General features: G+C 69.9%; 39 protein-coding genes, 3 pseudogenes and 3 riboswitches (1 of these 45 only partly in view). Of the genes and pseudogenes, 18 read left to right on the top strand and 24 right to left on the bottom strand.

Features of this window, described 5'->3' with window-relative positions; translation table 11 throughout:
• Together JAN01S_RS17035 and JAN01S_RS01230 are read left to right on the top strand one after the other, a co-directional pair.
• Positions 1-272: hypothetical protein (locus JAN01S_RS17035; protein WP_169797145.1), on the top strand; the 272-nt coding region annotated here is incomplete at its 5' end.
• Complete coding sequence (locus JAN01S_RS01230; protein WP_084359896.1) at positions 269-1,168, top strand: aminoglycoside phosphotransferase family protein; 900 nt, start codon at positions 269-271, stop codon at positions 1,166-1,168. The genes JAN01S_RS17035 and JAN01S_RS01230, both read left to right, overlap by 4 nt.
• A gap of 537 nt (positions 1,169-1,705) precedes the next feature.
• On the opposite strand, the gene JAN01S_RS01225 is transcribed toward JAN01S_RS01230, so the two are convergent.
• Positions 1,706-2,647 (bottom strand): GlxA family transcriptional regulator, encoded by a 942-nt coding sequence (locus tag JAN01S_RS01225; protein ID WP_068312399.1) that lies wholly within the window; start codon positions 2,645-2,647, stop codon positions 1,706-1,708.
• 108 nt (positions 2,648-2,755) lie between these two features.
• Between JAN01S_RS01225 and JAN01S_RS01220 the strand changes: the two genes are divergently transcribed.
• Complete coding sequence (locus tag JAN01S_RS01220) at positions 2,756-3,067, top strand: putative quinol monooxygenase (protein ID WP_068102119.1); 312 nt, start codon at positions 2,756-2,758, stop codon at positions 3,065-3,067.
• A gap of 616 nt (positions 3,068-3,683) precedes the next feature.
• On the opposite strand, the pseudogene JAN01S_RS01215 reads toward JAN01S_RS01220, so the two are convergent.
• Positions 3,684-3,989, bottom strand: a pseudogene (locus JAN01S_RS01215) (transposase); the annotation flags it as partial.
• Between JAN01S_RS01215 and JAN01S_RS01210 the strand changes: the two are divergent.
• Positions 3,988-4,377, top strand: a pseudogene (locus JAN01S_RS01210) (transposase); the annotation flags it as partial. The pseudogenes JAN01S_RS01215 and JAN01S_RS01210 sit on opposite strands and share 2 nt — an antisense overlap.
• Positions 4,378-4,517: 140 nt before the next feature.
• Here JAN01S_RS01210 and JAN01S_RS01205 read toward each other — a convergent pair.
• Both JAN01S_RS01205 and JAN01S_RS01200 read right to left on the bottom strand, forming a co-directional pair.
• Entirely contained in the window at positions 4,518-5,597 is a 1,080-nt protein-coding gene (locus JAN01S_RS01205; protein WP_068312388.1) for a CdaR family protein, read from the bottom strand.
• Positions 5,598-5,611: 14 nt separating this feature from the next.
• Complete coding sequence (locus JAN01S_RS01200) at positions 5,612-6,577, bottom strand: alpha/beta hydrolase (RefSeq protein WP_217999982.1); 966 nt, start codon at positions 6,575-6,577, stop codon at positions 5,612-5,614.
• 241 nt (positions 6,578-6,818) lie between these two features.
• On the opposite strand from JAN01S_RS01200, the gene JAN01S_RS01195 reads away from it, so the two are divergent.
• Both JAN01S_RS01195 and JAN01S_RS01190 read left to right on the top strand, forming a co-directional pair.
• Positions 6,819-7,994 carry a serine hydrolase domain-containing protein gene (locus tag JAN01S_RS01195; RefSeq protein WP_068312385.1) on the top strand — a complete coding sequence of 392 codons (1,176 nt, stop codon included), beginning with the start codon at positions 6,819-6,821 and terminating at the stop codon, positions 7,992-7,994.
• 3 nt (positions 7,995-7,997) lie between these two features.
• Positions 7,998-8,294: a hypothetical protein gene (locus JAN01S_RS01190; RefSeq protein WP_068312382.1), complete on the top strand. Its 297-nt coding sequence runs from the start codon at positions 7,998-8,000 to the stop codon at positions 8,292-8,294.
• Between the two features lies 1 nt (position 8,295).
• Here the strand turns inward: JAN01S_RS01190 and JAN01S_RS01185 are convergent, their stop codons facing one another.
• Positions 8,296-8,445, bottom strand: a complete 150-nt coding sequence (locus JAN01S_RS01185; RefSeq protein WP_157075544.1) for a hypothetical protein — start codon at positions 8,443-8,445, stop codon at positions 8,296-8,298.
• Positions 8,446-8,651: 206 nt separating this feature from the next.
• Here JAN01S_RS01185 and JAN01S_RS01180 point away from each other — a divergent pair.
• A pseudogene (locus tag JAN01S_RS01180) lies at positions 8,652-8,813 on the top strand (DUF255 domain-containing protein); the annotation flags it as partial.
• Between the two features lie 147 nt (positions 8,814-8,960).
• On the opposite strand, the gene JAN01S_RS01175 reads toward JAN01S_RS01180, so the two are convergent.
• From JAN01S_RS01175 to JAN01S_RS01155, 5 genes are all read right to left on the bottom strand, one after another.
• On the bottom strand, positions 8,961-9,512 hold the full coding sequence (locus JAN01S_RS01175) for a PIN domain-containing protein (RefSeq protein WP_068312372.1): 552 nt from the start codon (positions 9,510-9,512) through the stop codon (positions 8,961-8,963).
• Positions 9,505-10,629, bottom strand: coding sequence for an XRE family transcriptional regulator (locus JAN01S_RS16455; RefSeq protein WP_084359895.1), 1,125 nt, complete (start codon positions 10,627-10,629; stop codon positions 9,505-9,507). The genes JAN01S_RS01175 and JAN01S_RS16455 overlap by 8 nt, the downstream gene beginning before the upstream one ends.
• A 67-nt stretch (positions 10,630-10,696) precedes the next feature.
• Complete coding sequence (locus JAN01S_RS01165; RefSeq protein WP_068312365.1) at positions 10,697-15,292, bottom strand: sacsin N-terminal ATP-binding-like domain-containing protein; 4,596 nt, start codon at positions 15,290-15,292, stop codon at positions 10,697-10,699.
• A gap of 14 nt (positions 15,293-15,306) precedes the next feature.
• Positions 15,307-15,588, bottom strand: a complete 282-nt coding sequence (locus tag JAN01S_RS01160) for a hypothetical protein (RefSeq protein ID WP_068312362.1) — start codon at positions 15,586-15,588, stop codon at positions 15,307-15,309.
• Between the two features lie 5 nt (positions 15,589-15,593).
• Complete coding sequence (locus tag JAN01S_RS01155; protein ID WP_068312359.1) at positions 15,594-15,842, bottom strand: helix-turn-helix domain-containing protein; 249 nt, start codon at positions 15,840-15,842, stop codon at positions 15,594-15,596.
• A gap of 106 nt (positions 15,843-15,948) precedes the next feature.
• On the opposite strand from JAN01S_RS01155, the gene JAN01S_RS01150 reads away from it, so the two are divergent.
• Entirely contained in the window at positions 15,949-16,890 is a 942-nt protein-coding gene (locus tag JAN01S_RS01150) for a helix-turn-helix domain-containing protein (RefSeq protein WP_068312356.1), read from the top strand.
• A 26-nt stretch (positions 16,891-16,916) separates the two neighbouring features.
• On the opposite strand, the gene mobF is transcribed toward JAN01S_RS01150, so the two are convergent.
• The 3 genes from mobF to JAN01S_RS01135 form a co-directional block, all read right to left on the bottom strand.
• A complete protein-coding gene (gene mobF / locus JAN01S_RS01145) occupies positions 16,917-19,430 on the bottom strand; it encodes a MobF family relaxase (RefSeq protein ID WP_169797144.1) in 2,514 nt (837 codons plus the stop codon).
• A 329-nt stretch (positions 19,431-19,759) separates the two neighbouring features.
• Positions 19,760-23,269: a DUF4020 domain-containing protein gene (locus tag JAN01S_RS01140; protein WP_068312353.1), complete on the bottom strand. Its 3,510-nt coding sequence runs from the start codon at positions 23,267-23,269 to the stop codon at positions 19,760-19,762.
• Between the two features lie 3 nt (positions 23,270-23,272).
• On the bottom strand, positions 23,273-24,271 hold the full coding sequence (locus JAN01S_RS01135; protein ID WP_244884700.1) for a type I restriction-modification enzyme R subunit C-terminal domain-containing protein: 999 nt from the start codon (positions 24,269-24,271) through the stop codon (positions 23,273-23,275).
• Between the two features lie 107 nt (positions 24,272-24,378).
• Here JAN01S_RS01135 and JAN01S_RS01130 point away from each other — a divergent pair, with 107 nt between their 5' ends.
• Positions 24,379-26,358 carry a thioredoxin domain-containing protein gene (locus JAN01S_RS01130; protein WP_068312348.1) on the top strand — a complete coding sequence of 660 codons (1,980 nt, stop codon included), beginning with the start codon at positions 24,379-24,381 and terminating at the stop codon, positions 26,356-26,358.
• Here the strand turns inward: JAN01S_RS01130 and JAN01S_RS17345 are convergent.
• Positions 26,355-26,903, bottom strand: a complete 549-nt coding sequence (locus JAN01S_RS17345) for a LuxR C-terminal-related transcriptional regulator (protein WP_244884698.1) — start codon at positions 26,901-26,903, stop codon at positions 26,355-26,357. The two genes, JAN01S_RS01130 and JAN01S_RS17345, sit on opposite strands and share 4 nt — an antisense overlap.
• Here JAN01S_RS17345 and JAN01S_RS01120 point away from each other — a divergent pair.
• Complete coding sequence (locus JAN01S_RS01120) at positions 26,896-27,588, top strand: alpha/beta-hydrolase family protein (RefSeq protein ID WP_169797143.1); 693 nt, start codon at positions 26,896-26,898, stop codon at positions 27,586-27,588. The genes JAN01S_RS17345 and JAN01S_RS01120 overlap by 8 nt on opposite strands.
• A 99-nt stretch (positions 27,589-27,687) precedes the next feature.
• Here JAN01S_RS01120 and JAN01S_RS01115 read toward each other — a convergent pair whose 3' ends face one another.
• Entirely contained in the window at positions 27,688-28,290 is a 603-nt protein-coding gene (locus JAN01S_RS01115; protein ID WP_068312342.1) for a histidine phosphatase family protein, read from the bottom strand.
• Between the two features lie 38 nt (positions 28,291-28,328).
• Between JAN01S_RS01115 and JAN01S_RS01110 the strand changes: the two genes are divergently transcribed.
• On the top strand, positions 28,329-29,837 hold the full coding sequence (locus tag JAN01S_RS01110; RefSeq protein WP_068312339.1) for a cobyric acid synthase: 1,509 nt from the start codon (positions 28,329-28,331) through the stop codon (positions 29,835-29,837).
• Entirely contained in the window at positions 29,834-30,637 is an 804-nt protein-coding gene (cobF, locus tag JAN01S_RS01105) for a precorrin-6A synthase (deacetylating) (RefSeq protein WP_084359892.1), read from the top strand. Before JAN01S_RS01110 ends, cobF begins: the two co-directional genes overlap by 4 nt.
• A gap of 76 nt (positions 30,638-30,713) precedes the next feature.
• Here the strand turns inward: cobF and bluB are convergent, their stop codons facing one another.
• Both bluB and cobN read right to left on the bottom strand, forming a co-directional pair.
• The gene (bluB, locus tag JAN01S_RS01100; RefSeq protein ID WP_068312336.1) at positions 30,714-32,453 is read right to left on the bottom strand and encodes a 5,6-dimethylbenzimidazole synthase; all 1,740 of its coding nucleotides are present in this window, start codon (positions 32,451-32,453) and stop codon (positions 30,714-30,716) included.
• Positions 32,450-36,097 (bottom strand): cobaltochelatase subunit CobN, encoded by a 3,648-nt coding sequence (gene cobN, locus JAN01S_RS01095; RefSeq protein WP_068312333.1) that lies wholly within the window; start codon positions 36,095-36,097, stop codon positions 32,450-32,452. Before cobN ends, bluB begins: the two co-directional genes overlap by 4 nt.
• Before the next feature lie 87 nt (positions 36,098-36,184).
• Positions 36,185-36,245: riboswitch (cobalamin riboswitch) on the bottom strand.
• Between the two features lie 63 nt (positions 36,246-36,308).
• Here cobN and JAN01S_RS01090 point away from each other — a divergent pair.
• Genes JAN01S_RS01090 through JAN01S_RS01080 form a run of 3 tightly spaced genes read left to right on the top strand, consistent with a single transcriptional unit; the run spans position 36,309 to position 39,690 of the window.
• Positions 36,309-37,451 (top strand): ferredoxin-like domain-containing protein, encoded by a 1,143-nt coding sequence (locus JAN01S_RS01090; RefSeq protein ID WP_068312330.1) that lies wholly within the window; start codon positions 36,309-36,311, stop codon positions 37,449-37,451.
• Positions 37,451-38,116 carry a precorrin-8X methylmutase gene (locus JAN01S_RS01085; protein WP_068312327.1) on the top strand — a complete coding sequence of 222 codons (666 nt, stop codon included), beginning with the start codon at positions 37,451-37,453 and terminating at the stop codon, positions 38,114-38,116. The genes JAN01S_RS01090 and JAN01S_RS01085 overlap by 1 nt, the downstream gene beginning before the upstream one ends.
• On the top strand, positions 38,113-39,690 hold the full coding sequence (locus JAN01S_RS01080; protein ID WP_068312324.1) for a precorrin-2 C(20)-methyltransferase: 1,578 nt from the start codon (positions 38,113-38,115) through the stop codon (positions 39,688-39,690). Before JAN01S_RS01085 ends, JAN01S_RS01080 begins: the two co-directional genes overlap by 4 nt.
• 12 nt (positions 39,691-39,702) lie before the next feature.
• Here the strand turns inward: JAN01S_RS01080 and JAN01S_RS01075 are convergent, their stop codons facing one another.
• A complete protein-coding gene (locus JAN01S_RS01075; RefSeq protein ID WP_068312321.1) occupies positions 39,703-40,260 on the bottom strand; it encodes an acyl-CoA thioesterase in 558 nt (185 codons plus the stop codon).
• 63 nt (positions 40,261-40,323) lie between these two features.
• On the opposite strand from JAN01S_RS01075, the gene JAN01S_RS01070 reads away from it, so the two are divergent.
• Both JAN01S_RS01070 and JAN01S_RS01065 read left to right on the top strand, forming a co-directional pair.
• On the top strand, positions 40,324-40,947 hold the full coding sequence (locus JAN01S_RS01070; protein WP_068312317.1) for a dihydrofolate reductase family protein: 624 nt from the start codon (positions 40,324-40,326) through the stop codon (positions 40,945-40,947).
• Positions 40,944-41,441 carry a DinB family protein gene (locus JAN01S_RS01065; protein WP_084359891.1) on the top strand — a complete coding sequence of 166 codons (498 nt, stop codon included), beginning with the start codon at positions 40,944-40,946 and terminating at the stop codon, positions 41,439-41,441. Before JAN01S_RS01070 ends, JAN01S_RS01065 begins: the two co-directional genes overlap by 4 nt.
• 3 nt (positions 41,442-41,444) lie before the next feature.
• Here the strand turns inward: JAN01S_RS01065 and JAN01S_RS01060 are convergent, their stop codons facing one another.
• The 6 genes from JAN01S_RS01060 to cbiE form a co-directional block, all read right to left on the bottom strand.
• Positions 41,445-42,326 carry an energy-coupling factor ABC transporter ATP-binding protein gene (locus tag JAN01S_RS01060; RefSeq protein ID WP_084359890.1) on the bottom strand — a complete coding sequence of 294 codons (882 nt, stop codon included), beginning with the start codon at positions 42,324-42,326 and terminating at the stop codon, positions 41,445-41,447.
• Positions 42,323-43,075: a cobalt ECF transporter T component CbiQ gene (cbiQ, locus tag JAN01S_RS01055; RefSeq protein WP_068312315.1), complete on the bottom strand. Its 753-nt coding sequence runs from the start codon at positions 43,073-43,075 to the stop codon at positions 42,323-42,325. The genes JAN01S_RS01060 and cbiQ overlap by 4 nt, the downstream gene beginning before the upstream one ends.
• Positions 43,075-43,413: an energy-coupling factor ABC transporter substrate-binding protein gene (locus JAN01S_RS01050; protein WP_068312313.1), complete on the bottom strand. Its 339-nt coding sequence runs from the start codon at positions 43,411-43,413 to the stop codon at positions 43,075-43,077. The genes cbiQ and JAN01S_RS01050 overlap by 1 nt, the downstream gene beginning before the upstream one ends.
• Positions 43,406-44,080 carry an energy-coupling factor ABC transporter permease gene (locus tag JAN01S_RS01045; protein WP_068312310.1) on the bottom strand — a complete coding sequence of 225 codons (675 nt, stop codon included), beginning with the start codon at positions 44,078-44,080 and terminating at the stop codon, positions 43,406-43,408. The genes JAN01S_RS01050 and JAN01S_RS01045 overlap by 8 nt, the downstream gene beginning before the upstream one ends.
• Before the next feature lie 34 nt (positions 44,081-44,114).
• A riboswitch (cobalamin riboswitch) is annotated at positions 44,115-44,227 on the bottom strand.
• Complete coding sequence (gene cobM, locus JAN01S_RS01040; RefSeq protein ID WP_068312307.1) at positions 44,228-45,010, bottom strand: precorrin-4 C(11)-methyltransferase; 783 nt, start codon at positions 45,008-45,010, stop codon at positions 44,228-44,230. It lies immediately after the preceding riboswitch.
• Complete coding sequence (gene cbiE / locus JAN01S_RS01035; RefSeq protein WP_217999981.1) at positions 45,007-46,230, bottom strand: precorrin-6y C5,15-methyltransferase (decarboxylating) subunit CbiE; 1,224 nt, start codon at positions 46,228-46,230, stop codon at positions 45,007-45,009. The genes cobM and cbiE overlap by 4 nt, the downstream gene beginning before the upstream one ends.
• Before the next feature lie 62 nt (positions 46,231-46,292).
• A riboswitch (cobalamin riboswitch) is annotated at positions 46,293-46,356 on the top strand.
• 75 nt (positions 46,357-46,431) lie between these two features.
• On the opposite strand from cbiE, the gene JAN01S_RS01030 reads away from it, so the two are divergent.
• A protein-coding gene (locus JAN01S_RS01030) for a magnesium chelatase subunit D family protein (protein ID WP_068312301.1) crosses the window boundary here: on the top strand, positions 46,432-46,703 show its 5' end (the start). 1,861 nt of this gene lie beyond the right edge of the window; the window shows 272 of its 2,133 coding nt (coding positions 1-272); its start codon is at positions 46,432-46,434; the stop codon falls past the right edge of the window.

Raw genomic sequence — 46,703 nt, 5'->3', positions numbered from 1 at the left:
GGCAGACGACCGCGGCGGGCGACGCGGTCGAGCCGATCGCCCTCGGCTACGACCGACCCGACGACCTCTCGGGGACCAAGGGGCACGACTGGGTGGTCGGGAGCTTCGTGCGGCTGCAGGCCGCGTACGCCGACTGCTTCGACCACCTCGCCGACGACCGCGACGCCGCGCTCGAGGTGACGCAGTGGATGGTCACGGCCGAGGAGATCTCGCGCGCGCAGTTCCTCCAGGACGTCCCCGAGCTCTACGGGGACGGCGAGCACCAGCCGTGAGGGTGGAGGAGGCGGCGGCCCTGGTGCCGACGTCCTTCGCCGCACGCATCGCGTCGCTCGAGGCCGAAGGGGGTCCGCCCGGCGCCGCTTGGGTCGACGCGCTCCCCCACCTGATCGCCGAGGTGCTGCAGGAGTGGGAGCTGTCCGTCGACGGTGCGCCGTTGACCGGGCGGTGCGCCCTCGTGGTGCCGGTGCACGGACCCGACGGGCGGGCGGCGCTCAAGCTCGGCTGGCCGCACCGCGAGGCCGACCACGAGCACCTGGCGCTGCGGACGTGGGACGGGCGCGGGGCCGTGCGGCTGCTGCGCGCCGACCCCCGCCGGTCGGTGCTGCTGCTCGAGCGTCTGACGACCGAAGACCTCGGCGACCTCTGGGACGAGGAAGCCGTGCGGGTCGTCGCCGGCCTCTACGCCGACCTGCACGTCGCTCCCCTGCCGCAGGTGCCGGCGCTCGTGCCGTGGGTCGAGGAGATCCTGTCCCGACCGGCGGTCGCCGCGCTGCCCCGGCGCTATGTCGAGCAGGCGAGGTCCACCCTTCGCTCCCTGGCGTCGCTCGGCGGTGAGCGCCTGCTCCACGGCGACCTGCACTACGGCAACGTCCTGTCCGACGGCACCGACTGGGTCGCCATCGACCCCAAGCCGGTCACCGGGCACCCCGCGTGGGAGGTCGCACCGCTCCTCTACAACCGTGTCGACGAGATGGGCACCGGTGCGTCCCTGCGGTGGTCGGTGCGCCGGCGGGTCGAGGTGGCGTGCGAGGTCACCGATCTCGATGAGGGGCTCGTGCGGGCGGTGAGCACGCTACGGGAGGTGGTCAACGCCGTGTGGGCGAGCGAGGACGACGACCCCGAGCGGGTCTCGCGGGCGGTCGCGCTGATCAAGGCGCTGGGTGACTGAGGGGGGCGAAGGGGGGCGCTACCCGGCCGCGTTGGTGTCACCTGGTTGCGCGACATGGCACAAGCACCAACACAGCAACTTCGCCCTCGCCTTGCTCATGTGCGCAAGATGTTGCATACAGCACAACTGGGGGTCTTCGAAAGAGGCTCTTCCCAGATGAGGGTGTAGGTCGGCCGGGCGCGTCGGTCCGCAGCTAGACGTCGAGTCTCCCGACGACGGAGGTTCCTACGCCATCCATCCGAAAGACCTCGATGTGACCGACGCTACCCCGCCGGCCGGCTTCGGCCGCCCTGACCTGACCGCCGTCACGCCTCATCCCGATCGACCCTGATCGAGTCTGCTGACCCCCTCGACGACAACGCAGCGACATCACAGCCACCCAACCCCGACCGTCCGGGAAGCCGGGACACGTCACATGGCCTGTGCTGCGGGCGTGTCGAGTGGGTCGTCCAGGGGCGACGCAGGAGCGTCGACGCGACGTGCTGAGAGGTGGTTCCAGTCGAGCACTAGGACACCGGCTACAGGCATGGCGATAGGTCAGGAACGGCGTCGCTCCCTACGCAGGAGGGAGCGCAGAGTCTCGGCGTTCGCGTAGCCGACCCGTAGCGCGATCTCGGCGGAGGTGAGGTCCGTGGTTGCTGAGAGGTGCCGAGCTCGTTCGATGCGAAGCCGTTGGACGAAGCCGAGCGGAGTGAGGTTGAGCGCCGCACGGACTCGTCGTTCGAGGGTGCGCCGGCTGGTGCCGAGCGACTGCGCCACGAAGGCGACGTTGAACGGTTCCTCCAGGCGGGCGCGCACGAAGCGTTCGAACTCGACGACGATCGGGTCCTCGTGCCGGAGATGTTCGTAGGCGACGAAGCCCGCCTGCGACGGACGCTCGTCGATGATGAGGAGCTTGGCGACATGTTGGGCCAGGTCGGGGCTGATCGATCGCACGAGTGAGAGCGCGAGGTCGATGTGGGCGAACGCGGCGCCGGCGGTGACGAGGTTCCCGTCGACCACGACCATGGTGTCGAGATCGAGGGCGACGGTCGGATAGCGCTTCAGGAACTCCGGCCCCAGGAACCAGCTGGTCGTCGCCCGCCGATGATCCATCCGTCCGGTCTCGGCGACAGCGAACACGCCGGTGCACGCCGCGGCGATCCGGGTGGTCGCGTCGTCGAGGCGCCCGAGCGAGGCGATGACCGAACGAACATCTCGGCTCTGGAGGGCGTCGTTGGTAGCGGCGGCCGTGAGGGTTCCAAGCGCAGGGACGACGACCACGTCGAACTCTGCGGACTCCGACAGCGGGTGGTCCACCGACAGGGTCATCGATGCCGTCGTGGTCACTCTCCGTTTCGGTCCGAGGATGGCGAGTTCGATCGGGTCGATCCGCGGGTCGACATCGCCGCGGGCTCCGTCGGCCACCCGCACGATGTCGATGATCGACGCGACAGCCGAACCGAAGCAGCCGTCGATCGCGATCAGTCCGATACGCATGGCGCGAACAATAGCAATACTGTCGTATACGCCACTTCTCACATGCCCTTGCTCGTCATACGCTGAACTCGCTTCACCAAGAAACCTCGACACTTAGGAGAACCCCTCATGTCCACACCCGCATCACTTCCGTATGCCTTCGTCGCCAAGATCGTCGCGGCCGATGGACAGCACGACGCGCTCGCCGATCTGCTCGCCGGCGCTGTCGCCCTCGCCAACGAAGAAGTAGGAACGATTGTCTGGTTCGCGGTCAGGACCCACGCCGACACCTTCTGGATCTTCGATGCATTCCCCGACGAGGCCGCTCGCGACGCCCACGCCAACGGCGCCATCGTCGCAGCCCTGACGGCCAACCAGCACCTCCTCGGCGCTGCACCCGAGATCCTGCCGGCCGACGTCCTCGCGTCCAAGCTCCCGTAGTCCGCCAACGCACGAGACGATCGCGCTCCGCCGAGCCGTCGCCAGGTCGCGACGCATCGCCACGCTGCGTTGCCGAGCGGTGCGAGGCCTATCGCACACGGACAGGATGCCGGCCACGAGCGCTCAGCCGGCGAGGGGTCCGTCGCAGAGGAGAGCGACGTCGGTGTCGGGCAGAGCCGTGAGGCCAGCGCATCGCGCGACCACCAGAACCGAACAGCCCCTGCCCTGCGTTTCCGCAGGTCAGGGGCTGTTCGCCGGGGCCGCCTGTCGGAATCGAACCGACGACCTCATCACGTCGGCTGTGCGTCTATCGCTTGATGCGCCCACGGGGCGAACGAGCCGCTGACCTGCGCAAACGCCGAGCGTGGGGGACGCCGCCATCCGGTGGTGACCGACGACGACCGACCAGTACCGACCGTTTCACCGGATCTTGCGGCGGCGTCGAAGCCGAGCAAGCTCCATTCCTTTAGCCTCGATCCACCGATGGGACTTCGTCTGGAGGCGTGATCTCGATGCTGGGGTGAGGGCTGTGTCGGGGCGTGGGTGATCGCCCGACCTGGCTGTCGGGGTGTTCCACGTTCGAGGTTCCTGGGGTAGCGCCATCTGGGCTGGGTGGTCAGGACGAGGCGATCGCGGGTGGGTCGGCGACTCGGTCGAACACCTGGGTCCAGGGCTGCTGCCATGACCAGTGCTGGGGCAGGTGCAGCGTGATCCGCCGGGCCGAGGACGCGACCCGGGCCGGGACGTGGATCAACTTTCGGCGCACGGTGGCAGTGGTCGCCTTGACCAGCTCGGGCGCCTCGGTCAGGACGGCAGCGGCCCGGGTGAGGTTGAACGCGATGACCGCGCGCACGAGCCAGGCACTGTTGGTGGCGAACCGCCCGGATGGCAGGTGAGCCAGCGCGGAGGCCTTGAGGTCGCTACGCGCGCTGTTCGTTGATGACGCTCACGTCGAGGTCGAGGCGACCTGGGGTCTCTACCAGCGCATGATCGCCGCCTATCGCCACGAGGACCGGCAACGTGGCCGCGAGCTCATGGAGAAGCTGATCACCAACCTCAGCGCCGGCGTCCCCAAGGTGCTCACCGAGCTCACCACCCTGGGCCGCACCCTGAAGAAGCGAGCCGCTGACCTGCTCGCCTACTTCGAACGACCCGGCACCAGCAACGGGCCGACCGAGGCGCTCAACGGACGGCTCGAACACCTGCGCGGCTCCGCACTCGGGTTCCGCAACCTGACCAACTACATCGCCCGAAGCCTGCTCGAGACCGGCGGCTTCAGACCCCAACTCCTACACCCCCGATTGGGATGAGCCGGTTTCAAACGGAGAGCGCCCGTGGCTCGCGGTCTTGTAAACAGGGGTGGGGCGAGTCCCTCGGCAGGCTCACTCGTGTCCAGCACCGGAGAGTGGTCCTCACAGTGTTCAGAAGGCGCCGTCGTCGCGCTCCCGCGTCAGGCGGGGGCGGCTCCGGGGGCCGGCGGCGCCGGAAGGTCGAGCACGCGCGACCTGCGCAGCCTCCAGACGAGGTAGGCGGTTCCCAAGCGCGGCTTGCCGAAACCGTCGAAGGGGTCGAAACCGAGAGCCCCGGTGATGGTATCGACACGCGCCTGCATCGTGCTGTGGTGGACGCCGGCAAGGCGTGCAGCGGACCTGATCGACTGGGAGCGAATCACTGCCTCGAACGTCTCGGCTGCCCATAGGTGGCCCGCCAGGTCGTCCAGCCGGTCTGCGTCAGGGTGGTGACCTCCCTCCGGTGCGTCGGCCAGGAGGCTGATCAGGCCACCGAACTCGTCCGCACGCACTGAGGGCAACCTTGGCGGATCGCACAGACGGAGCGAGACCATCGCCGTACGGAAGGAGTGGTGCAGCTCGCGCGGCAGCGCGGCCACCCCGGTGCCGGCCGGGCTGGCGCGGACCAACTCCAGGCCGTCTCCTTCCGAGAGAACCAGCACGTGGATCGGGCCGTGAACGGTCGGCACGACGTCCTCAGGGCCGCTGGGGTGGTTCTCCCAGACCGCGAAGAGTGGCGCCGCGACGATGCGGTACTCCCGTGAGCCGTTGAGCCCCAAAGCCCCCGCCGCCGCCAGTCGGTCCTCGACCGGTACGGCGCCATCGACGAGGAGCGCGAGGTCGCGCCGCTGGTCGGCCGTGGAGCGCGCTCGGCCGTGGCGGATCCGGACGGCGAGAGCCAGCCGCTCGAGGATGATCGCGTCGTTGGGAAGCGCGTCGCCTTCGCGCTCCAGCCAGACACTGAGCCCCTCGGCGGTCGCGACGGGCCAGGAGACTTCATCCGACACCGGCCGTGCGGCATCGGCTGCGGTGAGCAGCTGACCGCGCGGTGTCACCCGGGCACGGCGCGTCGGACTGTCCTGTTCGAACCCCGCGGTACAACCGGCCAGCGACGCGGCGGCAGACAAGAGCGCGCGCGTGTTGACGTTGCCCACGATGAGCTCGTCGAAGCACGCAATGACACGGAGTCCCAGGCTTGCGCTGGGGTCCAGTCGGGCGATGCGGCCGAGCAGCTCCTGCACGTCAGTCCCCCTCGTCAGTCAGCAAGGATCTTCTCCAGCCACACGTTGCGGGCCCGAATCATGCTTCGCCCCACCGTCGTGTGCGGAGCGAAGATGTCGCAGGCGTGGAAGGCGCCGGACCAGACGTGGAGCTCGGCGTCCCCACCCGCCCGCCAGATCGACGAGGCGTAGTCGATCGCCTCGTCCCGAAAGATCTCGGCCGCACCGACGTCGACGAACGCGGGCGGGAGATTGGTGAGGTCGACGGCCCGTGCGGGGGCCGCGTATTCAGAGACGCCGTCGGTCCCTCGCGCCACACCGAGCAGGGCCGCCCAGCCTGTCTCGTTGCTCACCCTGTCCCACACCCCGACACCATCGAACTGCCCGGTCGAGGCGGTGACGCCGCGGTCATCGAGCATCGGATAGTCCAGCACCTGACCCACGAGGGTCGGCCCCGCGCGGTCTCGGGCAGCGAGGGCAAGCCCGGCGGCGAGCCCTCCGCCGGCGCTGGCACCAGCCACGACGAGGCGGTCCCTCCGGATGCCGTTCTCGGCGGCATGGCGCGCGGTCCACTCCAGCACCGCGTACATGTCCTCACGGGGATGGGGGTCCGGGTGTTCTGGCGCGAGCCGGTAGTCCACCGTCACGAGCACCGCGCCGAGCTCGTCGACCCAGTCCAGCACGAGGTCGATGCCGCTGAAGCGGTCCCCGAACATCAAGCCCCCGGAGTGCGCGTAGACCACGGCGGGTCGTGGCCCCGACTGTCCGGGCGGGTGCAACAAGGAGACGGCAACAGGGTGCCCGTCGTGGCTCTCGACGATCACGTCCTCGCGGGTGATGCCCCGTGACCGTAGTACCTCGTCCATCGGCGCTGACGCGTAGGAGGTCCGCATGAACGAGATGAGGTCCGGCGTGATCGTCGGGGGGAACATGCCTCCCACGACGGCCAGGCCGGCACGCAGCTCGGGATCGAACTCGGGCCGCAGGACGGTCACCACCATGCTCTACCTCCGTCGATCGACCGGTGTCGGCCCGGGCCGCAGTGCCCGGTCGTCGAACGGTAGCCCGGCCCTTCGCCCGACACCAGACCGTCCGGCGGGCACATTGTTGACCACCCGCCAAGTGGCGGTCACACGGGGAGAAACGGATCGCTTCTGTCGGTTCACGGGTGCCGTACGACTGAGGCACCGTCGTCGCAGAGCCCATGGCAACGGCGCCGTGGGAGCCACCAGGAGGAGCGTCATGGGCAGATCCATCGATTCCGCAGCGATCGACGCAGTGCTGACGGCGGCCGTCAAACGGGGCGCAGTGCCGCACGTCGCGGCGATCGCCGCCGACGCCGACGGCGTGTTCTACGAGGGAGGTGCCGGCGTCCGCATTGCCGGGGAGTCCGAGGACCCGGTAACCACCTCAACGCAGTTCAGGATCATGTCGATGACGAAGATGGTGGCCACCACGACTGCTCTTCAACAGCGCGAGCGCGGTGAGCTCGACTTCGACGCACCGGTCGAGGAGTACGTCCCCGAGTTCGCCGACGTGCAGGTCCTCGACGGCTGGGACGGTGACACGCCCCGGCTGCGTGCCCCCGCCTCGAAGGCCACCGTCCACCAGCTGGTCACCCACACGAGCGGACTCGGCTACTGGTTCTGGAACGAGGACCTGGTGCGCTTCGAGGCCGCGACCGGCACCCCCAACGTCGTACCGGGCTCGATGGATGCCTTCAAGGCGCCCATGACGGCTGACCCCGGCACCCAGTTCGTCTACGGCATCAACACGGACTGGCTCGGCCGGGTCGTCGAAGCGGTCGCCGGCGCCGGTCTGGACGTCGTCGTCAAGGAGCACGTCACGGGACCCCTCGGGATGGACGACACGATGTTCCGCCTGGACCCCGACCGGACCTCCAACGCCGTGACCGTGCACGTACCCGGGGAGGACGGTGGCTGGACCTCGGCTGGCGAGATCCTCAACCAGGAGCCCGACTGGTGGGCCGGAGGCCATGGCCTGTACTCCACCCCGCGTGACTACATCCGCTTCGAGCAGGCACTCCTCCGCGGCGGCGAGCTCGACGGGGTGCGCATCCTGCGGCAGGAGACGGTCGACGAGGCATTCAGCGACCAGCTGCGCGGCATCCCCTTCCCCGAAGAGATCCCGACGGCCGACCCGGGCATCACCGACACGCTCTACGCAGGGCCCGGCTGGACCTGGGGCTACGGCCTGATGATCAACACCGAGGACGTCCCCAGCCGCCGGCGAGCCGGCTCGGGCGCTTGGGCAGGCCTGTTCAACACGCATTTCTGGGTCGACCGCGCGACGGGCATCTGCGCTTCCATCTACACGAACTCGCTGCCCTTCATCACGCGTGATGACGCCTGGCGCACGTATAACGAGTTCGAGGAGGCCCTGTACGCCGCGCTGTAACTAGTGGACCCCGTTGGCCGTGGAGCGCTGCGCAGGAGCTCCACGGCCAACGAGGACCTCCCTGTCACGGAAGCGGAGGCGGAGTACTTCAACTACTTTCTCAACAAGGTTGATTTCAGTAATGGGCCGGAGCTGAGGAACAAGTATCTCCACGGGTCACAGGCCAACGGGGAGGGCGAAGACGCCCACTTCCACGCCTACATCACGGCGCTTAGGCTCATGGTGGCACTCGTCATCAAGCTGAACGACGACTTCTGTCTGTCGGCACTTGAAGGGTCGCCGTCAACGGATCCGACATGACTCAACGTGGCTCCGTTGCCGCGCTGGCTTCCTCCCTCATGCCCTCCGAGGGCGCGCTCGACGTCACCGCGGCTTGCTCATGCCTGAGCAGATTGACCCCGGTGGCCGTGCCACGCCCCGCATCGAGCGCGGCCCGGATGATCGGATGCATGCCCCACATCGTGGCCTGGATCGCGATCCGGGCGCCGGAGTTCTCCACAGCCGGGCCGGCCGACGTGCCTGGGTGCCCGACTTCGCCTGGTGGCGTTGGTGTCACCCGGTTCCCCTCTCCGGGCAACCAGGCGCCATCAACGACGCCGGGTGACATCAACGCCGCCGGGGTCACCCCCTTCGTTCCGTCGGTGAGACCGTGGACCCATGGGCAACCGACTCGCCGACAGCCTCTCCCCCTACCTGCGCCAGCACGCCGACAACCCGGTCGACTGGTGGGAGTGGGGGCAGGACGCCTTCGACGAGGCGCGGCGGCGGGACGTGCCGATCTTCTTGTCCGTCGGGTACGCGGCGTGCCACTGGTGCCACGAGGTTCCCCGGTTGGCGGCTGTCGACGAAAATCTGCGAAACCGCAGGTCAGCGGCCTGATCCCGGTTCGGGTGGGGCCATGGCGTGCCGCCGTTGGACACCGTTTCCGGCGCTTCGTGCATCACTCCGGTGCATCACTTGGCCGGCCTACTCATGGGGGAGGTATCCCCTCTCGTACGCCCACGAGAACAGGCTCTCGCCAGAGGTGATCGGCAAGAACATGTCGGTGGCCAGGAGGTCGTCAACGATCTGTATCGCCAGTGCTCGGTCGACGTCCGGGAGGGCCCAGTGAGCTTCGATCACGAGCCAGAGGGTGTCGTGGCTCTGAACGCCGTGCAGGTCTGCCTGGGCGATCGCGCGCTTGTCATCGATCAGCGCCGTGATGCCGCGGTGCTTGGCGCATGCGATGACCGCGCTCTCGCCCAAGTGTTGGGTGGGACCGCCGCCAAGCGCCGCCTTGACGATGAGCTGCGTAAACACTTCGTCCTCCGTGAGAACGGTCGTTTGTGCCCAAGACGTCGAAGCAGGGTCCGGTATCCCGTTGTACTGCATGCGCCCGGCCTGGATCTCTGTGTTGACGTCGTCGGGCACGACAATCACGCGGCCCGGCGCCAAGCGCTCAAGAATCTCGGCGTGCCCGGCACGACATAGGTGGGTGTAGACGCTGGTGTCAGTGACCCACGTCGTCAGGTCAGGCATCCGATCCTGAGCCGGTGTGGCCCTCGAAAGACCGGCGGAGTCCGTCCATTGACGACGTGTCCATTGCAGGTAGGTCGTCGACAGTGAGCATCCCTCGCAGGAGCTCAAGCACGCGTGACTCGGTGAGTTTGGAGGAGGAGTAGCCCGTCAGGCATGCGGCGACGAAGCCTGGCGAGAGGTACCGGGCTTCTAGCTCGTCACTCCATGACAACCCCAGACGCAAGTAGTCGCCAGACCTGGGCTCGTTTGCGCTGAGCCGATCGCGCTCTTCGTGCGAGATGAGACCAACATTCCGAAGCTGAGAGATTGCCGCCGACCAACTCAGTCGGAAGGCAACGCCAACTGCCAGTGCCCGGTCTCGAAGCGGCCACTCAGTGTGCTCTGACCAAACCTTGGTGATCCCAGCGCGGGGAGCGAGGAAGTGGATGGAGAACGAGTTGATCATCTGTTCGCTATCAAGCGAAGCTTCCGTGTCATACGCATCGCCGAACAGCCAATGGCCCAGTTCATGTGCCAGCGTCATCCGGCGTCGGCCGGACCCGGCGTGCCCGTTGATGACCGCGGCGCCCAATGCACCACCCTCTGCGTCTACTGCAACACAGCCTCCGTCGGGACCAGACTCGCCGAGGGGCGCAGCGAAGGTGTGGAGTCCGAACCTTTCGCAAAGGCGGCCAAGATCGGCAATTGGCTCAGAACTGAGCCCTGCCTTTCCCCGGAACGAGGCGGCAGCACTTTCGGCCTCAGCGTGCGTTCGAGGGACGCGAGCACTCTCATCGCGACGGACTGGCTCAAGCAATGCCAGTGCCATTAGACCGCGCAAATCGGACGCGAACTGGTCGATCTCGGCGTCCAGAGCACGGGTCGAGTCATGCGCAGCATGCGGCGCGGATCGACGGCTGACTGCAGCTGGCACAGGTGGCTCGACGAAGTACGAGAGCGGTCGCCCGAGAACCTGAGCGATCTGAACCAGTTCAGGCACCTTGAGATTGCGCTCGCCCTTCTCAAGCAGGACGATGGCGGTCCGGTCAAGGCCGACGGCACACGCGACGCTCTCCTGAGTCATGCCCGCGAGATCGCGGGCCTCGGAAAGCCTCTGGCCCAGCATCAACTTGTCCACGTGTTGGATTTTCGCACATCGATCAACCTCGCACCACCGCGACCTAGATCTGTTGACTGAGAGTGAGCTACTCCGGGTCAGCGGGCTCAGCGTCGTCCTCGACCACTGGTTCGAACGTCCAAGCCCTGGCTACTTCCGCGGACAGAACGCCGGTGAGGTGGACCGCGCCCTGGGGTTGGACCGTGAGGTGGTGGAGTGGGTCGTGGATGATCCGGACCTCAGGGTTGCCCTGTCCGTCCTCCACATTGCCCACGACGACGAGGAAGAAGTCGTCGGGCGCGGCCATCGCTCGCTGGATCTGGCTGTCCTCGAGCTTCACGGTGTCCGGGATCGCTCCTTGGTGAACCTTTAGTTCGTAGTACCGACCACGGTCATCGACTGCGTCGGCCCCCACATTTGGCTGGTGTCGGACATCGGTCAATGTGCAGTCGTCGCCAGCGAGGACCATGCGAAGAAGCTCCAACCCCGCGTCCTCGCGCTCCTGTGCGGTGTAGTTGAGCGGCCCTCGGCCGCCGCCACCGGGCTGCTTGGGTTTGTCTCGGTTCGGGTCTTTCAACTTCGGCTTCCCAGATCCGGCTGCGCCAGATCCGCCCGACCGCCCGGTGTCTACGTCGCCCCGAGGCGTGCCGGCGATGAATTCTCCGGCGGTGTCTTGCATGACCAAGGTGGCGGGGTCGATGAGAACGCGGGCCTTCGGCTGCAGTGGCGAGGGCATGTCTGCGGCGCCTTGGCTGGTCGCTCCCTTCTTTGCCTTCCGGGCAGTGCGGGGTGCCTGCTGCTTGGAGGTGGGTAGAGAGTTCAGTGCAGCTTGGCTCTTCTCTCGTCGGAGCTTCTCCTCGGCTTCGCGCGCGGCTGCGGAAACTACAAGATCGGCCTGCGCGCCCGCTTCGGCGTCAGCCCAGGCCGCGAGCCACGCATGTGCGATTTCCCGCGGACTCGTCTCGAAGATGGACGCAATTGCATACCCGCCACTCCGTGCGCGGCTTACATCTTCGCGCGAGTCGACGAAGAGCGTCGCTCGCCTAAGATCCAGCCAAGCCGATAGCGCCACTTGATGAGCCGCGCCGTCCGGCACAGCGACCTGCGCCCGAAGTTCGGGCAGCACCGCGACCTGAAAGCCTGCGAGCTCCTCCCACGTGAACTTGATGGACTCGGCAGACTTGGGCGCGCTCTGTGTCAAGTCAGTCTGGAGGTTTCGGACGGCACGTCTGAAGACTTCGGTGAGATCGGCGTCGTAGATGGCCGAATTCTCGTGAAGGACATGCGTGTCTGCACCGTCGACCTTGGTGAGGGCCAGTGGTTCGACGAGCGACTTGAGCTGGGTTAGTTGCCCGCCTGGTTGCCAGATCGCGACCCTCGTCTTGAGTGCCTCGGCGAGAAGTGGGTTTTCGACCGCATAGACGGGCCGCTTGCTCATCCAGCCGCTACCGACGTAGACCGGCTGACGGCGCAGCTGGCCGAGGCGTTCCGTTGGCGTCCGAGCCATGATCCGTAGTGCTTCCAGCATGGTCTGCTGCTCGTCGGGACTCAGTTCGCGGGTTCCTGCCAGTTTCTTGATGACGGCCTTGGCGTCATCGACCGTCGGGCTCCGCACGCCCAGCGCGGCCCACAACGGCTCCGCGCCCAAGACAGCCGGGACGAACGCGGCCAGGTCTCCGAAGATCGGAGGGCCCGATCTCGCAAGGGCAGTGCGTCTCCAGCCGTGATTCGTGATGATGAGCCCGTCACCGCGATCGAAGCGGCTGCGCAGCACGCTGGCTTGCATGTTGCCCACGCGCTGGATGCCTCCGCCGTGAACTTCGGCGGCCAGTGCTTGGTAAAACGGGGCGGCGAAATCGGCGGCTTCCTCCACCGTCATCGCGTGGCCGTCAGACCCGTCTGGGCTCAGGGGCTGTCCCGACTGGTGCAGGGCGCGGATCTCCTCGATTCTGGTGATCAGTGCCGCAACAGTTGGATTGCCCTTCACCCCGAGGGCTGACAGCACTTCGCGATGCGCTGGTGCGTCGTATGCCTCTGCGAGGTAGAGCGCCGGGTCGTTGCCGTACATCGCCTCGTTGGTCAGGGTCCTGACTCGCAACTCGCCGGGGGCAGTCGGTCGGCCTCGGCCGTTGCCAAGCCAGGGGATCGATGCCGCTTGGCTAACCCACCATGCGTCGACATCACCCTTGTGGATCCAACCGTTGTCTGGATTCGCGGCGTTGACTCGGGCGTACGGTTCGAGGCGGTCCCAGCTTCGGGTGAGAGAGCCGATAAGGGCATTCGCCCGCTCTCGACGCTGCTGGCCGTTTCTCACGGCTGCGATGTCGGCGAGCACTTTCTCAAGGTCGGGAGCGACATGGTCGTCGAGCGTGCACTGTGCCCCGACCTCGTTCATTTGCCGCGTGCGCCGAATCGGTGAGCCCGGTGCGCCCTTCCACAGGCCGGACGTGTAGTACGCGTACTGCTTGTAGTAGAGGCTGTTGTCGGGGAAGCGCTCCAGACGCGGGAGGTTTTCGGCACCCAAGAGCCGGAACAGCCGTTGCGTGCCGATTCCGGTGCGGCCGGATGGTGCACGCAAGGCGTCTGAATAGCGTCGGTGGAGCCAGACGAGCCCGGGTGTCTTCTTGGCGGCGTTCGACCAGCTGTTCCGCTCCTTCTCGATGAAGTAGGAGTCGGCAGGCCGGGCAAATACCTGCGTGCGCTTCCCGTTGGCGTCGTAAACGGTTGCCTCAAGTCGTATTGCGCGTCCGATTCCTTCGGCGAGCGCGGGGCGAGCCGACTCCTCGACGGATTCAAGGGCGGCGCGGAGCCCGTTCGCCTGGTCGTCGGTCAGCGGCTCAGCTAGCTCGACGTCGCTGCGCCCTGCGTTGGAGAGGACTCGGAGTGCGTCTGCGTCCGTCGCAGTCTTTCGCAGGGTTCCCGTGTCGTGCAGCCATTCGGCGATCACCGGCCACGTGGGACGCTCCGAGTAGGAGGGGTGTACCTGGGCGCCGATACCGAGTGATGACCAGAGTTGGGATGCTTCTTGGGGTAGCAGAATGTCCAACCCTGTGGCGGCCTCGGGGCTGGTCCGCCGGCCGTCGGTGAGGACGAGGCACGATGAGGTGAGGAGTTCGTCGGCGAGATCGTCGTCCTCGTCCTCGTCCTCGTCGTCATCGGCGGTGGCAACTGCCACAGCGGCAGCGGTCAGGTCGGCAACGAACTCAATTGTCCGATCCTCGACGTTGAGGAGTGGAAGGGCGGAGCGAACGTCCACCAGCACAGGTGTCGCAGCGCCGAGCTCATTGAGGTCGGCAATTACGACGCGCCACCTGTCGTCGTCAGAGCGATTGAACGCCGTGATGACATCAGCGGTTTCCGCAAGGTCGCTTATGTCCTCGTCCGTCAAGATGCCGGTCAGGTCCGGAGTCTCGTACGCGAGTTCTCGTAACGGATGTTGGTCGCCGCCGCGCCCCTTGAGGTGGACCCTGTCTGCGAACGCGAGCCGCGAGGCGGTCATGAGTCGGTCCACGACTGCTTCGTCGAGTGGGCTTGCGGTGAAGGCGTCGTCCGCGTACTCGGATTCGAGTGGAACTGCTGCCCAGGCGCTCCTGGGGTCGATGGAGAAAAGGTCCAGCGTGGCGTCGAGCCACAGATCCGCGACGAGCCCGACGAGATCGATGTTCCACTGGCTGTCAGCTAGGTCCCGACGGTTGGCGAGTGGATCGAACTGTGCGGCGAAGCGGAAGGGCACGCCGAGTGATCGAACGGGGAGGCCGACGTGTACGTGCCCCGCGTCGCCGTCGAATCTCGGGAACGCTATTCCCACGGGAGTGGTGTCTTGGTGGGACTTGCCTGCGCGGTGACCGGCAGGGCTATTGGCGTTTCGTGAGTAGCGCAGCCAAGTCTGGCCATCGCCGGCCGTAACGGAGGTGCGGACTGCGCGGCCTCCAGCCAGCTCGATGACTTCCGGGTCGCCCACTGAGACGCCTACTTGTGTAACGGGCTCCCCGTGCACGTCCACGAGGGTCACCGAGCGGAGGGAGCTCAGAAAGAGCAGCCCGGCATCGCTCCACGACTGGAGCCAGTCGGCTACTTCAGATTCCGTGGTCGCCGCGTGCTGAAAGGGCACGACGAATACGGTGGTTGCCGCCTTCGGCCTGTTCCGCCAGCCTAGATCCGCGTCGGCCGCCCGCAGCGAGCTTCGGCCAAGGCTGAGATGGAAGTGGCCGTTGTGGCCCTCCAGCGTCTCCGAGAGCGCCTGCAGAGTCTTGAGGCCGATGCCGAATCGGCCGAGCTTCTCGGCCTGGCTCGTCTTCTCGCTGAGCCAGGGGATCGTGAGACCCCACACGTCAGGCAGCGTGAAGTCGCTTCCGTTGTGCCCGAAGAGCAGCCGATCGTCATCGACCAAGAAGTAAGCCTCGTCAGCACCCTCGTCGTCGGCGTTCTGCAGCAACTCTGCGAGACCTTGCAGCCGGTCGTCGGACAGCTGTGCCGCGTTGCCCGTTGCGCGTCCGAGCGCACCGCGGATGCTCGGGGGCAGTTTCTGGAACTCCTCCGCCAGTGCAGCAAGGCTGGCCGATGCTGCATTGGCGTCCGCTGGCACTGGGATCCGTTCCCACGGCGTGTCCGGGTCGTGGTGAACGACCTCGCGCGCGGCCTCGACGGCATCGGCTGCCTCGAACCGCCAAAGATCGTTGTCCATGGTCGAGAATCTACTCACGCGGTCCGACGCGTTCGCTTGGATTGAGGGAGCAGGTCGCTGAGGTTCACCTCCTCTCGATCGGGCGCGGCCAAGAATTGCAGCGCCGCCTCGGCCAACTCCATACGCTTCTCTTCCCAGGCCAGCAGCTGGTCGACCCGCCACCGATCCGGATGTGTCATCACTGGCGGCGGCACCAGTTCCCGGTCCTTGAGGTTCTGGTATCCCTTCGTCTTGCCCCAGCCGTAGCGAGCCATCACCTCGCTCGCGCTGAGGAACACGTGGCGCGGGTCGTCCATGGGTCTCACACCACCTTCGGCTTGCCGAGCACCGGCTGGGACGCGAGCCGCTGGGTGCGGATGAAGGTCCGCAGGTCGCCGACGGTCGTGTATAGGCGCCGGCCGATCTTGAAGAACTCCGGCCCGGTGCCCTCCTGCCGCCACCAGCGCATGGTGTTGACGGGTGTCCGCAGGATCTCGGCGACGTCATCGAGCGTGAGGAGCTCGTCGTCGTGGCGCGCGTGGAAGGGGACGTCGTGGGTGTTGCTGTTCATGGTTCCTCCTGGTTCGCGAAAGCCCGCGAGGATCGTGGGCGACAGGTAGGTGTGCGGGCCGTGCCGCCGGAAGGTCCCAATACGTTCGATCGGATATCGTCGAGGGATGGATCGGGCGTATCTGCTCGAAGTCGCACGTCGCGCCAGCGGCCTGACGCAGGCTGACCTCGCGGCCAGATCCGGCACGTCGCAGGCGACGGTGTCGGCGTACGAGCGAGGTCTGAAGTCGCCGACCCTCAAGGTCGCTGGGCGGGTCCTGGAAGCCGCGGGATATGACCTCAACCTGCGCCGCCTCATCGACTGGGTCGAGCACGAAGCGCCTGGAGTCGGGCACTTCTGGGTGCCGAGCACCCTCTGGAACGTGGAGACGCCCGACTGTTTCGCGATCTTGGAGTTCGCCGACCTTGTTGGCGACGGGCCCGTCCGGCAGTGGGACCTGCACGATCGGGCGCAGCGCAAGGGCGTCTACGAGCAACTCCTCCAAGGTGGAACCCCTGAGGAGATGATCCGCTGGATCGACGGCCCCCTCCTGGTGGACGTGTGGGAGGAGCTCGCGCTGCCGGCTGTGGTCCGCGATGCGTGGAAGTGGCCGATCGTCATCGCGCGTGGGCCGACTCACCCGGATACTGCGCGGATCCTCGGCCGAGGAGATGAGTCGTTCACTGCTGAGGCGTGGGTCCGCGAGCGCGAAGTTGTGCCGGTGAGGGCGCCGGGTCCGAAGGAGCCGCGGGTCCGGTTCATCCGCACACGATTCGACCCGCGTCCGCCCGAGCCGACGGCGGACGACGACGGGACGAAGCCCGCAGGGACCGTCGCCAAGATCGCGGAAAGGCTCGCTACTCAGCTGGCAACGTCGCGGCACCCGGCCGCCCCGGCCACGTGGAACGCTGGAGTCGCGTTCGCGGGGCGCTGGGCGGACATGGGCAACGGCCACACCGTCGTGCTTACGCCGAGCGGACTCGGCTGCGTCGTCGGCATCACGGTGGAGCCGTACGACGACAGGCTCCAGGTCGGCGAGCAACTGATCAGGCTGTGGCGAACGGACTGAACCCGATCCGGTGCCTCAGTCGCGCTTCAGAACCCGATGCCCGGTGCCGACGGCGATGCCGCAGGCCGGGAATCGAACTCGGCAGGAAGACGCGGCGCCGTCCGCCGGCTTGGTGCCTTCGGTCCGTGCCGCTCGATCGCCTCGGCCGCGGCCTCACGCGCGTGCGCCGGCCCGAGATCGGCGCGATCGCGAGCGAACACGTCGCACCACTGCTTGCGCGCATCCTCGACGGACTCGGCGACGAGGTGCGCGACGTTGCGCTCCCGTCCCCGAGTCATCCCGACGTACGCCGACGCGGCGCCGCTGTGCTCGCCGACCAGCACATGGCTCTCGGTGACAGTGGCCCCTTGCGCGCCGTAGGCGGTCGTGGCGTAGGCGAGCGCGATGTCGCGGCGTACGTAGTCAAGCGGCAACACGCGAGTCCCCGTGTCGCCCCTCACGGTGAGCGCGCCGCGATCGCACGAGACGACGGTCCACAACTCGCGGTTCGCGACGTCGGCATCGCGGTCGTTGCGCCGGGTCGCGATGGTGTCGCCGACGCCGAGCCGTTCACCCGCCGCGGTCAGCACCCGCTCATCGACCTCACCGGTCGCCTTGCGGAGCCCGTGGGCGAGGGTGTTTATCCGGCCCACCTGCTCGCGGGTGTCGGCGACGGTGAGCTTGCCGACGCTGGCTTCAGCGGCAAGGCGGCGGGTCCGTTCGACGTCGCTTCCGTGGATGACGATCTCGCCACGGGCGAGGAGTTCATCGAACACCTCGCCAGACGCGGTGCCCGTCCGCATCCGCACCGACAGCTCGGCATAGCGGGGGTCCTTGAAGCGGCGTACGCCGTCGAGTTGTTGCACCCGATCGGGTGCGTACCTGATCGCCAGATCCAGGACCCCGCCACGGCCTACGGCGGGGAGCTGATGGCGGTCGTCGACCAGCATCACGAGTGCCTGGGTCTCGTCGGCCAGGCGGAGTAGCGCGCGGGCAGTGTCCTGGTCGACCATGCCCGCCTCGTCGACGACGATCAGGTCGCCTCGACGTAGTCGGGCACTGACGTCGGGCACGGCGTCGACGCGACTCCATCGACCGTCCTCGTCCCAGCGGAAGCCGTGCTGGTGCAGCAACCAAGCGGCGGAGTACGACGCCGCGCCGATCGAGCACCTGGCGACCTGGGCGGCCTTCAGAGTCGGTGTCACCACGACCATCCGGCGCCCGGCTGCGATCGCGCGCTCGCGGGTTGCCGCGAGACGGGCGGTCTTGCCGGCCCCGGCCGCGCCCTCGATCACGGTGATCGTCTTTGCCTCGGCACGAGTCGCAAGGCGGTCGACGATCTCGTGCTCGACGGCCAGCACGTCGACTGCCGTGAACGAACGCACGTGCTCGGGCACGTCCGGTCGGCGAAGTAGCGGGCGTGAGGTGGCGACGACGCGAGCGGTCAGATCCTCTGCCAACTCCCGGCGGACGGCCCCGTCGACCGCGCCTCCGCCGGACGCGATGATCCGCTCGACCTCACCCCGTGCGTCGGCCGCGTTCCACGCCGAGCGACGTGAGCCCAGCCGGACGAGAGCCAGCTCGACGACGCCGTCGCGGTCGATGGCGCCCGTCCGCAACACGGGTATTGGAGCCCCTGGCGCCGGAGCGACGTAGCCGAGTTCGTGCAACTCCTCCATCCAGCGGTGCCGCAGTTCCTCACCGTTTGTAGGCACAACCTTGTCCGGCCGCGCGTCGGCCCACGCTCGCCGATCCCATGCCTGCCGCAGCGCCGGGCCGGGCTCCTCACCGGGATGGTCGGACCGCCACTCGGCCTCGTAGGTGTCGATGTTGGCCTCGATCTGCTTCGCCCGTGCGCTGAACGCTCCCGTGTACGGCGACAGCTCGACGACTTCGCCCGTCTCGGCGTCGACCTCGAAGCCGTGCCTCGCGAGCGCCTCCCGGAACTCCGGGTTGGTCATCACCGCCGCGTGCCCGATCCCGTTGATCGCCTCCAGGCTGTCGCGGACGCCGACCGTGTGCAGCCCGCGCCAGGCGCCGGCAGCGAACACTCGGGCGTTGATCTGGAGATGCAGATGCCGGTGTGGGTCGCCGGCCCGGGAGGTGAAATGGTGTACGACGGCCGCCTCGATCTGTTCGACCGGCACTTGCACTTGCCGATTCCGCGGTCCCACTCGGGTCGTGGCGTGACTTGCGAGCCACCCGATGATCTCCTCGGCCGCAGCCATCTGTGCGTCGTCGTAGGCCAAGGCGATCTCAGAGTGAAGCGCGGCAGCGAGCGACCATGTCTTCGGTCCGTTGACGGTGACCTCGACGAACCGGACGCCCTTCTCGTCCGTCCGCAACCGACCCTTCGCGAGGCCGGTGTCGACGTCGCAGCCGGCGACCCATCGCTCGTAGGTCTCGCCGTCCATGTCGGCGCGGCGCTCGATTCCACCGGGGGTCGCGCTGAAGTGCATGGCGACCCCGCTGCCCTCGGCGAGGTAGTAGTCGTCCGCCCGGGACCGATCGGCCTCGACGTAGTGGCGCGCAGCGGCTGCCGCGCCGCGGTAGATCTTCATGCCGCCGTGCATCGAGATCACCTCCGTCAACAGCCATCGACAACCGTGAAACCCCAGGTCAGCGGGCACATCGGCGCCCGTCCCGCTACGTAACTTCGTAGCATGCGTGCCGCTGGATAAGCAGTGGTGAAGGGGCAAGACCACGGGGCGATTGGGTAGCCATTGGTGGTTGGTGATGGCCAGTGAGTCAGGCAGGTGGTGAAGACATGAGGCTCGGCGAATGAACGGAGATCGAGGGTGGAGCGGAGTCCGGAAGGATGGCTTGACGTTCGTTCGGACTGGATTCTCGGTGATGTTCGTTCCCCCAACTTGTGGCGGTGGGCAGCCCGCTACCAGTCAGCCGCTTCTGTAACGCCGAGTCGCATGAGTTCGTTGATCAACTCGGTGAGGTCGGGCGCCGGAGTTCCCTGGCGAAGTCGAGGCACGATCTCCTGAAGTCGATAGCCGATACCCCACTGCTGCCCGCTCGTGTTCTTGAGGAGGTGGGTCAAAAGTCGAGCCCAATCGCTTGCCTCTGCTGCAACGTCGACGTCCTTGAGTCGGTAGAGGAACCCGCCGCGCTGGTCGAGTCCTGCGTCGGAGCTCAGGACAAGATCGATCGCCTGCTTCCGAGCGCCGGGTAGCCCGACGACCCAGCCAGCCGTCGCCGATGCCTCGGCGGGTGTGAATGGCAGCGGAACGGACTGATTGCGACCGGACCAGTACGCACGGATCCATCGATCCCACTGACCGGGTGCCTCACCAGGTTCGAGTTGTGCCAGTGCGCGCCCGACTTCTTGCACCCAGGAAACTCGGAGGTCCTCTGACGCGGCACCAACGAAGCGCGTCAACCAGGTCACTGGATCAACCGGGGCGAACATCGCGATCGAAGTCAGATGCACCGCGAGCTGACGGCGTAGGCCGTTAGGCAACTCCTCGACGTGCTGCGCGGTCACCAGATAGGCGTCGAGCAATCCGGCCTGGAGCAGGCCGTCGTTCCATCGCCCCCATGTGAGAAAGCCCTGCCATGCGGCTGCGGCCTCCTCCTCGTTCGTCCAGTCGAACAGGGGGAGAAGTCGGTCCTCACACCACTCACGGTCGGCCCCGAAGAAGAAGTGCAACTGTGAGGCGAGGAAGGCCCGAGCGAGCAGACCATTGCGATCGGTAGCCAACGCCAGCCGGTCTAGCTGTGCGACAACCCGATCTGGGAGGCCGTCCCAGGTCGACTCATTCTTGGACCACTCCCACTGAACGACCTTCGTCCAGAACTCGGCAAGATCACCTGCCGGGTGGTTGATCGCTTCCATGACGATGTCGGCCCCGCTGACGATGGCGCCATCGACGTCAGACGACGGCCAAAGGTCAGCCGCGAGATGCTGAGCGCGTTCGATCTGGTGCCACGGTGTCGGATGTTCGGGTCCTCCTCCGTTCGACAACATCGCGCATGCCGGCCTCCGGATCTCGTAGTGATCCCAGCCAGCGATGATCGCCAACACCTGCTCGATCAGCTCCGCATCGAGAGTTGCGCCGTCCCAGCCGTAGATCAATGACGCTCGGAAGTCACTGTCCTCGGTCTTCAGGACTCGAGCGACCTGCGTGCCATCCGCGGGATACGTCGTGACACAGGCTTGAAGGGAGCGAAGTGCGCCAGTCCAGGAAGGTCCCGTGAGTGGGTGTCTCTCCGTCTGGAACTCTCGGAGTCGAGCGAGCGCAACAGTTGGATCTTGGCCAACCAGCTCGTGGAGTTCCGTCGCAGTAAATGGAAGTGCATCTTCGACAAACCCGAATGCCCCGTAGCGGTTGAGATCCGGATGCTCCCTTTGGCCAAATTCGGGGTGGGCTGCCTGTGCCTGCTCGAAGGCCGTCCGTGCGTACTGGAGCTCAGGGGCCGAAGTCGCGAGCCACGCGAGCAGGTTGTAGCTCCGGTATGGCGAGTGCTCGTCGTCGTCGTCGCCAGGAGGGCCCGCGACAGCCGCGTCAACCAGTCTGCGTGCGGTGCCGTCACTCGCATTCGGCAGCGTGTCCTGGATCAACAGGAAGACCTCGTGCTGGAGCGGGATCTCCCACAGAAGATCTTGTCCAAGCAGCCAAGCCGCCTTGTCGTCGGGTCCAAGGTCGTTGCGTATGCGCCAGCCGTGGATGGCAAGCCGTCGAAGGATCGCGTAGGGCGATGTGCTCCAGATTTCCATATATCCCTCGGCGAGGGGCAGGTTGTGGGAGAGGGCCGCCTCGATTGAGTCCCGCGCAGCGTCGATAAGGACGTCGATGGGGTCGCGATGGCTGTCTTGCTCATGGGGTTCGATGGCTGATCGCGAGAACGAGATCGGATCGAACGAACCTTCAGGATCCAGTCCGCGCAGGCTTCGGTAGACCCGCGAGATCTGCTCTGTTGCCAGGCTGAGGAGTTGGCCGAAGTGCTGGTCGACTCCTGGCATGAAGATCTTCGTCCAGTTGTCGGTGAGCCAGTGCTCGTCCCCGCAGAGATCTACCTCAAACCGCGGCTGGTCGGCCGATCCGCCAAGGTCAAAGGCTCGCTTCAGATGTGGACGGGTCCGATCCTCGAACACCATGAGGGCGAGATCGAAGTTGCTGGACCAGTCCTTGTCGACAAGCATCATGTCGAGCAGGTCATGCTCGCGGGTCGGGGCGTTCTGAAGGACAAGCTGAAGCCATGGATTGAGCCACTTCGGGAACGTGCCCTTGAAGGCAAAGAGCGCATGCGTGATGGCGGACCACGTATCCGGTGGCCAAGGCCTATCGCGGAACGCGCGCAGCGCCGTCCCGGAGCCTTCCTCCGAGAGGATGTACTGGTCGGCAATCCACCACATAAGGGTGCGGGACGTCGGCTCGCCGGCGGCGTCCTGCGAGAACAGGGCAAGGAATGCAGGGCGGGCTTCAATCCAAGCGAACCACCGCTGGCTGCGGTCAACGTCATCAAACTTCGCCTTCTCCGCGAAGTACCTAACCCGCTCCGGGTGGGTGAGTGCAGCCTCGACATACGAGACTTCTTCGGGGATGGTGGGCGGTTCCGCGTTAAGGAGATCTGCAAGTCGTGCGCGATGCTCGACTTGCCCCATCGTCGCCAAGGCTCGCCATCGCTCGAGCGACGCTGGCAAGGTGGCGTGGTCCCCTGCATCATTCGGATACGAGATCGGTTTTAGCCCGAGACGGCGCCACTCTGCGTTCTGCTCATCATCGGTGAGTACGTATCGATGCTGGTCCGGCCCGAGGGAACGAGCCAAGTACTGCATCACGACGTCGCCGTGGCTATAGCCGATGAAGACGACCGTGAACCTCGAGAACATCCTCTCGAGGAACCTGGCCGCCCACGCCTCCCGGAGGTAGGCGCGTCCGAAGTCGGTGTCCGTAACAACGAGTCTGCGGCTGGGTTGTGACAACGACCCGTGGAGGTGCACCACGCCCTCGAAGTCATCGCCGACAGGCAAGGCAGGAGCCTCGTAGAAATCGAGGGCGAGGGAAGACGCAGTCGCGGACGAAGTGAGGTGCCGGTCGTAGTTGGTTGTGACAATCCGCGGGCTGGGATACGCAAGTGCAAGTCCCATGATCGCCTGGTGAAGGGCGTTCGGCTGTGATCCGGGCAGGTCAATTGCATTCGCCACCAGCTGATGCACGTCGTTGCCGTTGTCTTGAAGGCGGCCCAGAAAGACATCGGGGTGGCGGACTTCATCCTCCGTCGGTTCGCGCCCAACGAGTGCGCCAATGTTGCGCACTAGCTGCACGAAGTCCGGCAGATCGGCCGGATGTGCGCGCGACGCGCCGGCTCCCACGAAGAGAACAAGCTCGCCTGTCTCTGCAGCGTCGAGTACGGCCTGAGGTACATCAATGTCACCGATCCACATAGGTCAGGCCACGTCGCTCGGCACAGCAGTCTGCTTGACGTGCTGGAGGGTCTCGACGATGACTTCGACGTCGGCGTCTGGGAAGAAGTAGTCGGGGCCCGTGGGGGCGTGGTCGGTGTAGGGAGACTCGAACAGGCGCCCCGGCTCCATGACGCCGTTCCGGGTGAGCTCATCGACAATGAGGTTCACGAAGCGCACCTGTTCTGCGGAGAATCTGGTGCCGTCCAGATAGTTCTCGAACGCCTCGATGGCTGCAGCGCGGTCGAGTCCGACCAGGCTGCGGACGAATATCCCTAGACCGCCGCCCTGCTCGGTCGCCCAGGCGATGTCGACCTGCTGACCGCCGGAGGCGACGAGCAGTCCCTCCAGCACCGTCAGATCCTCAGGCGTGAGCTGCTTGTTGAGGCGCAGGCGTTGGAGAGCGAGATTGTCGAGGTGCTCGCGTAGGTAGGCCTCGGCCTTGGCCCGGAAGCGCTCGAAGTTGGTGCCGGGAGTGACGCGGGGGAGCACGACCTCGAATCCCTCGCCGAGGGTGTCCTCGAAGTCGGTGTAGATCGGGTTGCGGGTCGTCTTCTCGATGAACCGCGCGAGGCCGCGGATGCGGAGTCGTGCCAGCTCCAGCATCGGCAGGGTGACGTCGATCCACCACTCGTCACCGGCCACCGACTCCAGCAGGACGGCTTGCTCGGCGACGCTCGGAATCGTGGTCTTGCCGAGCAATGCGGCGGCAATGCGCTGCACAGTCTCGCGCAGCCGTTCGGCCAGAACCGCGTCGCCGTCGAGCTGGGCTAGTTGGCGGCGCAGGATGAGCAGGTCGAACCGCTTGGCATCCTCGTCGTCATCTCGGACCGACGACGGCAACCCGGCGAGCGTGAGCAGCTCCTCGGAGTCCTCCGGCACGATGCTGCCCCAGGCTTCCGCTGACGCGTACTTCTCGATCGATCGCCGGTGCGGGCGGACCACGAAGTTGTCCAGGTTCATACCGGCGACGATCTCGTGCAAGGTCTCCTTCTAGGCTGGAGGAACCATCGTACGCTGGTTTCGTGCATCACTTTCGTGCATCACTCAAGGAAAAGTGATGCACGTGCCACTGATGAGGAGTCACAGGAATGGCCAATCGGCTCGCCAACGCGACCAGCCCCTATCTCCAACAACATGCAGGTAATCCCGTGGATTGGTGGGAGTGGGGCCCCGAAGCATTCGAGGAAGCAAGGCGCCGTGATGCACCAGTTCTGCTGTCCGTTGGGTACGCAGCGTGCCACTGGTGCCACGTCATGGCGCACGAGAGCTTCGAGGACGAAGGGGTGGCCGCGGCCCTGTCCGCCGGCTGGGTGAGCGTCAAGGTCGACCGCGAGGAGCGGCCGGACGTCGACGCGGTCTACATGCTCGCCACGCAGGCGATGACCGGGCAGGGCGGGTGGCCGATGACCGTGCTCATCACCCCGGACGGCGAGCCCTTCTTCGCCGGGACCTACCTGCCCAAACCGCAGCTGCTCCAGCTGCTCGACGCCGCCGGTACCGCGTGGCGCGAGGACCGGGAGCGCCTCACCGCCAGCGCCACCAGCATCGCAACCCAGCTCGCCGGCATCGCCGACCCGGGGTCCGGTTCGCCGCTGGAGGAGGAGCAGGTGGCGCTGGGCGTGCACTCCCTGCGCAAGACCTTCGACGACGCGCGGGCCGGGTTCGGCGGGGCGCCGAAGTTCCCGCCGTCGATGACGCTCGAGCACCTGCTGCGCCACCACGCCCGCACCGGTGATGCCGACGCACTGGCGATGGCCGAGCGCACCCTCGAGGCGATGGCCCGCGGTGGCATCCACGACCAGCTCGCCGGCGGCTTCGCGCGCTACAGCGTCGACGCGGCGTGGGTCGTGCCGCACTTCGAGAAGATGCTCTACGACAACGCGTTGCTCCTGCGCGCGTACAGCCACTGGTACCGCGCCACCGGCTCGGACCTGGCCCGGCGGGTGGCCGGGACGACCGCGGACTTCCTGCTGCGCGACCTGCGTTCTCCCGAAGGGGGATTCATCTCGGCCCTCGACGCGGACACCGTCATCGACGGCCACTCCGTCGAGGGCGCCACCTACGTGTGGACTCCCGCGCAACTCGTCGAGGTGCTCGGCGAGGAGGACGGGGCACGGGCTGCCGCGCTGCTCGAGGTGACGCCCGAGGGGACCTTCGAGCACGGCGCCTCCACGCTGCAGCTCCTGCGCGACCCCGACGACCCGGCGTGGTGGGATTCGGTCCGAGAGCGCCTGCTCGCCGCCCGCGACGAGCGCCCTCAGCCGGCCCGCGACGACAAGGTCGTCACGAGCTGGAACGGTCTGGCCATCGCAGCCCTCGCCGACGCCGGGGTGGACCTCGACCGCCCCGATCTCATCGAAGCCGCCTGTGCCGCAGCGGGATTCGTCATCGACCACCATCTCGTCGACGGCCGGCTGCGCCGGACCTCGCTCGGCGGTCGGGTGAGCGAAGCACCGGGCGTCCTCGACGACCACGGCAACCTCGCCGAGGGGCTGCTCGCGCTGCACCGGGCGACCGGCGAGACGTCGTGGCTGGAGCGCGCGGGCGAGGTCCTCGACCTGGCCATCGACCACTTCCACGACGAGGACGGCTGGCACGACACCGCGCACGACGGCGAGGTGCTCATCACCCGACCCCGGGGCCGCACCGACAACGCCGAGCCGTCGGGTGTCTCGGCGGTCGCCGGGGCGCTGCTCACCCACTCCGCGCTCACCGGCTCGACGCGCCACCGCGAGCTCGCCGAGGAGGCGGTGGCGGCGCAGTCGCGGATCGTCACCCACGACCCCCGCTTCGCCGGATGGGCGCTGGCGGTGGCCGAGGCGATGCTCGAGGGTCCGCTCCAGGTGGCGATCGTCGGCGAAGGGGAGGACCGCCCCCTTCGTCGGGTGGCGCTGGCGAGCTCCTCCCCCGGGCTCGTCGTCGTCAGTGGGTCCCCCGACCAGGCCGGCGAGCCGCTGCTCGCGGACCGTCCGCTCGTCGACGGCCGCCCGGCGGCGTACGTGTGCCGCGGGTTCGTCTGCGACGCGCCGGTGACCGACCCGCAGGCGCTCGCGGCGCTGCTGCGCTAGGCGCCCGGCACGACCACCCCGTGCTCGTAGGCGAAGACGACCGCCTGCGCCAGGTCGCGCAGCGCGAGCTTGGTGAGCACACGTGAGACGTGCGTCTTGACGGTCTGCTCCGCGAGGAAGAGCTCGTCGGCGATCTCGCCGTTGGACAGACCCCCGGCGACGAGCTCGAGGACCTCGCGCTCACGCGCGGTCAGCAGGTCCAACTGCGGTGAGTGCCGCGGGACCGTCCCGCGCCGCCGGGTCGACTCCTCGATGAGCCGACGGGTGATGCTCGGCGCGAGCAGCTGGTCGCCGCCGGCGACGACGCGCACCGCGCGCACAAGCTCGTCCGCCGGGGCGTCCTTGAGCATGAACCCGCTGGCCCCCAGCCGCAGCGCCTCGTAGACGTAGTCGTCGATGTCGAAGGTCGTGAGCGGCCGGTGGGCGTGGGCGCGTCGGTCGCGTCTGCGGCGGCCAACCGTCGCGGTGGCGGCGTCCGTGGCCGTGCTCGGTGCGGCGGCCCCGGTCCAGCCCGCCGGAGCGGCCCCGGAGGCAGCGGTGCTCACCCAGGACTCCCCCTTCGGCGCGGTCCGTGCCCACGCCGGCATCCGCGATGGCGAGTCCGTGCGTGCGCGCGCCGCACGCGCTGCCGACGAGCTCGTGGCCGAAGGGGGTCTCACCCGCGAGCACGTCGTCGTCGTGGTGCCGACGGGGTCGGGTTGGGTCAACCCCAACCTCGTCGCGGGCCTGGAGGAGCGCTTCGGTGACGAGGTGGCCACGGTCGCGGTGCAGTACGACACCGCGCCCAGCTGGTGGGCCTATCTCGCGCACCGGGAGCAGGCCGAGGAGGGCGCCCGCGAGGCCGTGACCGCGGTCCTCGCCCGGGTACGGACGCTGCCCGAGGACGAGCGCCCGCAGGTGCACGTCGTGAGCGAGAGCCTGGGGGCCACCGCGGGGCAGACCGTCTTCACCGACGAGGTGCGCCGGCAGGTCTGCTCGGCCCTGTGGGTCGGGTCCCCGGGTGGGCAGGTGGCCGGGCTCCCGCGTGAGGCGAGCGTCGCCAACGAGGACGACCCGGTGGTGCACTCCTCGCTGCAGGACCTGGTGGTCCCTCGCGACGACGGCCGGTGGGTCCCGGCCGTGGGCGCCGTGCACGGGGCCGCGGACTTCCTCGGCTCGCTCGAGGTGCCGGACGGGGCCGGTCACCGCTACGGACCCGACATCGCCGACGCCCTGCCGCCCTGTGACTGACCCGCTGGCGCGCATCCGCCCGGGGAAGTGCGCGCTCCGGCGCGCATTTCCCCGGGGAAGTGCGCGCTCCGGCGCGCATCCGCCCGGGGAAATGCGCGGTCAGTCGACGACGTCGACGGTGGTGACGGAGCCGGGGGCGAGCGGCTCGTCCCAGTCGATCTCGCGGTGGGACTGCGAGCGCAGCCAGGCGAGGGCGGCGCGGATCGTGTGCTCGTGGCTGACGACGACGAGGTGGTCGGGCTGCTCGATGAGCGCGGGGGCGAACCAGTCCCCCACCCGCTCGAAGACGTCCTGCATCGACTCACCCCCGCCCCAGCGGATCTCGCTGATGTGCTCGTCGTCGGGCAGGGCGACCGCGCGCAGGGCGTCGTGGCGCTCCCCCTCGAGCTCGCCGAGCGCCTGCTCTCGCAGGCCCGCCTCGTTGCGCACCGAGGCCTGCCAGCCGGCGGGGCGCAGGGCGACGGAGATGATCTCGGCGGTCTGCAGGGCCCGCAGCAGGTCGCTGCTCCACAGGGCGAGTGCGTGCTCGGCGCGTGGTGGCCCGAGCAGGGCCCCGAGGGCGAGTCCGGCCCGGGCCGCGGCCACCCTCCCGTCGTCGGTGAGCACCGACTGGTTGGGCCCCCGGTGGGCGCCCTGGACGAGGCCGTCACGGTTCCACGTCGACTCCCCGTGACGGACGAGGTGGACTCGCGTGGGGCTCACGGTGTCCACCGTAGTCGGGCTCCGTAGAGTTGCGGTCCGTGAACGGACTCCTCATCACGGGCACCTCGTCCGACGCGGGCAAGTCCCTCGTCGTGACCGGGCTGTGCCGCGCACTCGCCCGGCGAGGACTGTCGGTCGCGCCGTTCAAGGCGCAGAACATGTCCAACCACTCGATGGTCTGCCGCGACGGGGCCGAGATCGGCCGGGCCCAGTACCTGCAGGCGCAGGCGGCCGGGGTCGAGGCGACCTCGGCGATGAACCCCGTGCTGCTCAAGCCGGGCAGCGACCGTCGGGCGCACGTCGTCGTGCGCGGCCTGCCGGCGGGTGAGCTGCGGGCCGGCGAGTACGCGACCGGCCGCGCCCACCTGGCGCAGGCTGCCTTCGCCGCGTACGAGGAGCTGGCCGCCGCCCACGACCTCGTCGTCTGCGAGGGGGCAGGCTCCCCCGCGGAGATCAACCTACGGTCCGGCGACTACGTCAATCTCGGTCTGGCACAACGGTTCTCGCTGCCGACCGTGCTGGTCGGCGACATCGATCGCGGCGGTGTGCTGGCCGCGCTCTACGGCACGTGGGCCCTCGTCGCCGACGAGGACCGGCCGCTGCTCGCCGCCTACCTCATCAACAAGTTCCGCGGGGACGCCTCCGTGCTCGAGCCCGGCCTGACCGAGATCACGCGCCGCACGGGCATGCCCTCGCTCGGCGTCCTGCCGTGGCTCGAGGACGTGTGGATCGACGGCGAGGACGCCCTGTCCGTCGGCGCCTGGGGCGACCTCGACGACGGCGTGCCGGTCGACCGGCGCCTCACGGTCGCGGTCGTGCGCCTGCCCCGCACCTCCAACGCGACCGACGTCGACGCCCTCGCGGCCGAGCCCGGGGTCGACGTGCAGGTGACCCGCTCCCCCGACCTGGTGCGCGAGGCCGACCTCGTCGTGCTGCCCGGCTCACGGGCCACGGTCTCGGACCTGACGTGGCTGCGTCGCTCTGGTCTGGCCGACATCGTCGTCGACCGGGCGCGCCGTGGCGCGCCCGTCCTCGGGATCTGCGGTGGGTACCAGATGCTCCTCGACGAGATCGTCGACGACGACGGGGTCGAAGGCGGTGTCCTGAGGTGCGACGAAGGAGCCTCGAAGGAGGGTCAGCCCCCCTCTCCCGCAACGGTGCCCGGTCTCGGCCTCCTGACCGGACGCGTCGTCTTCCACAACGACAAGGTGCTCGCGCGTCCCTCCGGGACGTGGCGCGGTCACGACGTCGAGGGCTACGAGATCCACCACGGCGTCGTCGAGCCGATCGGCGGTGAGGACTTCCCCGGGGGCCACGCGATCGGCCCGGTGCGCGGGTCGATCTGGCACGGCACGCTCGAGTCCGACGACTTCCGTCGCGCGCTCCTGACCGATGTCGCGCACGCGAGCGGATCGGCCTGGACCGCGCAGGCGGGCGGGCCCCCCTTCGCCTCACGTCGGGAGCGGATGATCACGACCCTGGCCGATGCCCTCGAGACCCACGTCGACCTCGACGCACTGCTCGCCCTGACGGAAGGATCCCGTTGAGCCCCAACGCTGCCCGCCGCATCCACGTCATCGGGATCGGCGCCGGCTCCCCCGGCCACATGACCGCCGAGGCGGCCGAGGCGCTCGCCGAGGTCGACGTCTTCCTCGTCGCCGACAAGGGTGGCGCCAAGGACGAGCTCGTCGCCGTGCGGCGCGCGATCTGCGACCGGTTCATCCCCGCAGACCACCCCTACGAGTTCGTCACCGTCCCTGACCCTGAGCGCGGCCCGGACGCCGAGCGCGACTCCGCCGCATACGCGCAGGGCGTGCGTGACTGGCACGCCGCTCGCACCGACGCCTACGTGCGGATCATCGAGGACCTGCCGCCCGACGCGGTCGTGGGCTTCCTCGTGTGGGGCGATCCGGCGTTCTACGACAGCACGATCCGCATCGTCGACGCGATCGGCGAGCGGATCGCGACCACCGTGCGGGTCATCCCGGGGATCTCCGCCTTCCAGACGCTGGCCGCGGCGCACGGCATCGTCCTGCACCGCGTCGGCGAGCCCGTGCACGTGACGACCGGTCGCCGACTCGTCGACGAGTGGCGCGCCGCCGAGGCGGCCGGGCTCACGCTCGGGACGGTCGTCGTCATGCTCGACGGCCACCTGCACTGCCGTGAGCTCGCCGCGACCCGTCCGGACACCGAGATCCACTGGGGCGCCTATGTGGGCATGCCCCAACAGGAGTTGCGCTCCGGTCGCCTGGCTGACGTCATCGACGAGATCGTCGAGCTGCGGGCCGCGCTGCGTGAGGAGCACGGGTGGGTCATGGACGTCTACGCGCTGACTCCCGCCCCCTGACTCTGCATTGCCCTATGGCCATGCAGAGTCTTGACGTCGAGAGACTGCATTGCCGTAGGGCAATGCAGTCTCGGGGTCAGCGGGTCCGGGCGGCGATACGGCGGACCGCGAGGCCCTGCAGGACCATCGAAGCGGCAAGGCAGGCGCCGACGCCCTCGCCCGCGCGCAGGCGCAGGTCGAGCAGCGGCTCGAGGCCGAGCTCGCGCAGGACGAGTGCGTGGGCCCGCTCGCGGCTGACCTGACCGGCGAGCAGGTAGGCCTGGGTGGCCGGCTCGATGCGGCTGGCGAGCACCCCGGGCAAGCTGGCGGCCAGTCCGTCGAGGACGACCGGCGCGCCGGCTGCAGCGGCTCCGAGCGTCACTCCGGTGAGCAGGGCGATCTCCGGACCACCGACCATCGCGAGGAGGCGAAGGGGGTCCGACTCCCCCTGAGTCCGGGCCAGCGCTGTGGTGACGACGTCGCGCTTGCGCGCGACCATGTCGGCGTCCGATCCGGAGCCGAGACCGACGGCGTCCTGGGGCTCGAGGTCGAGCAGGGCGCAGGCGAGGGTCGCGGCGACCGTGGTGTTGCCGACCCCGACCTCGCCGAGGCAGACGAGGCCGCCGGACGCCGCCTCGCGGCCGATCTCCCGACCGGCCGCGACGAGGGCCTCGACGTCGGTGGACGTCATGGCGTCGGTGGTCGCGAGGTCGCCGCGCGCCCCCTGCGCCCGGGCCGCGCGCGCACCCGGGACCGGTTGTGCCACACCGGCATCCACCGCGACGACCGACAGGCCGGCGCCGGCCGCGGTGGAGGCACCCAGCGAGGTGCCGGCGACCGTCGCGGCGAGCACGTCACGCGTCGTCGAGGCGGGGAAGGCGCTCACGCCCAGCCCGGTCACCGGGTGGTCCGCACCGGCCAGCACGAGCGTGCCGCCGGTGAGGTCCTGCGCACCGACGGCCAGCACCCGGTTGAGCGCGCGGTCGAGGACACCCAACGACTCCGGCGGCGAGAGCAGCTCGTCGGCGGCGTCGGTCGCACCGACGAGCCGCGTCGGCTCCGGGCCACGCAGGTGCGAGACGGGCTGCTGCGGGGCCGCCTCGTCGGTCGGCCAACGGTCGCGGATGACGACGTGCTCGAGCGGGGTCTTCTTCGACCACGCGGCGCGCTCGAGGCCGGGCGACGGGGGCCGCTCATCGGGCCAGCCGAGGCACAGCCAGCCGAGAGTGACGACGCCCTCGGGCAGGCCGAGCAGGTCCGCGAGCTCGTTCGGGTCGAAGAGGGTCACCCACCCCATGCCGAGGCCGTGGGCGCGGGCGGTGAGCCACATGTTCTCTATCGCCGTGGCACAGGACCACAGGTCGGCGTCGGGGAAGGTCGCGCGCCCGAGCACCCCCGCTGCGGGAGTGCGGCGGTCGCACGCGACGACGACCCCGACGGGCGCCTCGCGCAGACCCTCGAGCTTGAGGTCGAGCATGCGTGCTGCGCGCTCCGAGGCCAGGTGCGCGGCCTGCTCGACTCGTGCGCGGTCGGCCATCGCGGCCGCCCGGTCGCGGGTCGTCGGGTCGGTGACGACGATGAATCGCCACGGCTGGGAGTGCCCGACGCTCGGCGCCCGGTGGCCGGCCTCGAGCACCTGCCTCAGGAGGTCCTCGGGGACGGCGTCCGGTCGGTAGCGGCGGATGTCGCGCCGACCGGCGACGACCCCGGCGAGTGCCTCGGTGACGGCCTCGCCCATCGCCCAGCCGGACGGGTCGTCGCGCCGCTGCGCCGCGCTGCTCATGTCCCCGATCGTCGGGACCGGGCGCGCGTAGCGGCGGGCCTCCCCTTCGCTCACTCGTCGTCCTCCAGATCGCCCTCGACGTCGAGGTAGACCTGCTGCATCGCCCGCACGACGTCCGGGTCCGGCTCCTCCCACAGGCCGCGGTCTGCGGCCTCGGTGAGCTTTTCGACGATGCCGCGCAGCGCCCAAGGGTTGGCGCGGCGCATGAACTCCTGGTTGGCCTCGTCGAGCACGTAGTCCTGCGCGATGCGGTCGTACATCCAGTCGTGCACGACACCGGCCGTGGCGTCGAAGCCGAAGAGGTAGTCGACCGTCGCCGCGAGCTCGAAGGCGCCCTTGTAGCCGTGCCGCTGCATCGCTGCGATCCAGCGCGGGTTGACCACGCGCGAGCGGAAGACGCGGTTGGTCTCCTCCTGCAGCGTGCGGGTGCGCACGGCATCGGGCGAGGTCGAGTCGCCGACGTAGGCCTTGGGCTCGGAGCCGGTCAGCGCGCGCACGGTCGCGACCATGCCGCCGTGGTACTGGAAGTAGTCGTCGGAGTCGAGGATGTCGGACTCGCGGTTGTCGACGTTCTTCGCCGCGACCTGGATGCGGCGGTAGGTGCGCTCCATGTCCTCGGCGGCCGGCTTGCCGTCGAGGTCACGGCCGTACGCGTACCCGCCCCACGCGGTGTAGACCTGCGCCAGGTCGTCGTCGCTGCGCCAGTTGCCGGACTCGACGACCTGGAGGATGCCGGCGCCGTAGGACCCGGGCTTGGAGCCGAAGATCCTTGTGCGCGAGCGGCGCTCGTCGCCGTGCTCGGCGAGGTCGGCGACCGCGTGGGCGCGCACGTGGTTGTCCTCGGGTGCCTCGTCGAGGCCGGCGACGAGGGCGACCGCGTCGTCGATGAGGGCGATGACGTGCGGGAAGGCATCGCGGAAGAACCCGGAGATGCGCACGGTGACGTCGATGCGCGGGCGGCCTAGCTCGTCGAGCGGGATGGGCTCGAGCCCGACGACGCGGCGGGACTGCTCGTCCCACACCGGCGTGACACCGAGGAGCGCGAGCACCTCACCGATGTCGTCACCCGAGGTGCGCATCGCAGACGTGCCCCACATCGACAGACCGACCGAGGTCGGCAGCTCACCGGTCTCCTCGCGGTAGCGCTCGAGCAGGGAGTCGGCCATGGCGGTGCCGGTCTGGTAGGCCAGCCGCGACGGGATCGCCTTGGGGTCGACGGAGTAGAAATTGCGTCCGGTGGGCAGCACGTTGACCAGGCCGCGAAGGGGGGACCCGCTCGGCCCCGCAGGGACGTACCCGCCGTCGAGGGCGTGCAGGACCATCGGCAGCTCGCGTGCGGTCGCGGCGAGCCGCGGCACGACCTGGGTCGCGGCGAAATCGAGGACGCGGGCCACCTCGTCGGCCGCGTCCGGGGCGAGGTCTGGCTCGTGCTCGGCGACGAGTTCGCCTGCGGCAGAGGGCTCCCAACCCCGCGCGGCGAGCGCCTCGACGAGGCGACGGGCCCTCCCTTCGACCTCGTCGGTCGCGGTCGAGGACGCGTCCTCGGTCAGGCCGAGCGCGGCCCGCAGTCCGGGCACCGACCCGACCTGCCCGGAGAAGACCTGGGCGGCGCGCAGGACGGCGAGGACGAGGTTGACCAGTTCCTCCCCCTCCGGCGCCTGCCCGAGCACGTGGAGTCCGTCGCGGATCTGGACGTCCTTGATCTCGCAGAGCCACCCGTCGACGTGCATGACGAGGTCGTCGAAGCCGTCGGCGTCCTCGAGGTCGACGTCGTCACCGAGCCCGAGGTCGACGTGCATCTGCGCGGCGTGGATCAGCTGCCAGATCTCGCCCCGCAGGGCCGGCGCCTTGGCCGGGTCCATGACCGAGACGTTGCCGTACTCGTCGAGCAGCTGCTCCAGCCGCGAGATGTCGCCGTAGGACTCGGCGCGCGCCATCGGCGGGACGAGGTGATCGACGATCGTCGCGTGGGCGCGGCGCTTGGCCTGGGTGCCCTCCCCGGGGTCGTTGACGAGGAAGGGGTAGACCAGCGGCAGGTTGCCCAGGGCCGCATCGGTGCCGCACGAGGCGGACATCGCGAGGTTCTTGCCCGAGAGCCACTCGAGGTTGCCGTGCTTGCCGACGTGCACGACGGCGTGCGCGCCGAACTCCTCCTCGATCCACCGATAGGTCGCCAGGTAGTGGTGCGTCGGCGGCAGGTCGGGGTCGTGGTAGATCGCGATCGGGTTCTCCCCGAAGCCTCGTGGCGGCTGGACGAGCAGCGCGACATTGCCACGGACGAGTGCGGCGGTGACGATCTCGCCGCTCTCGTCGACGAAGACCTCGCCCGGCGCCTCGCCCCAGTGCTCGGTCATCGCCTCACGCAGGTCGGCGGGGAAGCTCTCGAACCACTCCCGGTAGCGGGCGGCGGGGATGCGCACCTGGGCGCCCTCGACCTGCTCCTGCGTCAGCCACTCCTCGTCCTGCCCGCCCGCGGCGATGAGCTCGTGGATGAGGGCGTTGCCGGACGTGGTGTCAGGAGCCTCTCCCGAGACCGAAGGGAGCGGGTCCATCCCCACGAAGCCCTCACCGAGGTCGTAGCCCGCGTCGCGCATCGCGCGCAGCAGGCGGATCGTCGAGACGGGGGTGTCGAGGCCGACGGCGTTGCCGAGGCGGGAGTGCTTCGTCGGGTAGGCGGACAGGACGACGGCGATGCGGCGTTCGGCGACCGGCGTGGAGCGCAGTCGGGCGTGGTTGACGGCGATGCCGGCCACGCGCGCCGCCCGCTCGGGGTCGGCGACGTAGTGCGGCAGTCCCTCGTCGTCGAACTCCTTGAAGGAGAAGGCGACCGTGATCAGGCGCCCGTCGAACTCGGGGACGGCGACCTGGGTCGCGACGTCGAGCGGGCTCATGCCGTCGTCGCTGCCCTCCCAGTCGGCGCGGCCCCAGGTCAGGCACAGGCCCTGGAGGATCGGTATGTCGAGCGCGGCGAGCGCCTCGACGTCCCAGGCCTCGTCGTCCTCACCGGCGGACGCGGTCGCGGGCTTGGTGCCGCCGGCCGCGAGGACCGTCGTCACGAGTGCGTCGAGGGTGCCGAGGTGCTCGAGGAGCCCCTCGGGCGCGTCACGCAGCGACGCGGAGTGGATGACGACACCCTGCCCGCCGGCGGCGTCGACGGCGTCGGCGAGAGCGTGCGCGTAGTCGGTGTTGCCGGCCGCGTACTGGGCCCGGTAGATCAGGACGCCGACGCGTGGCCGGGTGCGACCGGACTCCAGCGCGGCGGGCTCGTCGCGCTCGAGGACGCCCCACTGCGGCAGGGCCTCCGGCGCCTCGAATCCCTCGCCCGTGAGCAGGAGGGTGTCAGCGAGGAAGGCGTGCAGCTGCGCGAGGTTGGCCGGGCCCCCTTCGGCGAGGTAGCGGTGGGCCTCCGCGGCGGTGCCGGGCGGCACGGTCGAGAGCTCCATGAGCGCCGCGTCCGGCTCCTGGGTGCCGCCGAGGACGACGAGCGGGGCGCTGGCGGCGCGCAGGTCCTCGAAGCCCTCCCACAGCCCCTGCGGCGAGCCGAGGTACCGGACGACCACGATGTCCGCGCCGGCGACACGCTCGGCGATCTGCTCGTCGGTCAGGCGGGCCGGGTTGCCCACGACGTAGTCGCTGCCCGCGTTGCGCGCGCTCAGCAGGTCAGTGTCGGAGGTGGACAGCAGGGCGATCTGTGGCACGGGTCGTGCAGCTCCTCAGGCGGGGTTCCGCGCCCCGCGGTCGAAGGGAGGGACCCGCACGGACTCGTCCGGGCCGGCCGATCGGGCGTGTCTGACTCGCGAAGCTCGCTCACAGTGGCGGGACCGTCCCGGAGTTGCACCGGGTTCCGCTCGGGTCGGCTGCGTCGCACTCTACCCAAGGGCGTCCGGGGGCCACGTAGGCTGCTGCGCCGTGGCCACCCCCTCGTCCTCCCGCAGCGGCGCCGACCGCTGCCCGGGGCTGCTCACCCCCTTCGTCTCCGCGGACGGGGCGATGGTCCGGTTGCGGGTGCCGGGCGGGCGCGTGGCGGCCTCGACCTTGGCCGAGATCTGCTCTCTCGCAGGCACCTTCGGCGATCCTGACGTCACGGTGACCTCGCGTGGGAGCCTGCAGCTGCGTGGTCTGCCGGACCCGCTCCCCCGCGAGCTCATCACCGCCATCGGCGACCTGGGACTCGTCCCCTCGGGCGAGCACGACAAGGCGCGCAACATCGTCGCCGACCCGGACCCAGCGCTCGATGACCTCGTCGCCGCGCTCGACGCGGCGCTGCTCGCCGACCCCGGGCTCGCGCAGCTGCCGGGCCGCTTCCTGCTCGCCGTCGCGGGCCCGGGCGGACCGGTGCTCGGGGAGCCGTGGGACGTGGCGATCGTCGACGAAGGGAGTACCGCCCGGGTGCTCGTCGACGGTCGGTCGGTCGTCGTGGACCGGGCCGACGCCGCGCAGGCCGCACTCGACGTGGCGCGGCGGTTCCTGGCCACCCGCCCGGATGCACGCACGTGGAATGTCCGCGACCTGTCGCCCGAGGCACGGGTCGACCTGCTGCCGGGGGGCACCGTCGTCGTCGTGGAGGCCGGCGCGCCGCCCGTCGCCGGGCCGGTCGGCGAGGACCTCGTCGCGCTCCTGCCGCTGGGACTGCTCACGCCCCGCATGGCGCAGGCCCTCGTCGCGTCTCGAGGTTCGTCGCAGAGCTCCTCACACCTCGACGAACGTGGCGAGACCACGATGCGGCTCACCCCGTGGCGGTCGGTCGTCTTGCCGGGCGGGGCCATCCAGGCGGCAGAGCTCGAGACCGCCGGGTTCGTCACGCGCCCCGACTCCCCCTGGACGATCCTCACGGCCTGCGCCGGGGCTCCCGCCTGCGCGCGCACGAGCACCCCGACCCGCGACCTCGCCCGCGAGGCCGCTCCCCTGCTCGACCCAGCCGGCCCACCCGTGCACGTCATCGGCTGCGAGCGCGCCTGCGGCCACCCCGCCCGCCCCCACACCACGTCGCTCACCCCGTCATCCGTCGCGGACATCGTTGCCGCACAACGCTCCCCACTCAGGAAGGCCTGATGGACCCCCTTCGCCCCACCCGCCGCTACGACTACGTCACCGACGGCCAGGAGATCTACCGCCGCTCCTTCGGCATGATCCGCGACGAGGCCGACCTCACGGGCCTGCCGGCCGACCTGCACGGTGCCGCGGTCCGGATCATCCACGCCGCGGGGGACGTCGCGATCACCAGCGAGATCGCCGCCCACCCACACGTGGCGGCCGCTGCGCACGCCGCCCTGGTCGCCGGGTCGCCCATCCTCACCGACAGCAACATGCTCGCCTCCGGCGTCACGCGGCGACGCCTGCCCGCCGACAACGAGGTCGTCTGCACGCTGCGCGACGCACGCGTCCCGGCCCTCGCCGCGGAGTGGGACACCACCCGCGCGGCCGCCGCGGTCTCCCTGTGGGGCGAGCGTCTCGGGGGCTCCGTCGTCGCGATCGGCAACGCGCCGACCGCCCTCTTCCACCTGCTCGAGCTGCTCCGCGACGGCGCACCGCGACCGGCCGCGATCGTCGGCATGCCGGTCGGCTTCGTCGGGTCGGCAGAGTCCAAGGTCGCCCTCGCCGAGCACGACCTGCCCGGCGGACCGGTCCCGTGGCTCGTCGTCCACGGTCGCCGCGGTGGGTCCGCGATGGCCGCCGCCGCGCTCAACGCCCTGGCCAACCCGGACGAGCTGGCATGAGCGACAAGGGCACCGGCCACTTCTACGGCGTCGGCATCGGCCCCGGCGACCCCGAGCTCATCACCCTCAAGGCCGCCCGGCTCATCCGCGACGCCGACGTCATCGCCTACCACTCGGGCACCGGCAAGCAGTCGATGGCGCGGGGCATCGCCGCCGACCTCATCCCCGACGGCGTCATCGAGGAGGAGCTGCGCTACCCGGTGACGACCGGCTCCACCGACCACCCGCGCGGGTACTACGGGGCGCTCGCCGACTTCTACGACGAGTGCAGCGACCGTCTCGAGGCGCACCTGTCACAGGGGCGCACCGTCGTCGTCCTCGCGGTCGGCGACCCGCTGTTCTTCGGCTCCTTCATGTACGTCCACGACCGGCTGAGCCCGCGCTACCCCACCGAGGTCGTCCCCGGCATCACCTCCATGTCGGCGGCCACGGCGGCCGTCGCGACCGGGCTGTGCCGCCACGAGGACACCCTCACGGTGCTGCCCGGCACGCTGCCGGTGCCGGAGCTCGCCCGCCGCCTCGCCGACACGGACGCAGCGATCATCATGAAGCTCGGACGCACCTTCACCGGCGTCCGCGAGGCGCTGCGCCAGGCCGGGATGCTCGAGCGCGCCGTCTACGTCGAGCGCGCCTCCGGCGCAGGCGAGGTCGTCCTGCCGGCGGCCGACGTCGACGAGGGTCGCGTGCCGTACATGTCGCTCGTCGTGGTGCCCGGTGAGGGACTGCGCGACGACGCGGCCGGCCGAGCCGCGGACTTCGCGCGGATCACGGCGGGTGAGCGTGATCTCGAGGCTCGGCCGCAGGCGGCCTCGCACCTCGATCGGCGAAGCGGGACCGTGCACGTCGTCGGCCTCGGCCCGGGGCCGGAGCGGTGGCTCACTCCCGAGGCCTCGGACGTCCTGGCACAGGTCGACCACGTCGTCGGATACGCCCCGTACGTCGCGCGCGTGCCGCAGCGCGAGGGGTTGACCCGACACTCCTCCGGCAACACCGTCGAGCTCGACCGCGGTCGCCTCGCCCTGGACCTGGCGCGCTCGGGGGACGACGTGGCCATCGTCTCCGGTGGCGACGCGGGGGTCTTCGGCATGGCGACCGCACTCTTCGAGTCGCGGGAGACCGCCGTCGCCGAGGACGCCGGCTACACGGACGTGCCCGTGCGGGTCGTGCCGGGGGTCACCGCGGCGCACGCCGCGAGCGCCCTCGTCGGCGCCGTGCTCGGCGGCGACCACGCGCTGGTCAATCTCAGCGACAACCTCAAGCCGTGGGAGGTGCTCGCCGACCGACTCACCGCGCTCGCGACGCACGACGTCACGATGGCGCTGTACAACCCGCGGTCTGCCTCACGACCGGACACGCTGGGCCGGGCCCGCGACCTGCTCGTCGACGCCGTGGGCCCGGACCGCGTCGTCGTCGTGGCCCGGCACGTGGGCCGCGACGCCGAGTCCGTGGCGATCACCCGCCTCGGTGAGCTCGACGTCGAGTCGGTCGACATGGGCTGCCTCGTCGTCATCGGTGCATCGAGCACCCGGGTCACCGACGACGGACGGGTCTGGACGCCGCGCTCGGTGGGGTGAGGTGCCGCGGGCTCAGGCCCAGAAGGGCGGCGGTCCGGCCGGCGCGTCCGCGCGGGGCGACGGGAGGCGGGCGCCGTCTCCCCACCCCTTCGCCCACTCCGGGACGGTCGAGGGCGGCGGGTCGATGCCGAGGAGCTGCCACAGGCGGTCGGTGTCGAGGCCCTTGCCCCGCTGGAGGAACCGCATCCGCACCAGAGCCTGGGCGCACACCTGACCGTCGACGACGAACCGCTGCTCGTAGTACACGCTGACCCGGTCCCAGCCGGCGAGCGCGGTGTGCAGCTCGTAGCGCTGGAGCGGCTGCAGCGAGGTGCGGAAGGTCATCGTCTCCTGCATGACGACCGGCGAGATGCGCTTGCGCACCTGCGCGCGGCCCCAGCCCGAGCGGATCGCCAGGTCGATGCGGCCGAGGTCGGCCTTGGTGAAGTAGACCCCGTTGTTCATGTGCCCGGCGAAGTCGATGTCGTTGGGCAGCACACGCAGCGGGAGGACGCCGTGCTCACCGGGGGCGACGCGACCACGGCGGCGTGCGGTCGCGGCGGCCCAGACGATGCGGAAGATGCGGTTCACCCGCTCATCCTCTCCCGAGGCCACGCCTCGACCACTGTCGGTGCACGGTGCCACGCTGTGAGCATGGCCACGATCTACTGCACCGCGACGAGCCTGGACGGCTACATCGCCGACGACGAGGAGAGCCTGTCGTGGCTCTTCGCGACGCCCGGCCACGACAAGGATCCGCAGGGTCGGTACGGCGACGGCGCGACCCTGGACTTCGACCAGTTCATCCCGACGGTCGGGGCCGTGGTCTGCGGTGCCAACACCTACGCGTGGGTGCACCGCGAGCTGACGCACGACGGGCAGGAGTTCGCCTGGCCCTACGAGCAGCCGTCGTGGATCGTCACGCACCGCGACCTCGACCTGCCGAAGGGGGTGACCTCCTTCGCCGGCGACGTCCGGGAGCTGCACGCGGCCGCGACGGAGGCCGCGGACGGCAAGGACGTGTGGATCGTCGGGGGCGGCGACCTCGCCGGCCAGTTCGCCGACGCCGGCCTGCTCGACCGGGTGTGGATCCACCAGACCCCGGTCACGCTCGGGGCCGGCGCGCCGCTGCTCCCCCGGCGGCTGCGGCTGCAGCGGGTGCGGGTCGAGCGCGACGGCCAGTTCACCGCGATGCTCTTCGACGTCGTCGGCCCGGAGCCGCGCCGCATCGGCGAGGTCGACGGGGCTGCTGAGGTCTACGCCGAGGGTGGACCGTGACGCCGGGCCGGGAGCACGGGGTCGCCTTCGACGCGCCGCTGCGCGACCAGCTCCTCGGTCTCATCGACGAGCACCGCGCCCTGCTCGCCGGCTGTCTCGAGGGGCTGACGGAGGAGGAGGCGCGCCGGTCGCTCGTGCCGTCGCGGACGACGCTGCTGGGCCTGGTCAAGCACGTCACCTTCGTCGAGCGGGTGTGGTTCGAGGAGGCAGTGACGGGTCGCTCCCGCGCCGAGCTCGGGTTGCCGGCCGGCCCGGACGAGTCCTTCGTCCTGGGGCCGCACGACACGATCACCTCGGTCACCGCCACCCACCGCGCCGCCTGCGAAGCCTCGCGTGCGGCGATGACCCGGCTCGATCTCGACGACGTGGTGACGGGCAACCGGCGTGGGCCGCTCCCCATGCGCTTCATCCTGCTGCACGTGCTGCGCGAGCTGGCCCAGCACGGGGGCCACGCCGACATCCTGCGGGAGCAGCTGCTCGCCGCGCGGCGATGACCCTCAGGTGGCGATGACCGGGCCAGCCACCCGGGACAACGCGGCCGCCACCTCCTGCGGCGTCCGCGGCCATCCGAGGTCCGCGGCGTCGTGTCCGAGGTGCCTCAGCAGGTCGACGGACCACGGCGGCCGCAGCCGCGCGGACTCGACGAGCTCGGGATCCGAGAGGGCGTCCTCGACGTCGCCCTGATGCACCACGCCGTCGACGACGAGAGCGACCTCGTGCGCCCAACGCCACGCGAGGTCGACGTCGTGGGTCGACAGGACGACCGTCGTGCCGTGCTGCTCCAGGGCGGCGACCGCCGCGAGCATCTCCTCGACGCCCGCCGGGTCGAGGCCCGCGGTCGGCTCGTCGAGCAGCAGCACGTCGGGATGCATCGCGAGCGCTCCCGCCACGGCCACCCGCTTGCGCTGACCGAAGGAGAGCCGATGCACCGGGCGATCGGCCAGATCAGTGAGCGACAGCACCGCCAGCGCCTCGTCCACTCGGGCCGAGACCTCCTCGACCGCCAGACCGAGGTTGCTCGGGCCGTACCCGATGTCCGCGCGCACGTCGGCGCTGAAGAGCTGGTCGTCCGGATCCTGGGTCACGAGCTGCACGCGCTGGCGGTGCTGAGTGAGTCCCCGACGGGTGTGCCGCAGTACGCCACCCCGGCTGATGACCGAGCCCTCGGTCGGCTCGTGGGCCCCCGAGAGCACCCGCAGCAGGGTCGTCTTGCCCGAGCCGTTGGCCCCGAGGATCGCCGTGCGACGACCGATCCCGATCGTCACCGACACGCAGTCGAGGACCCGCGGGGTTCCGGGGTAACCGGCGTGGACGCCCCGCAGGGCCAGCGCCGTCGCAGCGTCGTCCGGTGGGGTCCAGGACCCGAGTCGGTGGGTCACGACAGTCCAGCTCCCAACGACATCGCTGCCAGAGCGAGCACGAGCGACGCACCCGCCACGACGAAGGGGGTCGACACGTCCCGGGCAGGCACGACCGGCACCGCGCCGACTCCCCCGCGCCCGGCGAGGCCCTCCTCCAGCCGACGCGCCCGGTCCCACGCGCCGACGAGCACCGCAGCGGCGAGCAGCCCGACGGAGCGGCGCGCCGCGCCCCCGCTGGCGTATCCGAGCCGTCCCGCCTGGGCCGCGCGGATCGAGGTGGCCACGTCCAGGAGGGAGAAGATCATCCGGTAGGTCACCGCGGCGATGTCGACGGCGACCTCCGGCACCCGAGCGCGTCGCAGGCCCGCGAGCAGGTCGACCATCGGGGTGGTCGCGGCGAGCAGGACCATGGCCGCGGTGGCGGCGAGCGCCCGCGTGGCCACGAGGAGAGCGCGCGAGGCACTCCCGGCGCCCACACCGACGGGACCCCAGCGCACGAGGTCACCGCCACCGAAGGTCACGGCTATCGTCACGGCTCCCAGACCGATGAAGGCCGCGGGCCCGAGCATCGCGCGCCACCACACCCCTGCGGGGACGCGTGCACGGGCGGTGATGGCCAGGACGCAGATCCCGACGGCGCCCGCGACGACCACCGAGGTCGTCGTCGCGGCGACGAGGAGCAGACCGAGGCAGAGCACGGACTTCTCCAGCGTCGAGCGGGTCCGCCACGGGGAGGACCACGCCGCGTCGTCGAGGGAGAGCCCCATCAGGCGCTTTCGGGCTCGGCGCCGTCGCCGTCCGCGCGAGCAGGACGGCCCCGCAAGCGGCCGAAGACGTAGCCGAGGGCGATCCCGCCCAGCCCGGCCTGCAGGGCGAACAGGCCCGACTCGATCTCACCGCCGGCGGGCGGCATGATCGGCTCGAACCACGGCTCGTGGCCGGCCTCCTCGAGCTGCTCCGTGGCAGCGGCATCGGTGCCACCGAACGCCTCCTCCTCGCCGGCGGCCGCACGACCGCCGAGGTAGAGGGCGATCGCGAGGAGGGCGACGACGGCCAGCAGGACGAGGGCGACGCCGCGGCGCCCGAAGGTCATGACCTCACGCATCGACGGCCTCCTTGTCAGCGGTGCGGAGGACCTGCAGGTCCTCCATCTCGGGACGTGCCCAGGCGATGAGCGCATTGATCAAGAGCACACCGATCAGGCCTTCGACGATCGCGAGCGGCACCTGGGTGACGGCGAAGATCCCCAGGAATCGGGACCACGCCTCGATGAAGCCGCCCTCGGGGTACGCCAACGCGAGCTGCGTGGCCGTCGTGACGTAGGTGGCGAGGTCGGCGACGGCGACGCCGACGAAGACCCGGACCATGAAGGGGGCCGCGGCCAGGAGACGGAAGAGCCCGTACCCGACCCACGGACCGACGACGGCCATCGAGACGACGTTGGCGCCGAGGGTCGTCAGGCCGCCGTGCGCGAGGAGCAGGGCTTGGAAGAGCAGGACGATCGTGCCGAGCAATGCCATGACCGGCGGACGGAAGATGATCGCTCCGACGCCCGTCCCGGTCGGGTGTGAGCTGGAGCCCGTGACCGACGGCAGCTTGATCGCCGACATGACGAAGGTGAAGGCTCCCGCGGCTCCGAGCAGCAGGCGGGCGCTCGGGTTGTCGCGGACGATACGCGTGGCCCTCCGGGTGCCGTGGATGACGAAGGGGGCGGCCACGGCGGTCCACGCGGCGGCCTGGACGGGTGGCAGGAAGCCCTCGGCGATGTGCACGAGAAGCACTCACTCTCTCCGGGATTGACGCGTCCCGGGTCAGGCCATCGCCCTGAGTTCCTGACTCGCGGAAGACCCGCTCACAGTGGCGCGACCGTCCCGGGATCTCACCGGGTTCCTCATCGAAGAGCGATGGCCCGAGTGACCCTAGCGGAGCCCTGACCCGATGTCCGCCGCTGTCTCATCGAGCGCGGCGACCCGCTGGCACGAGTAGAGGTGCGACTCGACGAAGTCCTCGGCCCGCAGTGCCCAACCGACGACGATGATCGCGGCCTGCCGCAGATCGTGCGACTCGACCTGGTCGGCGATGTCGGCGAGCGTCCCGCGCAGCACGATCTCCTCGGGCTGCTCGACCCGGTAGGCCACGGCGACCGGGCAGTCGGCGCCGTAGTGCTCCGCGAGGCGCTCGGCGAGCTCACGGGTGCGACGGATTGCCAGGTGCAGCACGAGGGTCGCCCCCGTCGCGGCGAAGGCCTCGAGCGACTCCCCCGACGGCATCGCCGTCGAGTCGCGCTGCGCTCGGGTGAGGACGACGGACTGGGCGACCTCGGGCACGGTGAGCTCGCGGCCGAGGCGGGCGGCGGTCGCCGCGTAGGCGCCGATGCCCGGGGTGATGTCCCACGGCACGCCGGCCGCGTCGAGACGACGGGTCTGCTCGGCGATCGCGGAGTAGATGCTCGGGTCGCCGGAGCACAGCCGGGCGACGTCCTCGCCGCGCTCGTGGGCGGCGACGAGCTCGGCGGTGATGCCATCGAGGTCGAGGGCCTGGGTGTCGACGAGCCGGGCGGCGGGCGGGCAGTGCTCGAGGACCGCTGCGTCGAGATAGGTGCCGGCGTAGAGGCACACCGGGCTCGCGGCAAGCAGTCGGGTGGCGCGCACGGTCAGCAGGTCGGCGGCCCCGGGGCCGGCGCCGATGAAGTGGACGGTCATGGCTGGTCCTCGGTGTCGGTGCGGGTCGCGGCGAGCTGGACGACGGTGCGGGCGGGGGTCCAGGACAGGAAGCGGCCGAGGGGCACGGCGCGCTCGATGCTGGTACGGGTCAGCTCGCCTCCGGTGCGGGCGTGCAGGTCGAGCAGGGCCGACTCGCCCTCGAGCGTCACGGCGTGCGCGACGAGCCTGGCCCCGGGGCGAAGGGAGGACCACGCCCGCGCGAGCAGGTCCGGGTCGAGGCCCCCGCCGACGAAGACGGCGTCCGCGGCGGGCAGCGCGGACAGGTCGGTGGTGGTCGTGTCGTCGACGACGACGTCGACGCGGCCCGCGAGGCCCAGCGCCTGCGCGTTGGCCGTGATCCGGGACGCGCGGGTCGCGTCGCGCTCGACGCAGGTCGCGGTGGCGCGGTCGACCGCCAGGCACCACTCGAGGGCGACCGACCCGTTGCCCGCCCCGAGGTCCCACAGGTGCGCCCCGGGCGTGGGTCGCAGCCGGGCGAGGGCGCCGGCGCGCACGTCCCGCTTGGTCAGCTGGCCGTCGTGGTCGATGAAGTCCTCGGCGCGTCCCGGTACCGGACCCGCGGCGGCGGCCGTCACCGGGTCGTGGGTGCGGGCCTCGACGCAGACGACGACGAGGTCGGGTGTGGTCCCCGTGAAGGCGTGGGCTCGCTCGGACCGCGCCCCCTCCTCCGCGCCGCCGAGGTGCCAGCGGGCGGTGAGCATCGTTGCGCCCCAACCGTGCTCGGTGAGCAGCCGACCGAGCCGGGCGGGGTCCTCGCCGGTCGAGCACAGGACGACCAGCCGCGCTCGGGGCGCCAGGTGCGGCAGGACGGCCCTGAGGTCACGACCGACGGTGGTGACGACGACGGCCTCCTCCGCGGACCAGCCCTGCCGGGCCCGGGCGAGGGCGTCGCTGCCGATGGCCGGGTGCACCCGGACGGACTCCGGACCGAGCAGCTCGACGAGGGTCGTGCCGATGCCGCTGCGCAGCGGGTCGCCACTGGCGAGGACGACGGCGTCTCCCTTCGCCTCCAGCAGTGCCTCCAGCCCGGGACGAAGGGGGCTGGGCCAGGCCACGAGGTCGGCGTGCGGCGCGTGGTCGGCGACGAGGTCGAGGTGGCGCCGCCCGCCGATCAGGGTCGCGGCACCCGCGACGAGGCCGCGGCGGGCCTCGTCCAGGCCGGCCCAGCCGTCGTCCCCGATACCCACGACGTCGATCACGGACGCCCACATTAGGCCCTCACCCTCCTGTGGCATGCTGGCGCCCGGCGCAGCCCACCGAGGAATCCGGTGCAACTCCGGAGCGGTCCCGCCACTGTGAAGGTCCCCAGGGACCAAGCCAGGACATCGGACTGCGTCCGTCGGTGCGAGCCCGCCCGGCGTGTCTTGACGGCGAGCGCGGACACTCGCCAGGAGGTACTCGTGAACCGCAGTGGTCCCAGCGCACCCACGTATCCCTTCACCGCCCTCGTGGGCGCGGACGAGCTGACCACCGCCCTGGTGCTGAGCGCCATCTCCCCGGAGATCGGCGGGGTCCTCGTGCGCGGTGAGAAGGGCACGGCCAAGTCGACCGCGGTGCGCGCGCTCGCCGCGGTCCTGCCCGAGCAGCGGGTGGCGAGCGGCTGCCGCTTCGGCTGCGACCCCGACCGGTCCGAGGACTGCCCGGACCGTCCCCACGAGGACGCCCCGACGAC

The sequence above is a fragment of the Janibacter anophelis NBRC 107843 genome (genome assembly GCF_001570945.1).
GTDB lineage: Bacteria > Actinomycetota > Actinomycetes > Actinomycetales > Dermatophilaceae > Janibacter > Janibacter anophelis.
Note: the sequence above shows the minus strand (reverse complement) of the source record. Positions and strands in the feature narration are given on the sequence as shown.

Coding starts and splice junctions, on each gene's coding strand:
- JAN01S_RS01225 (WP_068312399.1), bottom strand. CDS start 2,647: ATGCGTATCGGACTGATCGCGATCGACGGCTGCTTCGGTTCGGCTGTC.
- JAN01S_RS01220 (WP_068102119.1), top strand. CDS start 2,756: ATGTCCACACCCGCATCACTTCCGTATGCCTTCGTCGCCAAGATCGTC.
- JAN01S_RS01200 (WP_217999982.1), bottom strand. CDS start 6,577: ATGGTGGTGACCGTCCTGCGGCCCGAGTTCGATCCCGAGCTGCGTGCC.
- JAN01S_RS01195 (WP_068312385.1), top strand. CDS start 6,819: ATGGGCAGATCCATCGATTCCGCAGCGATCGACGCAGTGCTGACGGCG.
- JAN01S_RS01185 (WP_157075544.1), bottom strand. CDS start 8,445: ATGCATCCGATCATCCGGGCCGCGCTCGATGCGGGGCGTGGCACGGCC.
- JAN01S_RS01175 (WP_068312372.1), bottom strand. CDS start 9,512: ATGCCTGACCTGACGACGTGGGTCACTGACACCAGCGTCTACACCCAC.
- JAN01S_RS01165 (WP_068312365.1), bottom strand. CDS start 15,292: ATGGACAACGATCTTTGGCGGTTCGAGGCAGCCGATGCCGTCGAGGCC.
- JAN01S_RS01160 (WP_068312362.1), bottom strand. CDS start 15,588: ATGGACGACCCGCGCCACGTGTTCCTCAGCGCGAGCGAGGTGATGGCT.
- JAN01S_RS01155 (WP_068312359.1), bottom strand. CDS start 15,842: ATGAACAGCAACACCCACGACGTCCCCTTCCACGCGCGCCACGACGAC.
- JAN01S_RS01150 (WP_068312356.1), top strand. CDS start 15,949: ATGGATCGGGCGTATCTGCTCGAAGTCGCACGTCGCGCCAGCGGCCTG.
- mobF (WP_169797144.1), bottom strand. CDS start 19,430: ATGAAGATCTACCGCGGCGCGGCAGCCGCTGCGCGCCACTACGTCGAG.
- JAN01S_RS01140 (WP_068312353.1), bottom strand. CDS start 23,269: ATGTGGATCGGTGACATTGATGTACCTCAGGCCGTACTCGACGCTGCA.
- JAN01S_RS01130 (WP_068312348.1), top strand. CDS start 24,379: ATGGCCAATCGGCTCGCCAACGCGACCAGCCCCTATCTCCAACAACAT.
- JAN01S_RS01085 (WP_068312327.1), top strand. CDS start 37,451: ATGGACCCCCTTCGCCCCACCCGCCGCTACGACTACGTCACCGACGGC.
- JAN01S_RS01080 (WP_068312324.1), top strand. CDS start 38,113: ATGAGCGACAAGGGCACCGGCCACTTCTACGGCGTCGGCATCGGCCCC.
- JAN01S_RS01070 (WP_068312317.1), top strand. CDS start 40,324: ATGGCCACGATCTACTGCACCGCGACGAGCCTGGACGGCTACATCGCC.
- cbiQ (WP_068312315.1), bottom strand. CDS start 43,075: ATGGGGCTCTCCCTCGACGACGCGGCGTGGTCCTCCCCGTGGCGGACC.
- JAN01S_RS01050 (WP_068312313.1), bottom strand. CDS start 43,413: ATGCGTGAGGTCATGACCTTCGGGCGCCGCGGCGTCGCCCTCGTCCTG.
- cobM (WP_068312307.1), bottom strand. CDS start 45,010: ATGACCGTCCACTTCATCGGCGCCGGCCCCGGGGCCGCCGACCTGCTG.